The sequence below is a fragment of the Halomonas sp. HAL1 genome (assembly GCF_030544485.1).
Taxonomy (GTDB): Bacteria; Pseudomonadota; Gammaproteobacteria; order Pseudomonadales; family Halomonadaceae; genus Vreelandella; species Vreelandella arctica.
In genome coordinates, this window is record NZ_CP130610.1 from 2,522,052 (window position 1) to 2,578,807 (window position 56,756).

A 56,756-nucleotide genomic window follows, 5' to 3' on the forward strand; every position below is an offset into this window, starting at 1 on the left:
ACAAAGGTGATCCCCAGTAGCCAAAAATCCGAACCTAAACCAGGTGAATACTCGCTACTACTGAGCGGGGTATACATGAACCAGCCGCTGTCCGGCGCCATTTCTAACACCAAACTAAACGTTAAGATGATCCCGCCGAATAGATAGCACCAGTAGCCCAGCGATGTTAGCCGTGGGCAGACCAGATCGCGGGCACCGATCATCTTGGGAATCATGTAAATCGCTAACCCTTCCAGCATAGGAATAGCGAACAGGAACATCATCACCGTGCCATGCATGGTGGTGACCTGGTTATAGATATCCGGTGTCATGAAATCTTGATCAGAAAGCGCCAGCTGGGTGCGTACCAGCATGGCCAACAAACCGCCGATCAAGAAAAACACCATCCCAGTGACCATGAATCTCAGGCCAAGGGTGGTGTGGTTTACAATGGTCAGTGCTTTTAAGCCGCGCGGATTTCCCCAGATCTCATGCAGATCGTTGTGCAACCGCTTAGGATTTTCGGGTAAATCGCCCGGTGGCGTCACTTCACGATTAATGGTCGTCATGGTGTCAAGCTCTCCAGCCAAGCACCCAGGGACGCCAAGGTAGCGGTGTCAATATCATCATGGGGCGGCATTTTATTGCCTGGTTTTAAACGTTGATGGTGTTGCAGCCAGTGGGTCACCGCGCCCTCTTCCATGGCCATAATGCCCGCTCCTAAGCTGGTACGGCTGCCTAAATCAGAAAGGTCAGGCCCTTCTCCAGCCGTTGAGAGCCCGGCTACCCGGTGGCAGCTCGCGCAATGGGTCATAAATGCCTCCCTGGCAGGTTCATGCTGTTGGTCGTTTGTCGCTAGCGACGACAATTCATCCGTTTGACGGTCAGCCAACCAAGCGTCGTACTCGTCGCGCTCGACAGCTTCTACATAGAGCTGCATCTGGGCATGCTGGGCGCCGCAGAACTCGGCGCATTGAGCGCCAAATACCGCTGGCTCATCCGCTTCCAAGCGTATTTTATTGATGCGCCCTGGAACCATATCAATCTTGCCACCTAACCGCGGCACCCAAAAGGCATGGATCACATCGGCACCGGTGACATGAAAATCAATGGGCTCACCCGCCGGCATGATGAGTTGATTAGCAGTCACCACTTCGCCGCCTTCCGCTCCTGGGTAGCGCACTTCCCACCACCACTGATGGCCGATGACTTCAATCACTTCCGGTGGATCACTTAAAGGCAGCGTTAACATACGTTGCCCCGTCGGCACACCAAAAGTTAACAGCGCGATAATACTGGCGACTGGCAGTATTATCCCGCCGCCGACAATCCAACGCCGTGCCACCCGGCGCTCTTCTACCGGCGTGCGTGCCACCTCTTTACGCTTAAAGGTATACAGCCAAAAAACGGTGACCATTACCAATACGACGGTGCCAAAGCCTAGCATCACCCACCAAATCATCACCACATCTCGCGCAGCTTGGCCTGCCGGGTCTAGAATAGACTTATCGCCCGCGCAGCCGGTTAGCAGTAATCCAGCTAACAGGGCGAGCAGAATGCCCAGCCGGTTGACCCTCTGCTGGGTTAAGCGTTGAATACTTGTTAAGCGCTGGATACGTGTTAAACATTGAAGTCTAAGCCTCATCCCTGAATTCCTTTTTCTGCCCACAGGAAGTGACCATGGCAAAAACTCGCCAACTCTCGATCGTAAGCCGCGCCTCTATCGCCGGCCACCCATTGCATCCAGTGATGATTCATTTCCCGGTCGCTGCACTGTTGGCGCTGGTGGCCAGCGATATCGGCTTTTTGCTGAGTGGTGATGAATTCTGGCTGCGCGCCAGCTTGTGGCTGGCTGGCGTCGGTGCGTTTGGCGGCTGGATTGCCAGTACGGCGGGGATTATTGACTTGGTCACCGTGCCGCGTATTCGCCGCCTTATTACCGGTTGGAGTCATGCCATCGTAGCGGTCGTAATGCTCTCGCTGGCGTCGCTGAACTGGCTGCTGCGCTTTAACGACGCCAGCGCGATTTTGCCCTGGGGATTGGCCGTATCGCTGATCACCGCTGGCTTGATCGCCGTGGCGGGCCTGCTGGGCGGCCAACTGGTGTATGAACATGCGGTCGGTGTCGACGTTGAGGACTAGAGCCACAGTGTTAGCTCCAATCCAGCGGTTTTGCTAATACAAAGCCTAGCACACTGAGAATGGCCACTAACGCAACGCATAGCGCTGTCCAGTTGGCGGGCTTCACCCAACGGTAGTGGCCCTGTTCAAGGCGCAGTATTAACCAGCCAAAACAGCCATGAGCGGCCACCATCGCCACCACGGCGCCAAGCTTTAAGATTAACCAGCCGCCCAATATGCCATGGATAAGAAACAACAGCGTACCCGACGCAATCGCCACTAAGGCGGCAGGGGTAGCAAAAGAGATATAAAAAAACCGCGGCATTGGCGGCGTACCCTGTGCAAAGCCCGAGTCTTTACGTAGCTGCAGCGTTTGGCTGAGCAAAGCGGGCAAATACAACAGCGAGCCGCACCAGATCACTAGCGCGGCAATGTGAAGCAGTTTAAGCCAGGGCATCGGGGCTTCCTTGCATTGCTTAAGGCGAGATAATGCTACCCCCTAACCTTAGCCAACTCACCGCACTCTGGCTAGCCGATTAACTCACCTGGATCTCGTAACCTGTGAATTTGCGGAGATTAATAACGCCGCTATCAAGGAGCAAATACTGGCCTTTGACGCCTTGCAGCACGCCTTCCACCACCGGTTGCTTATCAAAATTATGCGACACCACTTTTTTTGGGAAGACGCTGACCGGGTAGTGAAATTCTTGTGCGGGCTGCTCCAAGGTGCGAATGGCATCTGCCCCATGAGTCTCGCGGAGTTGATTCAGCCCGCCAGCTAACAGGCTCAGCAGCCGGTCACGCTCAGCGGCTAAATCCATTGCTGTAACATCACCTTTAAGCATAGCCCGCCAGTTGGTGCGATCGGCCACCTGCTCTTTGAACAGCATTTCGACAAACCCCGATTGCTGCCGGGTATCGACTTCCAGAATCGGCAGTGCCTGTATTGCACCTTGATCCAACCAACGGGTCGGCATTTGGGTTTTGCGCGTAATACCCACTTTTAATCCAGAAGAGTTAGCCAGGTAAACGATGTGAGGCTGAAAACAGTGCTTCTCTCCCCACTCCGGCTCACGGCAGGTGCCTTGGAAAAAGTGGCAGGTTTCTGGTTTCATAATGCAGGTATCGCATTGTGCTAACCGCTTAAAGCAAGGGTAACAATGGCCTTGGGCAAAGCTCTTCTTGGTCGCCCGCCCACAGTGGGTACAGGCAATCGCGCCTGTCCAACGCAAACTAAGCGGCTCACCGATACGCTCATTAAGCGCGACACGATGCTCCCCTGCACGCAAATGGTAGGTTACCTGCTCATGCTGACGATCAGGCAGCGCTGCCGCCATTTTGCTTAAACAACCTTGCACTGCCGCTTCAATCACGCGTGGCATCCCGTGCCAAGCCGGCCATTTCTGGTGTTACATCAGCGCCGCTGGCAGCTGCCCCACAGGTACGCTGCTCTAAATAGCCTACGCGGCTCTCTTCCGGCACATTGTTCTCGGCTTCATAGCGCATCACGGCTTCCAAACAGAGCTCAGTCTGTTCGGGCGTTAAGCGACGACCATCAGGCCATTTGCGCAGCGATACCGCCTGTTTCAGGCTCTCATAGATCGCTGGGGTCATCTGGTTAATCATTTTCTCGAACGTCATTTCGCTCATTGCGGCCTCTTAATGTTTTTTCAAACGGCGGGATGAATAATACCAGCCTGTGACCAGCCCCACGAGTAGGCCACCCAAATGCGCTTCATTAGCGACATTGCCAAAACCAACGCTGCCCGCCATATCGGTCATGGTGAACACCATCCACCCCAGCATAAAGACCACCAACATTTGTGGCACAAAGAAACCACTTCTGGGCACCCGCCGCGACATCAACCAAACGTGGGCCAGCAGTGCATAAACCACTCCGGACATACCGCCAAACAATACGGTACCGGTCAGGTATTGAGCGATGTTGGCCCCTATGCCCGCCACAACAAGCAGCAGTAGCATAGTGCGGCTGCCCTGCAGCGCTTCAATCTGACGGCCGAAGTACCACACCCACATCAGATTAAATATCAAATGCATCCAGCCAAAGTGCAGAAATGCAGGCGATAGTAAGCGCCACACCTGCCCTGACGAGAGCGTTTGCGACAGCTGACCGAACACCAGCTCACCCCCTGAAATACCGATGGGCACGATGGTCAACGTCACGATCAGCTGGTCACCGAACACCTCTATCAGGGCAAACACCACCACGCTTATAGCAATCATCAAGGCCGTCACCGGCACTTGTTTGAGAGAAGTCAGGGAAGCAGTCATGTTGCGTGAACGCTTGGCTGAGTGCTGAAGCTCCAGGGGTTCCCCCTGTTTCCAGCGCTCTACCAGTGCTTTTAGTTCATCGTGCTGACGAGGGTCAGCAATCCATAGCAGCTGGCCGTCGGCCTCGTCGGTAATGCGGTGACCAATGCGGTGGCGCCAAAGTGCCTTGCGCAGTTCGCTTGTATCCGCGTGATCGGGCAAAAGCATCACTGGATGCATAACATCCCTCTAATCAATGCGCTAACGGCACGCTGACCGCAGCGAGTAGGTATTGGGCGAGCTATCGGCTGCCAACAAGCAGGCAAAAAAAACCGGCGGTGGGGACCGCCGGAGAATAAAAGCAAGGGATCATTCAAGGGAACACTTACTCTGATAGCCGACAGCAGCGTTAGTTCAGCCGTTTTGCAAAAATTATGTAAAAAAAAGTAACCAAAGAAATAATCACCTAATCAAAATCAATTTCCCAGGGTTTTGGCAATGCCCGCTCCTCTTTCGGCACCTTAATCCATACAAAGTGGTCGGCATTTAACACCGCCTCCCCACTCCAGCGATAAGCAACTAAACGGCCGTATTTGACCGCGCTGTAGTCTAAACAGGCGATATTGCGAGCGGGAAGCGACGGTATCCCTTCGCACCAGTAGTGACCAATAAATAACGGTGGCTCTTCTGGCCCATAATAACTCAATTGCTGCCGCTCTTCGGCCGTGAGTTCGCGGGTTTCAAGATCGCCGGGCAGGTTATCTGGCTGAAAGACTACATCACCCCACTGTTGCGGGTCTTGAGCCCAAAAGTGGGCGCGGAAACTTTTCCGCGTAAAGCCATCGCCAGAGTGTATCGCAATCCCTTCGGGCAGCGAGACATGCGGGCCTCGGGTGAGGCGATCTAGTATTTGATACGCTTGGGTAGTGGGGTCGGTGGATTCAACCAAAAACTCGGTGTCCATACATTGATCAGGACGTCGCTGCTTTAGCTCGTCAATCAGCGTCTGATCCCAGCAGGCATGCACCACCCGAATCCCATCTATCTCAAGGCAGAGCGGGATAGTTTTAAACCACGCCAACGTATCTTCCCACTCGTTGGTGTAGTCGCGATACTGCTCTAGGGTGTCTTGAATAATGCGATTATGCCGAGGAGTATGCTCACGCAGCCAGCGCTTGTGGCTACCTTCAGGCCCTGGATGGGTATACGCCAGGGCGTTGTACTCATGGTTACCCATCACAATGTAGGCCTCGCCCTGCTCTACCATCCGCCGGGCAATGGTCACAGCCAAGCGAATACGCGGCCCGCGATCAATCAGGTCGCCAAGGAAAATCACCTTGCGGTGTGGATGGCGGTATACACCGCTGCGCTGATGATAACCCAGCTTTTCGAGTAATGCGGCCAGCGTAGCGCCACAGCCGTGGACATCACCAATCAGGTCATATCCTTCCAGCTGAGGCCTGCCTTGCGTTTCACGCTGCATGCTTAATCCCCCAACCGGTGGCTCCAGCCTAATTTGCTGCGCAGCACTTCGTAGAAATTATGTCCGATGGGGTGTACCAGTTGAACGCGTTCAGGCTTACGGGTAATCACCAACACATCGTTGGGCTTCGCTACCGCCCGCGTTTGCCCATCGCAGCTTATATGCGGATAGGTTTGGTTAGTTTCGCCAATATGAATACGGATTTCGCTGGCGGCATCAATCACAATTGGCCGACTCGACAGCGTATGGGGAAACATCGGCACCAGCGTCACTACATCAAGTTTGGGGTGCATGATCGGCCCACCACCCGAGAGTGCATAAGCCGTAGAGCCGGTAGGCGTGGCGACAATCAAGCCATCGCTGCGCTGGCTATAAACAAACTGACCATCAATAAACAATTCAAACTCAATCATGCGCACCGCTTTGCCGGGGTGCAGAACGACTTCATTCAAGGCATCGCCGTTGCCCACCGCAACACCGTTACGGTAGAGCACGGCGTCTAACAGGAAACGCTGTTCAATCTCAAATTCGCCCGCGAGCACTTCACTAACACGGGTTTCCAGCTCATCTGGCGAAATGTCAGTAAGAAACCCTAAGCGGCCACGATTGACCCCTAAAATAAGCGTTCCACTTCGGCAGAGCGTACGCGCCGCACCAAGCAAGCTGCCATCGCCTCCCACCACAATCACCAGATCGCACAGCTCCCCCAACATGCGGCGGCTTGCTTCCGGTTGACCATGGTGCGGCAAGGCAGTAGCCGTGCGGTCTTCCACCAGCACCGAATACTCATGGGCGACGAGATAGGTCACCAGACGCTGCAGAGAATCGATTACTTTATCGCTACCCAACCGACCAATCAGCCCAATGGTTTTAAAGGGCCTGCCTGATTGATCGCTGGAGTGCGACCTAGCCTCTGAAGATTTGGCATCTGGTGGTAAGGTGTTGCTCATGGGCCGACTCTCGCTAACAGAAGCCGCCATTATGGAGACACCGGAGGTATCGGGCAAATAGGCTTAGCTAACGGCCACTTGACGACGCTGGCACCACCAACGGTTGAGCCACAGCGAGGCCGCAATGATAAGCGCGCCCAGCAGCAAGCGCGGGATATCCGCATCGCGGTTCCAAATCACCAGGTTAACGATAAGCCCTGCTGGCACCAGCGCATTGTTCATAATCGCTAGCGTGCCAGCATCCACTTTAGTGGCGCCCTGATTCCAGGCAAAGTAGCCAACGCCAGACGCCACTAACCCCAGCCAGGCCAGTACGCCCCACTGCAGCGATGTGGTCGGTAATGCAGCGCTGTTGCCGAAGAGTAAATAAGCGGGTAGTGCCACTACCATTGCGCCAATGAAGAACCAGCCAAATACATTGTGCCACGCCAGCGTAGGAGGCAAATCAGCCGCTAGCCGACGATAACCTACCTGACCAATAGCAAAGCAAAGGTTTGCCCCCTGCACCACTAAAAAGCCCATCCAGAAGCCGCTATCGACACCGTCATAGCGGATGACGCCTGCCCCGAGAACTGCAAGCAGTGCCGTCACGAGATAGATGGGGGTAAAGCGGCCAAACAGCAGGTCATCCAGCAGTGCGATATAGATAGGCGTAAAGATCGTGAACAGCAGTACTTCAGGCACCGATAACAGCAAAAAGGATTGGTAGAAGAAGGTGTACATCACCCCCAATTGGATGGCACCCAATCCCATGAGGGCGAGCCGCTGCTTACCGCGCAACAGGCCGGGGCGTAAAAACGGCAGGAACACCAGCATGGCAAGCGTTACTCGTAGCAGCACCGCAAAGTAGCTGTCGACCTGCCCTGCCAGATAAACCCCTATCAACGAAAAGGAAAATGCCCACAGGGCGGTAACGCCCATTAGATAACCCATCGTAAACCCCGGCTTATAAATTAGTTTACGCGGATTATACGCACATGGGTGAAGCTGCCAAGTCGTAAACGTAATAACAATCGTTGGTTAACGCCGCTGCAACCACCAAGCCGCATACACCACACCCGGCAACCAACCCGCCAGTGTCAACACCAACGCAATAATCACTCGCTTTTGGCCGCCCTGTGTTAAGCCGATGGCGAGGGGTGGCAGGCATATCGCCAGGGCATAATAGGCGAACTTCAACGCGGCGGGCTCGGGTGTCGCTGGTTCTGCCTGGCTTACTGATGCCGTTTTGGATGATGCAGCCGAGGTCGCGTCTAGCGCCGCCTTGGGCGGTGGCGTGAAGTGTTCTACGGCGCCAGGAGCTGGCTCTTTAGCAGCCTGAGCCGCCCGCTCCTGGGCAAGACGATGGGCTTCTTTATCGATTTTCTGCTCAAGGGTTTCAGCCCCTTCAGCCAAGTCATCGTGATGGCGCTCCCAGTCTTCCCAATCATGGGGTGTGCCCGATTTAGGCCGTTGATGACCAGAGCCCCTCGCCCGTTCCCAGGCTTTCTCTTCTAACGTATTGGGTCGATCCGGGTCACGTTCACTCCCCACGCCTTTGCGGTTTAAATATTCACGTGCATCCATGGAAGGCTCCTTGATGCCTTAATTAACGGTCAGGTGATGCCATTAGAAAATTAACAACACAGAAAATTCAGTACTTATAGCGTTGAATAAAGATAGCTTGCAGGACGCACGCCATGAACAAATCACCTACAGTGAAAGAGTTGATTCTCCCTTAGCGCCTACAACAACGAACAATCACAACGCACTGCCTGCGACAGCTTTATTATTGTCACAGCGCTGAATACGATGATCGAGGAGTGTCCATGATGAGTAGAGCAGCACCCAACATCGTTCGCGACATCATGTCCCGCGATTGCTACCGTGTTTCACCCGACGCATCCATCACCACATTAGCCAAGGGCCTGGCACTGCACCGCTTGCCAGGCGCACCGGTGGTTGATGCCGCCGACCGCTTAATCGGCTTTATTTCGGAGCAGGATGTATTGGGCCGTGTGCTTGATAGTATCTATCACGATGATGAGGCGCCGCTCGTTAAAGAGTTGATGCGCCACGAAGTACTCAGCGTATCACCGAATAAGAGCATTACCGACTTGGCACAGGAAATGCGGTCAGCGAAACCCAAGGTATACCCGGTCGTGGAGCAAAAGCGGTTAATAGGCATCGTGACACGACGTGATATCCTAATTGCGCTGCTAATGATTCGCCGCCATTAGCCGTTATGCTGGCTACGCTTTCTTTAAGCGGCGATATAACAGGCAAGCATCAGGCAAAAAAAACCGCTACTCAAGGAGTAGCGGAAGCAAGGGATCAAAACAAAGAGCCAGAACAACAACTTTAGCGACTGCTATCGCGCTGTTGTCTGTACATACTCAGACACGCCGCGCTGAAAAAGTTCGCAAAATAGTAAAATTTTCGACCTTGGCGGCGTCAAGCGTATAATTAAACGACAATTTGTGAACTGATGACGCCTAGGAGCCCAGCGAATGGCGCTGTATTTATTGGTATTTGGGGTGTGCTTGCTGGTGATTGGCGCGGTAATGCTGGTGTTGATGACCTCAAGCACGCCGCGCTACCGCACTGAACCTAAGGATTTACTGGCGCTGTTTGATAAAGCGCTCAACAGCCAGGTAAGCGAAACCGAGTGGAACGCTATCATCGGCTACCCTATTCGGCATAATGAGTATCTGGATGGCATTCGTCGCCGTGCCGCGCATTTAATGGAGCAGCATGGCCGACGCTGGATGGTAGCCCAGGGTAAACCATTGCTCAATCAAGAGGGCCAGGCTGAACTTAAGGCCCTTCGCGATCATTTGTCCGCCCATACAGCCCTCCGCCAGCAGTAGCTGGTGCGGTCCAGGAGACCTGCTATGCCGAGCACCATTCGACAAATACCTCTAGCCAGCGCCACGCAACATCATGCCCATGATTTTCATCAAATAGTCATCACCATGTGTGGCTCGTCAGAGTTTGAAATTGAAGGGTTGGGTGGGCGCGTCAATGCCTTTTCAGGCTGTATCGTGCCCGCCAATCACGAGCACTACTATTCGGGCAATGGCCATAATCGACAATTGATTCTCGACCTGCCCGAGGACGCGCCCGCTTTGACAGGTGAAAATCACGAATTAGTAGCGCTATTTGATGCCCCCCGTTTCTTTGGTTTAGACAACGCACTGCGCCACTACTTAGCCTTTATGGAGAGCGAACTTGCTCAAGGGTTTGATACCTCTACCAACTCCTTTCAGCAAGACCGCTTAGCGGCCACCCTTTTAGGTTCCCTTAAAGCGCGATTGGGCTCTGCTACCACTTCAAACCAACGTCGGCTGGACTTGACGCGAATTAATCATTTTATTCGCCAGCACCTCGCTGAGGAGCTTCGTGTCGCCGACCTAGCGCGGCTGGCTTGTTTGAGCGAAGCACATTTTTCCGACTGTTTCCGCGCCCAAACCGGGCTTTCACCCTGGCAATACGTCAAGCGGCAACGGCTAAATGCGGCCCGCCAACTGATTTTGCAAAGCCGACTTCCGCTCACCGACATTGCCATTCAAACCGGCTTTGCCAACCAAAGCGCTCTTTCTCATGCTTTCCGGCGTAGCTATGGTTTGTCGCCGCGTAAACTACGCCAGGGTGATGTGTCACCCATTGCGCTCAGCGCCTCAAACGCTGCGTTAGGGCCGCTAGCTGGCCAGCAAAAACTATACTAAAGTCGTAAAGTTACTGTGCTTGCCGCGGAATTGACATGTTTTACCGTGAAATCAGCATACACCTGAGTTAGCCGCACTCTACATTCGCTGACTAGCTTGGGCGTAACGCCCTGTTACCCATTCGTTCTGTTCAGACTTTCGGGGGCTTCAATGCTCAATGCCAAGAAAATGCGTGACCCTGCCATCTGGCAAACTGATCTCGACACTCTCATGGCGCGCGTTAGCGACCACTATCTAGTGGATGAAAGCGCCTATGTCAGCGAACTGATCAAGGTGCTGGATGCTGACCGCGACGACTTTGCCCGCATTGAAGCCAATACAGCCGCATTGGTTCAGGATGTCCGTAAAATGGACACGGCCGTCGATACGATTGATGAGCTACTACAGCAGTACAGCCTGGATACTCATGAAGGCTTGATGCTGATGTGCCTAGCGGAAGCCATGCTGCGCATTCCCGACAAAGCTACCGCCGATGCCCTGATTGAAGACAAGCTCGGCCCCGCCGACTGGCAGTCTCACGTGGGCAAGAGCGACTCGTGGATGGTCAACGCCTCTACCTGGGGCCTGTTAATGACCGGGCGCGTACTCAAGCTAGACCACCCTAAAGAGGGGCAGCCCGCCAACTTCATCAATCGCATGGTTAATCGTATGGGTGAGCCGGTGATCCGCCGCGCCATGTACGAAGCGATGAAGATTATGGGCAAACAGTTCGTGCTGGGTCGCGATATCAATGAAGCGCTGAAGCGCTCAAAGCCGCTGTTCAATAAAGGCTATACCTACTCCTATGACATGCTGGGCGAAGCCGCCCGTACCCGTGACGATGCACAGCGCTATTTTGATGACTACGCACGGGCCATTGAGCAAGTCGGCAAGACTTGCAAAACGTTAAGCGATAAAACCCCGGCGCCGTCGGTCTCCATTAAGCTCTCAGCCCTTCACCCCCGCTATGAGTTTGGCCGCCGCGAGCAAGTGCTTGCCGAGCTTGTCGACACAGTCATCAAGCTGGTCAGCAAGGCGCGTGCACTGGATGTTGCGGTTACTATTGACGCTGAAGAGATCGATCGCCTGGAGATTTCTCTGGAAGTCTTCCGTGCGGTTTACGAAAGTGAAGCCGCCAAGGGCTGGGGGCACTTCGGTTTAGTGGTTCAAGCCTACTCCAAGCGCGCGCTGCCAGTGTTGCACTACATCAACCGTTTGGCCGACCAGCAAGGCGACGAGATTCCACTGCGCTTGGTCAAAGGCGCTTATTGGGATACCGAAATTAAAGAGTCCCAGCAGCTTGGGGTCGACGGCTACCCTGTATTTACACGTAAAGCGGGTACCGATGTAGCCTATCTCGCCTGCGCGCAGTTCCTGCTCTCTAGCGACACCAATGGGCGTATTTTTCCGCAGTTTGCTACCCACAATGCCCACACTGTGACGACTATTTTAGAATTTGCTAATCGCGATAGCCGTCCTTTTGAGTTTCAGCGTCTGCATGGCATGGGTGAAGCGCTTTATGACGCTGCTCTTGAGCGTGCCCCGAAAGGTACCTACTGCCGTATTTACGCCCCGGTGGGTGCGCATAAAGACCTGCTGCCCTACTTAGTGCGGCGCCTGCTTGAAAATGGTGCCAACTCCTCGTTTGTTCACCAGTTGGTTGATCCTGACGTACCGGTCGAGTGGCTGTGTCAGCACCCGATTGAAACTCTGCGCCAGCAGAAACACCTGGCCAATATGAACATTCCGTTACCCAAAGACATTTACGGGCCCAAGCGGCGCAATTCACGTGGGGTGAATCTGAATATACGCAGCCACTACTATCCGCTCATGGAGAAGATGGCTGCGTTTATGGATCAGCAATACCCAACGAAGCCGCTGCTCGCTTTTGATGTCGCGGACGACGCCGCCAATACACATAGCGTTACCAGCCCATACGACCGCCAAAAAACCGTCGGTAGCGTTCAGTGGACGAGCAAAGAGCAGGCCACCCAGGCGCTGGATGCTGCCTGGGACGCTTTCCCTCGTTGGGACGCCACCCCGGTGGCCGAACGGGCGGCTATTGTCCGTCGCTTGGGGGATTTGATGGAAGAGCATATGCCAGAGCTAATGGCATTGTGCTCGCGTGAAGGCGGTAAACTGCTTACCGATGGCGTCGATGAAATTAGAGAAGCCGTCGACTTCTGCCGTTTCTACGCCATGCGCGCTGAAGAGGACTTCGGCCAAGTTATCGAGCTCCCTGGCCCCACTGGCGAATCCAACCGCTTATTTATGGGTGGCAAGGGCGTGTTCGCAGCCATCAGCCCCTGGAACTTCCCTGTCGCGATCTTCTGCGGCCAAATTGTCGCAGCGGCGGTAGCAGGTAACACGGTACTGGCCAAACCGGCGGAACAGACGTCTATCGTCGCGCATCGTGTTATTGAGCTACTCCACGAAGCGGGCATGCCCCGTGATGTCGTCCAACTACTGCCCGGTGACGGCCCCACTGTAGGTAGCGTACTGACCTCCGACCCGCGGATCACCGGGGTAGTCTTCACAGGTGGCACCGACACCGCACAAATTATCAACCGCGCTTTGGCGGCACGAGAAAATGCCCCGCTAGCCACCCTGATTGCGGAAACCGGCGGCATGAACGCCATGATTGTCGATTCTACTGCTCTGCCTGAACAGGTAGTAGTAGATGTGATTCAGTCGGCCTTTCAAAGCGCTGGGCAGCGCTGCTCGGCGCTGCGGGTACTGTATCTACAAGACGATGTTGCCGACCGGGTCATTGAAATCCTCAAAGGCGCGATGAATGAACTGCGCATTGGCGACCCTCGCGATTTAGGCACTGATGTGGGGCCGGTAATCGATGAAGAGGCGCGTAAAGGCTTAATGGAGCACATCGAAAAACTCAAAGCCGAAAATCGCCTGGTCGCCGAAACACCGATGGCTGCTGAGCATACTCAAGATGGCACGTTCGTGGCGCCTGTCGCCTTCACGATTGATAGCATCGATTCACTCACGCGCGAGCAGTTCGGGCCCATACTGCATATCGTGCGTTACAAAGCCAGCGAGCTTGATAAAGTTATCAATGACATTAACGGTCGCAATTACGGCCTGACATTTGGCGTACATAGCCGTAACGAATCATTCGCCGCTGAAATAGCGCAGAAAATGCGCGTAGGCAATGTGTACATCAACCGTAATATCATTGGGGCTGTGGTGGGTGTTCAACCGTTTGGTGGTCAAGGGCTTTCTGGCACAGGGCCAAAAGCCGGCGGTCTTCACTACCTGCAGCGCTTTGTAACTGAAAAAACGATTACTAATAACACCGCTGCCTTAGGCGGGAACGCGTCACTACTGGCGCTGGGTGATGAGTGAGCCGCTCATCACACCCACCAATTCTCCGACCCCACCCCAGCCTGACGTTTGCTGGGGTACGTCAAGTGAACAGGAAAAGGGAATAACAGCCATTAACAACAACAAGACTGCGCCACAACCCATTCTTCTCGGTAAGCGCACTAACCTGTCGGCGCTACGTCCGACTTAATAACTAAGAAACAGGAGACTTTTTTATGGCTATTGGCGTTTGGATCAGCCTTTTTGCTTACTTTGCGCTCATGATTGGCATCGGCCTTTATGCTATGCGCAAATCCACATCCACCTCTGAAGATTACATGCTAGGTGGCCGCACCCTTAGCCCAAAGGTGGCGGCCCTGTCGGCTGGCGCTTCAGACATGAGCGGGTGGTTGCTGCTGGGGTTACCTGGGGCGATGTTCGTATCCGGCTTGGGCTCAGCCTGGATCGGTATCGGCCTGTTCGTGGGTGCCTTCTTTAACTGGGTGCTGGTGGCACCGCGCTTGCGTGAACAGACGGTGCACTATGGCAATGCGATTACGATTCCAGCCTTCTTGGCCAACCGGTTCCCCACTCGATCAATGTCGCTGAGAACGGTCTCCGCCATCGTCATCGTTATCTTTTTCGCGGTATACACGGCGTCAGGCTTAGTGGCAGGCGGTAAGCTGTTCGAAAGCGCCTTTGCTGGCGTCATCAACATTGGTGGCCTGAGCGATTACGCTACGGGCATCATCATTACGCTGGGTGTGGTACTGGTCTATACCGTGGTCGGCGGTTTCCTGGCCGTGAGCATGACGGACTTCGTGCAAGGCTGCATCATGATGCTGGCCTTGGTGATCATGCCGGCGGTGGTCCTGTTTGGCGAAGGTGGCGGTGGTTTCACCCAAGCGTCACAGACACTCAATGAGGTCGATCCCACGCTACTTTCATGGACAGAAGGATTGACCTTTATCGGCTGGCTCTCTGCCGTTACCTGGGGCCTGGGTTATTTCGGCCAACCACATATCATCGTGCGCTTCATGGCTATCCGAACGCTGAAGGATGTACCTATTGCCCGCAATATCGGCATGAGCTGGATGGCCATCTCGCTGATTGGCGCAGTCTCTCTGGGCGTGTTTGGCCGTGCCTACGCGGTCCGTAATGGCATGGACGTAGAAGATCCGGAAACGATCTTTATTATCCTAGCCGAGCTGCTGTTCCATCCGCTGATCACTGGCTTCCTCTATGCTGCTCTGCTGGCGGCGGTCATGAGTACCATTTCCAGCCAACTGCTGGTGGCCTCTTCATCACTGACTGAGGACTTCTATCGCCTGTTCTTTCGTAAAGAAGCGACCGATAAAGAGTGTGTGGGCGTAGGCCGGATCAGTGTCGTACTGGTTGGCTTGGTGGCGGCCGTTATCGCGTCAGACCCGGATTCACAGGTGCTTGGGCTAGTCAGTAATGCCTGGGCAGGCTTTGGTGCCGCGTTTGGTCCGCTGATTATCTTGTCGCTGATGTGGTCACGCACGAACGGTGCTGGCGCTATCGCTGGCATGGTAGTGGGTGCCGCTACCGTCATGATCTGGATTGCATTGGGCTGGAACGGTGAGTTTATGGGAGGTCCCGGCGTGTATGAGATCATTCCCGGCTTCATCGCTTCCTTTATTGCCATCCTGGTAGTGAGCAGTATGACGGCCGATGCGGGTGAATATCAGCACATCACTCGCTAACCAATAAGTTGTTCATGAGACCTTTGCGTGTCAGATATATCGACAACAGGAAGGTCGCTACATTACAGCCCTTCTGCGCTGTATGTGAACGGGCCACCTTCGGGTGGCCTTTTTATGCCTGCCGTTCATGTTTTGAATAACGAATCTGGCGTTAAGACAGCCAACCCTTGCCCTAGATCAATAACCAGTGACCACCTCTTTATTAGACTCTTAAACATCATGAAGCGGCTTATCCATAGTCGCTTAGCAATGCCACTAGGAGTCAACTCATGCGTAAAGCCCCCCTTTCCACCCTACTCGTTTCCAGTATTGCCGCTGCGGCTTTGATGACCAGCAGCCAGGTATTCGCCTATGGCGCGGGTGACTTTTTTACCCGCGTGGGTGTTGCGAAAGTGGACCCGACAAGCAATAACGGTGAGATATTAGGCGCCGATGTTAATGTCGATGCGGAGACGAATTTTGCCTTCACGCTAGGCTATCGCTTCCATGACAAGATGGGCGTCGAGCTGCTGGCCGCACTACCCTTCAAACACGACCTGCAGGTGGAAGGCGTGACTGATGGCTCTACCAAGCACTTGCCACCTACCCTCACACTACAGTACTACCCGTTAGGGGGTACCGAGGCCCGTGTTCAGCCTTATGTAGGCGCAGGTATTAACTACACCCGTTTTTCAGACGAAAAAACCGATATCGGCGCGTCATTGGAGCTTGACGACTCCTGGGGCGCAGCGGGTCAAGTAGGTGTCGATCTGCTGATTGATGAACATTGGGCGTTAAATGCTGCGGCGTGGTACATCGATATCGATTCCGATGCCAAAGTGGGCGGCGCAGAGGCGGGCACTGTTGAGATCGACCCAGTAGTGGTAATGGCTGGCCTCAGCTACCGCTTCTAAGCCGCCTTCAAAAGCGTTATGACAGATGTAATTTACAAAGCCTGCCTTGCGGCAGGCTTTGTCTGTTAAATCGCTTCAATCTTTAAATACCGTTCAGCTTTCAGTAACTAACTGGTCGACTTTTTCTACAGCACGTACAACAAGCAGTTGATGATGGGCAGGTGTTTTCTCTTGCTGTAAATAAGCGGCTACAGCGGGGGCCACCTCACACTTGGCGGGCATGGCGGCACGGGCCTCAATCAAGGCGTTTAAGCGAGCAATGAATACAAAGCGCACCCATTGAGGCAGCGACATTGTATCAATGCAAAACGGCTGCTGGCTGGCGAATGCATCAGCGTCAGGTGTCGGCATACGCCATAGATCGGCGGCTTTCATCGCGGCTTCAAGTTCTAGGAGTGCTGTCTGTAGCGGTTGAAAAGTACTCATAACGTCGTTTGTAACTACCTCGTAAAATGAAAATCGTATCTTATTACCATTATCCCCATTTGGCTGGCTGCTTGCCAATCGTGGCCACTTGTGAAGAGTGATCCATAAACTCACAGAAAACCTGCATGAGCCTGTGGATAAACTATGGAAAGGTGTCGCAGCGCTTGCTCTCATGGGGCTTTCGCACAGTTGTTTACTTTTTAACCACACTGTCATGTAAGGCATCCCCATTGGTCGGTATTTATCCGCCTCTGCGGCTGACAGTGACCCATCATCAAGGTAGAGTGCAGGCTTGCAACGCGGAAGGATGTCATGCAACCGATTCAAACCCTTGATGAGTTTTTTACCCGCAGCGGCGCAGAGGTTTCCCTTTACCATATGGGCCGCCATGTGGTCGCCTGCCCACGGGAGTCCCTCGCCGCCTTTGAGCGTGGCGAACTGGCGTGGCCAGAACCTTGGCAAGGCCAAGCACGTTTAGCCATTCTATTCCGTTTGGGGGATATGCCCGAACCTGCCATTTGGTTTTTAGCTCTGCCACTCGATGAAGAGGGGATACTTGCCCCAGCTCAGCGTGATGCGTTTTTAAATCGTCTGCTGGAAACATTAGGTCGAGCTGTTTCTCAGGTGGGACGTGAAGAAACAGCGGACGTGGACCACTTAATGAAGGATAATCCCCTCGCCTTTACGCCCAGCATTACCTTTCAAGCGATGCTCATTGCCCGTGCAACTTATGACGTAGGGCTACCTGCCAGCCAACATTTTGAGCCGGTTGAGGATTACTTGAGCGGCCAGCAGGCGATTGATTGGCAGGCATTAGGATTACAGGGAATTGCCGATTACGTCGTTCGTATGGAGTCGCCCGATGCCGACACGTTAGCGCTGAGACTGCCTGACCTACCTACCGCCGTTATTAACTCCGTGTGCTACTGTTTAGAGCACCAGCCATTGCCACATGCATTAGTCGCCGCGCTGCAACGTCGCGGCGAAGCCGCCGCACAAGCGGGCGACATTGAAACGTTGTGTGCTTGTCTGCGCGCTGTGGGTAATACGGATGCATCAGCGGTGGGTAATTGGTACTCCGCCTTACTTAAAGAAACCACAGTTTGTGGGCCGGATGTGCTGGCTGCCATTGCCGGGCGTGGCTGGGTGTATCTTGAAGACGCTGAGCGCTTACCTCTTTTTCTACAGCGTTTGGCGGAAGATGAGCGTACTGATTTTGCCGCGGTAGTGCGTGATCTTGCACTCATCCCACGGCTACGCTTACCGGTCATGATGGCCATGCGTGACGCGCCCGAAGGTTCTTCTATTCAACACCGTTTGAGCATGATGATGTCGCAGAGAAAGGCTTGATTTGATGTTGTCATTTTTAATTGCAAGGAGTGAGCCGTGAAGGAATTACCCTATCAGGCCAAGGCGGTCATTGGACGCCGTGAAATGGTGACGCTACCTGAGCTAGGGCTTCACCTATGCTGTAAAGCGGACACTGGTGCGCGTACTTCCGCCCTGCATGCAGAAGAGATAGAGACACATGAAGATGAACATGGTCAACTATGGGTAAGTTTTATTACCCACAGCGCTGGGCCAACAACACCCGCCCATCGCTACAATCTACATTTACATGATCGACGCCGAGTCACCAGCTCAAACGGACATAGCGAGTGGCGCTATGTAATACGTACCCCAATGCAAATGGGCGATTTGAATTTTCCGGTTGAACTGACCCTGACTGACCGCAGCAATATGCGCCACCCAATGCTATTAGGACGCCGCGCCATGCGCCGCCTGCTAATTGCACCCGGTGCGGCATTTTTGCACGGTGAGCCTTAACCCCTTTTATTAGCCACCTTTATTTAGACTCGGAGTCTCCTACATGCATATCGCTCTGCTATCGCGCAACCGTAATTTGTACTCTACACGCCGCCTGGTTGAAGCTGCAGAGCAGCGTGGGCATACCGCTCGTGTGGTGGACACGCTGCGCTGCTATATGAGCATTACTTCCCACCACCCTTCGATTCACTATAAAGGTCAAGAAATTGAGCACTTTGATGCGGTCATCCCCCGCATTGGTGCGTCGGTGACCTTTTATGGGTGCGCGCTGTTACGCCAGTTCGAGATGATGGGCACCTACGTTATCAACGATAACGTGTCTATTACTCGCTCGCGGGACAAACTACGCTCACTTCAGCTATTGTCACGCAAAGGGCTGGGGCTACCGATTACCGGCTTTGCGCACTCTCCAGACGATATTCCTGACTTGATCACCATGGTCAAAGGCGCCCCGCTGGTGATTAAGCTGCTTGAAGGCACCCAGGGAATTGGCGTGGTGTTAGCGGAAACGAACCAGGCGGCGGAATCAGTGATTCAGGCCTTCATGGGTATGAAAGCCAATATTATGGTTCAGGAGTACATTAAGGAAGCACGCGGCGCTGATATTCGCTGCTTAGTGATCGGCGATAAAGTCGTGGCTTCGATGAAACGTCAGGCGGCGGATGGTGAATTCCGCTCGAACCTACACCGCGGAGGCTCCGCCAGCGTGATCCGGATCACTCCTGAAGAGCGTTCAACGGCGATTCGTGCAGCCAAGGCCATGGGCCTGCGCGTTGCCGGTGTCGACTTGCTACGCTCAAATCACGGTCCGGTGATTATGGAGGTTAACTCTTCGCCTGGTTTGCAGGGCATTGAGAACGCCACCGGCAAGGATATTGCGGGCATGATCATTGAACACATTGAAAGAAATGCCGCTCCAGCTCGTAAAGCGCCGCCCAAGCCTAAAGGCTAAGGCAGAATCTTAAAATAATCCGATTCGGGGGTGGCAAATCGACGCTGTCCCCCCCACAATCTGCGTCACCGAAGGAGGTAGACGCTCATGTTTCTCGATAATCGCCAAGTGGCGATGGACAGCGTATTGGAAGCGCTGGCCGATAGCATTGATTATTTCCAAGACAATATCGAACGCCTGCGCCCCTCACTGCGCGACGCTTTAAAGCCGCATTATACTGAGCGGCTTAAGCAGATGCGTAAATTGCAGGAGCTTGCCCGTGCGCATTTGAAAATGCTGCCTCGGGATGCAGATGTTGAACGCGATGACTTTTTATGGCTTTGGAGCCGTCTAAAAAGCTTCGTGGGTAACGATAGTCAAGTATTGATCAATGAGTTATTAGAGCAAGAGCGTGTATTGATGCAGGCGCTCTCTTCGCTCTTTACCCATCCGTTACCTGATCCTATCGAACCGGTGGTAGAGGAATGTATGCGGGGGTGCCGTAAACTGATTCGCGAGCTCTATGCGCTGCAAAAGCGCAACACGCACCGCTAGGGTGCCGTAAAGCGTTCGTTGAGTGACGGCAGAATTAGCTCGATGGGCGCACGTTTCTTAAACTCTATGGGCTCTGGAGTGCCGAGGAAATAGGGCTCCCTGCCCCATAGATACAGATCGCCCAGGGTAGCCACACGCGCTGCCCACTCGCGCAGTTTTAACCGCCACTCGACTTCCACCTTGGCATCATCCGCCACACAGCCGGTAACATCCATCCCCAACGCACGTCCAATGTACACCGCACGGGGAAGGTGCCAGCTCTGGGTAATCAGTAGCGCTTTATCCAACTGAAACACATCCCGCGCCCGCGCAAGGGTGTCATAAGTGCTAAAGCCCGCAAAATCCATGGTCAATTGCTCTGATGCGACGCCGCGCCGATAAAGCTCGCGCCACATCGCTCGTGGCTCGTTATACGCTTGGGTACGATTATCGCCAGACAGCAACAGGTGCTCGACCTGGGACTGTTCAATCAAGGTGGCTGCAGTACGCATCCGCGCATGAAAGTGCGGATTCCGAACGCCGCTGCGCGTCCAGTGAGAAGTACCAAAGACAACTCCCACTCTAGCGGGACGGCACTGCTGCGGCTGACGTTCGATATAAGCAGCAGTCGTCGCGAGCACCCAAAAATTGCCACCTATAAACAGCAATGTCGCCAGCAGCGACAGTGCTCCTAGCGACATTAGTAAGCGCTTTAGCCATTTCAACAAGAGGTTATGCATCCAGTTCCCCAGCCGGGGTTAGGCTTTGCACGAAAACTGACTGCGCTCGACAATACGGCGTTAAAAATCGCCTCAAAATGCTCATTTACAACCCGTAAACTCCGCTTTTTCGTTGATTTTTTGCCTTGTCTAGTCTTCGCTCGCCGACTTTTCGTAGAAAGCCTAGAACATGCCGAGTTCAAGCTTGGCCTCGTCACTCATCATGTCACGGCTCCAGGGCGGACTGAAGACAATCTCGGTGTGTACTTTGCTGATCTGCGGTGCACCAAGTATCTTATTGCGCGCATCCGCTGCAATAACATCGCCCATACCGCATCCCGGGGCGGTTAGCGTCATACGAATAGTGGCAATGCGTTCGCCACTGATAAGGCGCTCGATGCGGCAGCCGTAAACCAAGCCCAAATCAACAATATTGACGGGGATCTCTGGATCGAAGCAGGTGCGTAACTGATCCCACACAAACTGCTCGATATCCTCTTCACTCGCAGTTTCAGGCAGCGTAGGGCGGGGCAACGACTCAAGCCCCAGCGCGTCAAGGTTGCTCCCCTCAATCAAGAAAAGTCGCCCCTCAAAACCGACGCTCACCGAGCTACCTTTAGCCTGCATGACGCTGACTACGCTATCTTCGACGAGCGTTTCCGTACTACCAAACGGAATGGCAATAGCCTCCACATCGCGCTGAAGCGGCAACTGTTGACCTCGTTCGAGACTGGCTACTTGCTCAAGATCCATATCTGTCCTTAAAAACGTTCTTCAAAGAGCTGGCCTTAAAGAACCGACCTTAACGCACCATACCAATGACACGGTTGAGCGCTTCAATAAAGCTATCCACTTCTTCGAGCGTATTATACGCAGCAAATGAAGCACGGCACGTCGCATCGACTCCGAAATGATGCAGCAAGGGCTGCGCGCAGTGGTGGCCGGTACGAATAGCAACACCGAGTTGATCTATCAATAAGCCGATGTCTTGCGAATGCGCCCCTTCCACCACAAACGACAGCACGCCTGCTTTTTGCGGTGCGGTGCCTAAAATACGCAGCCCATCGATTCGTCCAGCCGCTTGCGTCGCGCGGTCAAGCAACTGCCCTTCCCACTTGCCGATGGCATTAACACCAACGCTTTCTACCCACTCAAGTGCACGCCCCAGCGCAATGACTTCCGCAATGGCGGGCGTTCCGGCTTCAAACTTGTGCGGAATATCGGCGAAGGTAGTGCCCGAACCGAAAGAGACGGTTTTAATCATCTCACCGCCGCCCTGCCAAGGCGGCATCGCTTCGAGCAAAGCCTGCTTGCCATACAGCACGCCTACGCCAGTGGGCCCATACACTTTGTGGCCCGAGAACGCATAGAAGTCGGCATCAATCGCCTGCACATCGACTACCTGATGAGGGGCAGCTTGGGCGCCATCAATCAGAATCAAGGCGCCGTGCTGGTGAGCAAGCGCCGCCATTTCCTGCACAGGGTTAATCGTCCCTAGCGCATTAGAGACATGATTGACCGCTACCAGCTTAGTACGCTCACTCAGCAGCCCACGATAAGCAGCCATATCCAATGCGCCATTGGCCTCAACGGGAATCACTTTAATGGTAAACCCGATCTCGGCGGCTAACAGTTGCCAGGGCACGATATTGGAGTGGTGCTCCAGCATGGAAATCAGCACTTCATCGCCAGGTGCTAGGTTTTTACGCCCCCAGCTATGAACGACCAAGTTAATCGCTTCTGTAGTACCACGGGTAAAGATGATCTGACGCGCATCTTCCGCGTTGAGAAACGCCCGAACCTTGTGACGCGTACCTTCAAACGCCGCCGTCGCCTCATCGGCGAGGGTATGTAGCCCACGGTGAATATTGGCGTTATAGCGCGAGTAGTAATCGCTAAAGACGTCAATCACCTGCTGGGGTGTCTGGCTAGTCGCCGCATTGTCTAAGTAGATTAGCGGCTTGCCGTGCACTTCACGGGCAAGCACCGGAAAATCCTGACGCAGACGGGCGACATCAAAGGGTGCTTGCACTTGCGCGGGCGCCTGCTCAATAACGGTATTTGGCATCAATCACTCCTCGTTGAGCCCTTGAAGCTAGTCTTTAAAAGCGGGCCTTTAAAAGCGGGTCTTAAAGAGCTAGTCGTTAATTGCGGCTGCCGCTTCAACAAGCCCAGCAAGATTAAAGCGCTCCGGCAACTTACCCGCAACCGCGAGTTCAACGCGCTCGGCAATCGCATCAAGGCTAACTTTATCCAACACCTCTCCCGCAAAGGCGAGGGTTAACAGGCCTCGTGCGGTGGCTTCATCGATACCGCGCGTGCGCAGGGCATAGATCGCCTCTTCGTCCAGCTGGCCGGTAGTGGTGCCGTGTGAACACTTAACATCATCGGCGTAGATTTCAAGCTCAGGCTTGGCATCGATGTGGGCACGATCCGACAGCAGTAGGTTTTGATTGCTCTGAAACCCTTCAATCTTCTGACTATCGCGCTTGACGTAGACCTTGCCGTTAAACACGCCGTGAGCGCGGTCATCCAGAATGCCCTTGTAGTTCTCATTGGAGAACGTCAGCGGTGCGTTGTGGTTGACCTTGGTGTGGTTATCGACGTGTTGGCGACCTTGACCAAAGAACAGGCCCAGGAAATTAGTTTCAGCGCCCTGGCCGTTCAAATCACTGATCAAGTCGTTGCGCACCAGTGCGCCACCCAGGCTCAGGTTGTAAGAGGTATAGCGTGTATCGCGGCTCTGCTCGACATGAATGCTCGCCACGTGCATATCGCCCAACGGTGCTTCCTGCAGCTTGTAGTGAGCCAGTATCGCCCCACGGTCGAGCATCAGTTCGCCCACGACGTTGGTGAAGTTGGTCGCTTCGCTTTCGCCTGTGTAGTGTTCAATTAGCGTGGCTTCGCTGCGGCTACCTGCTTCCACCAGTACACGCGGGTGGCACATCACCGGCTGGCCAGCGCGGGACAGAAACTGCAGCAGGATAGGTTTCTCAACGACTGTTCCCGGTGCAATGCGAACCACAGCGCCCTCTTCCATAAACGCCGTATTCAGCGCCGCAAACGGTGAGAAATCCACCCCGGTTAAGCGCCCCAGCGGGCCACCAACCGCTTCGTGATTCTCTGCTAACGCTTTCGAGAGCGGTAATACCTGGACACTTGACGGGAGCGAGTCCACATCCGAGAGCGCCGATGAGAAAACGCCATCTACAAACGTCAGGCGATAAGCATCAATGGGCAGCGTCAGTGCCGCGGCACTGGCCTGAGAGAACTCGGCATTGTCGGCGAGCGCAAAGTTGCCCTGGGCGATCGAGCGTACATCGGTGTACTTCCACTCTTCATCACGGCGAGTGGGGAAACCCAGCGCTTCAAAACGTGCAGCACCCGCTTGGCGCCGAGCGGCAATCCAGGTGGGCTCTGCCGTGTAGCTCGAGCTGCGCGCCTTCAGCGTGTCTAAAAAGGTTTGCGTATCGCTCATGCCACAGACTCCTCGATACCTTCGTACCCATTGGCTTCCAGTTGCTTGGCTAGTTCCGCGTCGCCAGTTTTCACGATACGGCCATCGACCAAGACGTGGACTTTGTCCGGAATAATGTAGTCGAGCAGACGCTGGTAGTGAGTCACCAGCAGGATGGCGCGGTCTTCAGCGCGCAGGCTGTTGACACCATCGGCGACCACTTTCATGGCGTCGATATCCAGGCCGGAGTCGATCTCGTCGAGCATGGCAAGCTTCGGCTGAAGCACCAGCATTTGCAGGATCTCGTTACGCTTTTTCTCACCGCCAGAGAAGCCTTCGTTAACGGCGCGCTGTAGGAAGCTGGCGTCCATTTTCATGTAACCAAGCTTCTCTTTCACCAGCTTCATAAACTCCGGCGCTGGCATTTCGCCCTCGCCACGCGCTACGCGCTGGGCATTAAGCGCCGACTTCAGAAGGTAGATGTTTTTAACCCCAGGGATCTCAACCGGGTACTGGAAACCCAGCAACAAACCAGCCTGGGCGCGCTCTTCAATTTCCATTTCGAGCACGTCTTTGCCTTCAAAGGTAATGGTGCCCTGGGTAACTTCATAGCCATCCTTACCAGCGATGACCGCCGATAGCGTCGATTTACCCGCGCCGTTCGGCCCCATGATGGCGTGCACTTCACCCGCGTTGATAGTCAGGGTGAGGCCTTTCAGGATTTCATTGCCTTCGACGGTGACGTGTAAATCATTCACTTGCAACATATTGATTACCTTCTAATTCTGGCGAGTCGCTACGGCGACACTAATAAAATGAGTGACTGAACGGCTAGGACTTAACCTACTGCGCCTTCCAGGGTGACGTTGAGCAGCGCTTCCGCTTCTACGGCAAACTCCATCGGCAGCTCTTGGAAGACGTCTTTACAGAAGCCATTCACAATCATGCTGACCGCGTCTTCTTCCGAGATACCGCGGCTCTGGCAGTAGAACAGCTGGTCTTCACCGATTTTAGAAGTGGTCGCTTCGTGCTCAATGGTCGCCGTACTGTTGCCAATTTCTTGATAAGGGAAGGTGTGCGCACCGCACTTATCGCCAATCAGCAAAGAGTCACACTGGGTAAAGTTACGTGCCCCTTTGGCGCGCGGGCCGATTTTCACCAAGCCGCGATACGACTGATTGCTGCGACCGGCAGAGATACCTTTAGCAACGATATACGAACGGGTACCTTCGCCAATGTGAATCATCTTGGTGCCGGTATCGGCCTGTTGGCGGCCATTCGTGACCGCAACAGAGTAGAACTCGCCGATACTGTCTTTACCCCGTAAAACGCAGGAAGGGTATTTCCAGGTAATGGCGGAGCCGGTCTCTACCTGCGTCCAGCTGATGCGCGAGCGGTCGCCACGGCAGTCGCCACGCTTAGTAACGAAGTTGTAGATACCGCCCTTGCCATTCTCATCACCGGGATACCAGTTCTGTACCGTGGAGTATTTGATATAGGCGTCGTCTAGGGCGACAAGCTCTACCACCGCGGCGTGCAGCTGGTTTTCATCGCGCATTGGCGCGGTACAGCCCTCCAGGTAGGAAACCTGGGCGCGGCTTTCGCAAATAATCAGCGTGCGCTCAAACTGGCCGGTGTTGGCCGCGTTAATGCGGAAGTATGTTGATAGCTCCATCGGGCAGGTTACGCCTTCTGGCACAAATACAAAGGAGCCATCGGTAAACACCGCTGAGTTCAGCGCCGCAAAGTAGTTATCTGCCACGGGCACCACGGTGCCCAGATACTGTTTGATCAGCTCTGGGTAGTCGCGGATAGCTTCGGAGATGGAGCAGAAAATCACGCCTGCCTCACCCAGCTGTTTTTTGAAAGTGGTCGCAACCGACACCGAGTCGAATACTGCGTCTACTGCCACGCCTGCCAACGCCGCACGTTCGTGTAGCGGAATGCCCAACTTCTCATAGGTTTCCAGCAGCTTGGGGTCGACTTCATCCAGGCTCTGTGGGCCGTCTTCCGGGCGCTTCGGCGCACTGAAATAGGAAATCGATTGGTAATCAATCGGTGGATAGTCAAGATGCGCCCAAGATGGCGCTTCCATCTTCAACCACTGACGATAGGCATCCAGGCGCCACTCCAGCATCCACTCGGGTTCGCCCTTCTTCTTGGAAATAAAGGCGATGGTGTTTTCATCCAGGCCAGGTGGCAGGGTGTCGCTTTCAATATCGGTTACGAAGCCGTCTTTGTATTCGCGACGAACCAACTGTTCCATTTCTTCGCTTGCCATGGTGATACCCTCCGGGCAGTTGGGTGGCGAGGTCATCGCCTTTAATAATAAAGTAGGCCTGCTGTACTTGCGCCGCTGTTAGGCAGACGCTGCCGACAGGCTGATCGTTTGAATTGGCAATTGCACCGGCAATTTAATCGGCGCTGTATCGGCTAAATGCGCTAAGGTCACGCTTTCAAGCAGCGTTCGCATCGCCAATGAAACCCGCTGCCAGTTGTCAGCCACACCACAGGTAGCCACAAGTTCGCAATCGCCTTCCGCTTGACTACACTCGGTCATGGCAACAGGGCCTTCAATCGCCGCAATAATGTCGGCTGCCGTAATCTGTGATGCTGGCCGCGCCAAGCGATAACCGCCTTGAGCACCACGCTGGGACACCAACAGCCCCGCACGTGCCAACATTTTAAGTGTTTTACTTACCGTGGGGTGTGGCAGCTGCACAGCCTCAGCCAAGTCGGCCGCTGCATGTGATGCTTGGGAGTGACGGGCAATTTGTGCCATCACTACAGCGGCATAGTCTGTCAGCCGAGAAAGCTTGAGCATGTCGACTCCCCTTTTATGTGCTTGGTACGCAGTCAATCAACTCGTTGGCTGCATCAATTGAGTACCATTTTAGTCCTGTATAAATTTGATGTGAAGCCCTTGAGCCAAATGGTTAGCAATTTGAGCAAAATAACAGCACGATCGACGCTAATCGCATCAAAAACAACAATCATTATCATTTAAAAAAGCTATTAGCTTTATACTGCTGCTGGCTATCGCTTTGCATGTATGAACAGCGTCTGGTAATTTCGATTGAGTATTGAGTGCCATCGCTTTGGATGGCGGCTTGCTATTCGAGGATTAAAAGATGGATTCAGCAGTCAACAATATGGTCAGCGCCTCAATGGCGATGCAGCAGGTGCAAGTAGTCCAGCAGGCCCAGTTTAACGTTTTTAAAGAGGCGTTAGACGGGCAAGCAGCCCATATTACTGCGCTGATGGACAGCGTTGCGCAGGCGCCACAGCTGGCCACAAGTGGAAGCGTCGGTACGCAAATCAATACCACTGCGTAAAAATAGATGACTGATAAATCAATAGCCCCCTGCATGCAGGTGGCTATTTTTTTGACTGTCTGGTTTAACGCTAGGCTTTCTTAACAAATTCAGATTTAAGCTTCATCGGGCCGATGCCGTCAATTTTACAGTCGATATCGTGATCGCCCTCTACCAAGCGGATGCTTTTCACTTTGGTGCCCACTTTAACCACCAGTGAACTGCCTTTAACCTTTAAATCCTTGATCACCGTGACACTATCGCCGTCGACCAACATGTTGCCGTTAGCATCGCGCACGCCTGAAGCTTCTTCAGCGCTCTCCTCTGCTACCTTTGACCACTCGTGGCCACACTCTGGGCAAACGTATTGAAGCCCATCATCGTAGCTAAATTCGGAAGCGCAGGCAGGACAGTTAGGCAGATCACTCATGGGACGGCTCCATCGTTTGGCTAATACAAAAGGCTGGTTCAAGATCTAAGAAAGCGATGGAGCCTACACGGATTATTCCGCTTGTCTACTTTTGCGGATGCTTTTGCGGATGCGATCAATCACGCTGATACGTGCCTACCAAACGATTCATGCCTAGCAGATTAGGCTCTACTTCTTTGAGTAGTTCGGCAAGCGTCAGCCCTTCAGGCAGCGACGTTTGATGGTCCAGCGCCAGCACCCAGAAATAGTAAAGATGCTTACCATGCCCTTCAGGGGGCATCGGGCCAAAGTAACCAACTCCGCCTTTATCATTGGCGCCAGCAGTGCCCACAACACTCTTTTCAGTTAACTCATGGGTATCAGCGGGCAAGTTATAGAGCACCCAATGTACAAAGCCGTAGCTGCCATCCTTGACCAAAGGAGCATCTGGATCGTGACAGATGACAGCGAAACCTTGGGTTCCCTCGGGGGCATCTTTCCAAGCTAGGGCAGGCGAAACATTTTCCCCCTCCCCTGTGTGCTTGGAAGGAATGGCTTGATGATCAGCAAACGCTTGACTGATAACCTGCATGGATGAAAGTGCAAATGCCATGTTTCTCTCCTTGGTTTATCTGATGGACCGTGTTTTATCTGATGAACCGTTGCTGAGCATGAAGACCATTAATCAGCGGCTCACCTGATCAGCGTGTTGTTGCCACCATTGCTGAGCAGACGCCACATTGTCAGCATTATGCGCAGGGTCAAGTACTACCCCTAACTGAACGTAATCGCCACCTGTTCGAACCATTAGCTGAGGATCTTGAGTGGCTAGCTGCAGCGCGTAGAGCACCAACATTTGTTCATACGCATCGCGGGTGTTCAGCCGGGCAAACAGCAGTGGAACAGCAGGAAGCCCTATTTCGCCTAATCGTTCAGCGGCAATGTACCAGGGACGACGGTTGTCACGATCACCGTAACTGGTCACAAAACGCCGATCGGCCAAACGGCTAACATAATAGGACGCTTCCTCTTCGGGACTGATAAACAGCGGCGGCACCCAGCCACTCGCCATAGCGGTCTCCGGCGCTGTCGTGGCGGCAGGGGCGGATTGCGGGCTGGGTAACGGTGCTTCAGCCGCTGCCTGGCTAGGGGTTGGCGAAGGACGCTGCCCACCGCCGGCACAGCCCGCGAGCAATAGGCTTACGCCTACTACTACCCCTAGATATAGCGCACTTCGCTGCATTGTCAGGCTTCCTTTGCTAGACGTTAAAGAGGCCATCGGCCCTGTTTCTTTAGGCGACGCTTTACCCACACATCATAAAGGGTTCGCAGTGCTGGTTTAATCCCAGGCAAGCCAATCAGCCAAGCGACCGGGACCAGTAACGGAACACGCTTCATCAACAAACGGTAGGCGTCGATACCTTCTATTAATTGACCTTGCTCGGTTTCGACATGCAGAGAGCGTAGCGCTACTGCAGGGTCAACACCCTTTGCACGTAGGGCTTGCTCATTTTCGCTTACGTCAAGCCAACCGATATCTTTTGCATGGCGCCCCGACCAGCGCTCATAGCGCCGACGCTCTTGCCGACAAAGTGGGCACTGGGCATCGTAATAGACATTGATCAATGTCTTACTGGACATATTGCTTCTCAACTTTAAGACTCTTAAGCAGTGTGGCATTTTCATTATGTGGCGCAACCCCTTGCTGTCCCACGTTTCAATTAGGTCTTTGCTATGAATGCTGAGCTTAGTAATGAATTTAGTAAACAACTGTTAGTGATTGCTCATGCCCCGTCAGCGAATACCCGTCTTCTGCGCGAAGCGGCCGCGCGGGGCGCTAGCCATCCCGATCTTGAGCAGGTGCAGTGTGTGGTGAAAGCGCCTTTAGAGGCAGGCCCAGAGGATGTACTAGCCTGCGATGCCATCCTGCTCGGTACCACGGAGAATCTGGGCTATACGAGTGGCGCACTAAAAGCTTCTCGGAATATTACCGACAACATCTTTTGTCTCTTATATAGCTCTGCTTCTGCAAGGTTTTTGGGTCAAAAAGTGTACCTTTTGACCCGCTTCTATTATCTTTGAATTTTAATGGATCATAAGTGTCGTTTTTGTTATTGCCTAGGTTCAAAAGAAACACCCACCTTATGATCCAAAATTGAGGATATAGCTCAATGGCAAGAGCTATGGTGATTTCTGGTGTATGGAAGCAGGGTGAAGGGGTGGCGTATCCTGTTGGTTGATCACCGCCAAGATCACAACCAACAGAGGAATGATACGCCATGGCCAAGTCTAACCTGCACGCTCTTTCACAACCAGAGGTAGCCACCAATGACCCATTGCACGAGCTGATCCGTCAGGGGGCCCGTGACCTGATTGCCAAGGCGGTCGAGTCGGAGCTTCAGGGCTTGCTGAACCAGTATGCCGATGTTTCAACACCCGATGGGCGCCAGGCGGTGGTGCGCAACGGACACCTACCCAAGCGCACGATCCAGACAGGCGTTGGGGATGTTGACGTTCAGGTGCCCAAGGTCAGGGATCGCAGCGGCTCCGGCATTCGCTTCAACAGCCAGCTCCTGCCACCGTACTTGAAGCGGGCTCAGAGCCTGGATGAGCTCATTCCCTGGCTCTACCTGCGCGGTGTTTCCTCTGGCGACTTTCAGGAGGCTCTGGGCGCCTTGGTCGGTGAGCAGGCCAAGGGGTTGTCCGCTAACACGGTGACCCGGCTCAAGGCCCAGTGGCTGGAAGGACACCGGGACTGGCAACGGCGAGACCTGAGCCAGAAGCGTTACGTTTACTGGTGGGCTGACGGTGTCTACAGTAATGTCCGCCTGGATGACCGGCTCTGCCTGCTGGTGATGATCGGGGTCACCGAGCACGGCCACAAGGAGCTGGTGGCTGTCGAAGACGGCCACCGGGAGTCTGAAGCCAGCTGGCGGGAGCTGCTCACCGGTTTGCGGGAACATAGCCTGGATTATGCGCCCAAGCTGGCCGTCGGCGACGGGGCTCTGGGCTTCTGGAAAGCGCTGAGCAAGGTGTTTCCGGAAACCCGGCACCAGCGGTGCTGGGTGCACAAAACCGCTAACGTACTGGACAAGCTGCCCAAGTCAGTACAGCCGAAGGTGAAGTCAGCCTTGCACGAGGTCTATCTGGCGGAGACCCGTGACAGCGCTCACAAGGCATTCGACAGCACCTTGAAGCGGTTCCGAGACAAGTACCCGAAGGCCATGGAAAACCTTGAGAAGGATCGGGACGAGCTGCTGGCCTTCTACGATTTCCCGGCCATTCACTGGATTCACTTGCGAACCACCAATCCGATTGAATCCACCTTCGCCACCGTGCGGTTGAGAACCAAGCAGAGCCGCTCCTGCGGCTCTCGCGACACCACCTTATCGATGGTGTTCAAATTGCTCCAATCCGCCCAAAAACGCTGGAAGCGGATTAAGGGGTTCGACCAACTGAAGCTGGTCGTGGACAACGTTCAGTTTCGGGATGGAGAACAGGTGGATGATCAAACTGGCAGAGACGCCGCCTGACGGTCATGCACCAGATTTGACAATAACTCCAATGGCAACGATCGGCTATCTCGAGTCAGCTCTAGTGATCAAAGCACTCACTCTCAACGCAGAGAGAGTGCAAATCGTCATAATGTCGAACATTGGTGGAGTGACGAGGCAACTTCTGGGGTGTTACCTGCTCTGCAGCGTGCGGGCTTCTCGGCCTTGGCAGAATATGTACGTGACGGCGACGTGCTAGTGGTCTACGCCATTGATCTCCTGGGGCGAGATACTGTTGATGTACTTAACACAGTTCAATTTATGCAAAGCAAAGGAGTGTCGATTATCAGTTTGCGTGAAGGGTTTGATCTCAACACACCTACCGGAAAGGCAATGCTTACGATGCTAGCCGCAATGGCTGAGATTGAGTGCTCAAACATCCGCGAGAGGCAAATGGCTGGTATACGTCGTGCAAAAGCAGAAGGTCGACAACTAGGCCGCCCCAAGAAAGCAGATGCTGATGACATAAAGCGTTGGCGAGCAGAGAATGAAGCGAGTATCAGTAAAACTGCACTGCGATTCGGGATATCAGAATCGACGGTAAAGCGAGCATCAAGATGTAATGCGTCTTAACTGTAACTGTAAGGCGTCGGTATTTTTTCGTTAAATTCAGAAGCGCAATATCACGTAATTTATGTCATATCAGTTCGGAGGTCATCATGGATAAAAAAAAGAAACTACTCATCATTGCCCACGCGCCTTCCGACAACACACAAAAAATGTTTCAGGCGGTAATCAGTGGAGCTTCTAACCAAGAAATTGAAAATGTAGATGTTCAGGCACTTATTCCGCTCGAAACACAGCCCGAAGACATTAACTCAGCTGATGCCATCATTCTGGGTACGACTGAAAACTTGGGATACATGGCAGGTTTAGTTAAGGATTTATTTGATAGATGTTAAGTGATTCTGCATAAATTATCGCGTATAAAGAACAAAGATCCATCAGAGTAAAATACAGAACCATGTCTCGGCGCTTACGTTTCGTTTCTTTAACACCTGACCAGCAACGTATCTTAAATGAAGCCTACCAGTACGGCGAAAAGAGAGCACTACGTCGTCGGGCCCACGCCATTCTGCTCAACCACAAGGGCCATACGATTAACCAGATTCGCGATATTATTGGGGTTAAGCGCGATACGGTATCGACTTGGTTATCCCAATGGGAAGCAGACGGTATTGAAGGTCTTCAAGACAAGCCTCGCGAAGGACGCCCGCACCTTCTCAGCGAGAGCGATCTTGCTGTGTTAGAACAACTGGTTGAAGAGTATCCCCATCAATTGCCTGTCCTCCATGCCAAGTTTCAGGAGCAGACAGGTAACGTCGTCAGCCAGGACACGTTGCGGCGCGCGTTAAAAAAAGGCTATAGCTGTAAGCGGATACGCCGCTCATTGAGGGCACATCGTGACGAAGCGGATTTCCGCCATACGCAAGAGATAATCAATGTATTGAAGGAGTGGGAAGATGATGGTGAGTGCGATCTCTATTTCTTTGATGAAGCCGGTTTCTCGCAATCATCGTCACTTCCTTATGCATGGAGCCCGATAGCCAAGCCCTGGGAAGTCACGGCCTACCCACACAGCAAACGGCTGAATGTACTGGGCTTTCTCACCAGAAAAGGTGAGTTTTTTCACCATATGACCACCGACTCAGTGACCACTGAAACCGTTATAGAAGCCTTTGATCAGTTTGCGGCACATAAAGACCCTGACGCATTCGCCGTCGTGATACTGGATAATGCCAGGATGCACCGTTCCAAGGCGTTCCAGCGCAAACTTATTGATTGGATGGCACATCGCATTCACCTGGTCTACTTGTCGCCATATTCGCCGGAGCTGAATCTGATCGAAATCCTTTGGCGCGAAATCAAATACCGGTGGCTACCGTTAACAGCCTACAGTTCGTTCGATAAGCTTTGTGAAGCGGTCAAAAAAGTATGTAATGGTTACGGCACTGATTACTCAATAACTTTTGCATAACCACTTATTACAATTGTATCGATAAAACCGAAGGACTCCCATTTGCTTTTTACATTCGTGCTGGACACGATGGTACAGGTACCTGTCGAGCGATTAAGAGCATTAGCAAGGGTTTGAGTTGGAAGCTTGTACAAGACCCTCTAATCTGTAGAGGAAAATTTCAGGAAGAATTTATTGATCAATGTGAGGAGCTAGGGTTGGCGATGGCAGCTAGCCTTGAATCAGGCATTATCTAAAATAACCGAGACGCCACTTAACCACTATATTGTTTTAACAATTAAGTGCTTATACAAAAGTAATCCGGTATTCGTTGCCGTAGCCTGACAACACCTTATGGACATAGTCTTTCAAGGACGAGAAGCTTTCATAAGCCGTCAACGGCAGCCACTCATACTTGACCTTGCGCCAAAGAATCTCGATGAGATTTAGCTCCGGCGAATAAGCAGATAGATAGACGAGGTACACACGGTGCGACATCCATTCCAACTCCTTATGTCGGAAAGCCTTTGAGCGATGGACACTGGCATTATCCAGCACCACGATGGCAAAAGCGTCCGGCGACTTCTGGGCAATCAGGCGGTCAAAAGCCTCAATGACCACCTCGGTGGTGATGGTCGTCATGGTCGAGTGGTAAATCAGCGAGCCCTGACGACTCAAGAAGCCCAGTACGTTCAGGCGCTGACTATGCGAGTAGCCCGGCATTTCCTGAGGATGGCCGATAGGGCTCCAGGCGTAAGGCAAGACGGAGGACAGGGCAAAGCCTGACTCATCGAAATAGTACAGTTCCGTCTCGCCCCGATCCTCCCAACGCTGAAGCTCAGCCAGCAGGCCTTGTGTATGGCGGAAGTCAGTCTCGTTACGCTGGCTTTTCAGGGATCGCCGGGTGCGCTTAAAGCTATACCCCAGATTTTTTTAATGCTCGCTTGAGCGTCATGGTACAGGCACCTTTTCCGGTTTCCTGCTGGAGTCGTGCCTGGACGGCCTTCAGCTGATGAGGTTGCTCTTGTACGAGTTCAAGTAACCGCTCCCGCTCCGCATCACTATAGATGGCGGGTCGCCCGGCGCGAGGCTTGTCCCGGAGCCCATCGAGGCCCTGTGCCTCCCAAGCATCGAACCAGAGCGAAACCGTTTCGCGGGTAACGGACAGAATCTTGCAGATCTGATCGATGGTATGACCTTGGTGACTCAGCACGATGGCATGAGCCCGACGACGCAAGGCGGGTTTCACGCCATAGGTATAGGTTGCCATCAATGTCTGAAGGTCTGTGTCGGATAGGGAAGGCACAAAGCGGAATGTCATGCGCATCGTCCTGGATCAACGGGTCAGGTTTATAAGCATAGCGGAAAATATGTGTTTTGGTACTTACTCATAATGGCTTTTTTTGAAAAAGCCTGACAGTGATATTCATTATATTTTAGGACGTACTGAACGCTTCTCTGGGCAACATACTTTTGGCCTGGTTTGGCGAGGTTTTGGGCTTGGGGAGATGCGTCGTGATACCGGCCTCGTGACACAGAAGAATCTCCTCCTCATTAAAGTAAACGCGATCAGCCACGATGTGGATATCACTGACCCTATAACAAACATCAAAAAATTTAAAAGAAGTGGGCCAACCTAGGGGTGTTGGCCCACTTATAATTTTGGCTAAGTAATAGGCACCGTTCAGACAGGCTCTACCATGAAGCGAGCGAAGAACTGATTGAGCTCTTCGAAGCTATCCAGCGGCAGCACCAGAGAGACGTATTGGTCCGGGCGCACCACCACCAGGGCGCCTGCACCACGGTCGATCCCGCGCAGGTCGAAGATGTCGCAGTCTGAGTCCAGAACCGGCGCGTGAGACTTCTGGTAGTCCTGGAGCCCGTAGAGGCCCTTGTTCGGTTTGAGCAGCGAGTGCATGTCGGCCCAGTCCACCTCGAGATGAGACTGCTGGATGATACCGTGAACGTCGAAGATCGCGTCCAGATCGGCCCCTTTCGGCGTGAAGCGGCGGATCACCGAGGCATCGCTGGCCAGGTAGTCCATCAGCGTGTTGAACCGGGAGCCTGGGCTGCGCGGGTCAACCATGTCGGCGAAGGCGTAAAGGCGCCAGCGACCGTCAGCACGATGCACGTGGCCCAGGTGGACCTGCTTGGCATCGCCGAGCCGGATCACCTCGGCCGAGTGGAAGCGTCGTCCCGGTGGGAATCCTGTGGCCAAGTGCAGGTGGCTATCGCCACCAGTGAGCAGCCCCGGCGTGTAGTGAGTGGCAAAACCCGCGGTGAACTCGCTGTTAGTGACGAACTGGCGCTGTACCTCGGCCAGCCCCTTCATCGCAGCCTCGGGATCGTCAGAGTCCTGAGCGGCACCAATCGCACACGACCAGCGGGTATCCATCTCGATCAGGTTCTCGGCGATGACGTGGCGCTCGTCGTTGTAGGTGTGCAGTAGGCTCGCCGGGCTGCGCTCCTTGAGGACCGAAATCAGCTTCCAGCCGAGATTGAAGGTATCCTGCATCGACACGTTCATGCCTTGGCCGGCCTTGGCGCTGTGGGTGTGGCAAGCGTCACCGGCTATGAAAACCCGCGGTGTGCGGCTCCCCTTTTGATCGTCGTCGACATCGTCAAACTTATCGGTGACCCGGTGGCCTACGCGGTAGACGGAGAACCAGGCGGTCTCCTTCACCTCGAAGGTATAGGGCGACAGCACAGCTTGAGCTTTATCCAGCACCTCCTCCTCGGTCAACCAGACGTCCGGGGCAATGTTCCCCATGTCAACATAGAGCCGAACCATATAGCCGCCCTCTCGGGGGATCAGCAGGATGTTGCCCGACTCGGCGGACTGAATGGTGCACTTGAAGCGAATGTCCGGAAAGTCGGTTACCGCCAGGACGTCCATCACGCCCCAAGCTTTGTCCACACCGTGCCCCTGTGGAAAGCGTCCGATAGATTCACGCACCACGCTGTGAGCACCATCGCAGCCGACCACGTACTGGGCACGAACAGTCTTTTCACCCTTGGGGGTGCTTAGGGTCACCATGACTCGCTCATGGGGGTCCATAGGCACCTCCACGTTAAGCGTCTCATGGCTATAGTCGACCCGAAGGCGACTTGAGGAATTGTGCATGTACTCTAGAAGAAAATCGAGCAGGCGGGCCTGGTTGACGATTACATGGGGGAATTCGGAGAGACCATCGCGTACGTCTTGCACACGCCCAAGGCGGGTGATACGAGATTTGTTACCGAGAGCGGGACCCCAGAAGTGGGTCTCGTTGATCCAGTAGGCCTCGGTGGTCAGCTTCTCGGCCAGGCCGAAGGCCTCAAACATCTCCACGGTACGACAGGCAATGCCGTCGGCGCGCCCCACCTCCAGGGCCCCATCGGACTTCTCCACCACGCGGGTGACGATATCAGGAAAAGCCGAGAGCTGCGACGCCAGCAGAAGCCCCGCCGGACCGGTGCCGACGATGAGCACGTCCACCTCCTCCGGCAGCGGACCCTGCGGGTCACTTCGCCCTTCAGCCGCGGGCTGGATCCGCGGGTCGCCACTGCGGTAACCATCGAGGAAGTACTGCATCTATTAGCTCCATCCCGTTTGCCACGGGTTGTTGTGAGAGTTTATCGGTGGGTTAGAGAGCCGGTGCGGTATTTCACAACGGCAAGACTAGTAGGCAATATTGAAATTACTCAAAAATTGAGTCCATCACGACTCCGATACAAAGCAACATCTCCATAGACTAAGTAAAAATCATTTAGCCGAAAGCACCTAACACCTTAAAGATGAAAAAGCTTAAAATTAATAGCACACCACTCACTAACATTATTCAAAGTCTTTAGGATCAAACAAAAGAGGGGAGCGAGAATACTCGTTATTCAAATTAACAAGCTTTTTCAAAAGAGACATAAAAACATCTCTCTCCTGCTCAGTTAGCGGTGCCAATATTCTTTCTTGCACACGCATGATTGACGGAGCAGAATCCTCTAAAAGCTCATTCCCTTTTGGTGTTAGATTTATAAACTTTGACCGTCTGTCATGCGGGCTTGGCGACCTAGAAATAAGACCACGTGAAACCAGTCTTTCCAAAACAGCACCAAGCGTTGACTTATCATAAGCAACTAGACTAGAGAGCTTTGTGGCATCAATGTTCGGTACAGACCGTATAACAATTAAAACTGCATACTGAACAGATGTTAAATCAAACTGTCTGCATTCCTCATAGAGTAATGCATCGGTAATTTGCTGAGCTCTCCTAACAAGGTGCCCCGGAAGAGAATAAAGTCTCAGCATCTGTTCTAAGTCAACGTTATTTGCATTACTGCTCGAAGGGTCATCCATATGCCACTCTCATTGAAAATATAAATACATGTCAAGGCTGGCTCACTCTAGCAGGCCAGTCACAAAACGTCAGTTATGGGAAACAACAAATTTCCCAGCACGCCTGCCTGAAGTCATAGCCCATCCGATGTGATGGCCATGGCCAGCAAGTATCAATCCTCCTTGGCCAGATGAGCCGGCAGCATATAGCCCTTTGATCGGACATCCGCCCTTTTGAACCACCTGATGTTCAGAATTAACCTTTAGCCCACCTTCGGCGATCACGACCCAACTCATTACAGGCCCAAGAGCATAAAATGGAGGTTCTTTTATTTCAGGCAAACCATTTGTACCATCACGCCTTTCTTCATTAACTTTATCAACAGCCCCCTTAAGCGATCGATAGTTAACTCCTATTCTTTTAGATAGAACCTCCAAGTTATTACCTTCATGGAAAATATCAGATCTAGTCTTCTTGTAGTCAGACATATAAGCATAGGCTACGCCTGGCGCGGTAGAAACGAAGTTCGGCCACTCCTCAAACTTCTCCTTAAGGTTTTTATCCATAACAATAAATGCAAGTTTTCCTTTTTGCCTAGCAACTTCCGGCTCTGGCTTATTTCGTTCGTCGGAGAATCTATCTCCCTCCTCATTCACCAAAATTGCCCCGCGCTCGAAAAGAGAAGGTTCAGGTGATAACGATGACGTCATAAACTGCAAAATAAAGGGCCTGAAGAACTTCATAGGAAGTTTTTCCAGACCAAACTGCATTAATGCAGTTAGCCATGGATGAGGAGGTAGCCGCTTTATCAATGAGGGCTTTGGAGCTTCTTTGAAGCGTAAGCTAGGTCCCCAGATGAGATCTCCGTTAACAACTTCACTCCCAATTTCAATAGCCATTTTCTGGCCATCACCAGTGCTTGATGAATTATACCCATCAACATGGGCAACATCTGGCCTAAACTCAGCTTTGAGAGACTCACTATTGCTGAAATCACCCGAGGAAATCACGACACCATATTTAGAGTAGATATTAGACGCGCGGCCATCGACACAAGCCTGTACACCTACAACGCGATCTCCATTATAAAGCAACTCTGTAACTTTTGTGTTTAGCTTAACATCTACACCTTTACGGATACACTCTCTGCTCAAATAGTAACCATACGCTTTTGAGTTAGGAATAACATTATGCATCCTTTTTTTAGAATGTGGTGGTTCAGGAAATGGACCATGAAATCTAACACCAATTTTCTGTAGCCATTCAAACGTCTCTTTTACATTATCAACTAGTACTTTCCTCAGTTCATAATTCTCTTTATCTCTCATACTTTCGGGTATAAATAGAGACATGTCATTAAAATGCTCTTGCGGGCTATCCTTAATTCCAGCACGAGCTTGAAACTGAGTATCTGAAACTGTAATAGATCCAACAGATAAAATTGTTGTACCACCAAGATGGGAATTTTTTTCAAGTAGAACAGTGTTCGCTCCATTTTCTACAGAAGCTATTGCAGCCGACATCCCTGCACCACCTCCCCCAACTACAATTACATCAACATTAATATCCATAAAGACACCTAAAATTTTTGTTCGTGAGAAACCCAAGTACTTTTCTGAACCCATCCACAGTCAACAGGAATATTGGCTCCTGTAATAGCAGAGGACAAATCTGATATTAGAAACTGCACTACGTTAACAATTTCATCAATTTGGACTAAACGACCCATAGCTGAATGCTTTTCTAACAAAGAGAGGTCACGGTGACCATTTTCTACTTGGGCCTGCATGGCAGGAGTAAGAGTAAAACCTGGAGAAACTGAATTCACTCTCACATTTTCCATACCCCAAGCCGCAGCCAGGTTTCTAGTTAACATAATAACAGCAGACTTAGCTGTACTATAAGCATGTAAAGGCATAGAACTCATACCCGCAATAGAGGCAATATTAACTATGCATGAACTATCCGACGCCAACAAAGGCTTAAATGAATTACAAACATAGAAAACACTTGAAAGGTCAACCGATATAACCTTGTCCCAATCTGAAAATTCTATATCTTGCGGCTCCATCGGCACTTCAAGAATTCCTGCACAATTGACAATCGCACTAATAGTCTCATTTTGATAACGAATAGTTTCACAAACATTATTGAGGTCCTCCTTTTTAGTAACATTAGTTCTTATCTGAACCACTTTTCTTTCAACTGATAGCTCTTCTGAAACATGAAGATCTAATGAATAAACTTTGTAACCAAGATGCGCCAGCATAATGACAATACTTCTACCAATCCCGCTGGCACCACCTGTAACAACAGCAACATTTGAATTATCAAGTAATGTATTTTCTTTGGTCATATAAATACCACTATAAAATGAAGGTTAACAGTCTGAGAGTTACCCCTCAGACTGGTTATGCGGTTTTAAAGGTTACAGCCACCTACAATAGGTGTTGCAGTCTCCGAATCTAATGTCATATTAATGATCGGCTTCAACACATCATTATCATAGCCAACAACACCAAAGTAATTTGGCTTAACAAGTTGATGATCTTCACTTCGAATAAGTACATCACCAAAAATAGTGTTGAAATCGCCCCCGCTCATAGCAGCAGAGATATCACTAGGCTCTACACTTCCGCTATTCTCGACGGCTTGGAAAAGCACCTGCATTCCCGCGTATGTTTCCCCTTCAAAGTTTGTAGGCACAGAGTCTTGATATACCTCCGCCCACTCTTTAACAAAGTTATTATTTTCATCAGTATCAAGAGTTGAGCCGTAATTAATAATACCAAAAACACCTTCTGCGATATCACCAACCGCGTTGATTGTGCTGTCAGTTGCAAATGAAACACCAGCCAATGTTGAGTTCTCCTGCAACCCAAGAGAGGAAGCTTGGTTAATAAAGTTCACAGCATCTCGGCCTGCTAATACGACCCACACGCCTTCAGCTCCACTTTGAATTGCTTTCTGGATATATGGGGCCATATCATTAGTACCCAACCCAACATAATCTTCACTGACTACATCTTTTCCAAACTTAGGAAGGGCAGCTTTAAAGCTATCAGCATTATTCCTTCCCCAGGCAGTATCCGATGCAACCAAAGCCCAACTGCTTTCGTCTCTTTTTTCAATCCAGCGATTCACAACTACAATATCTGATGCCGTTGCATGATTGACCCGAAAAAGGCGACTATCACAGTTTTCTCCTGTAATTTGATCAGCTTTTTGAATTGTAGAGATGTACATGGCATCCCAGCGATTTAATAGTGGAGCAACTGCTAAGGCTTCTCCTGAGGCGATCCCCCCAAGGAGAATGTTATACCCTGAATTGATCAGCCTCTCAGACTGCCTCCTCGCTTCAGCAGCTTTACCTTGAGTATCCAAAAAGCTAACTTCGACTTTTCGACCATCAATACCTCCACTCTCATTTGCTTGCTCAACAGCAAAATTAACTGCTCGCTTAACCTGCTCACCTAGGTCAGCATATGCTCCAGACTCAGCCGTAGGGATGCCAATCTTTAGTGGATCAGCAGCTACAACATAGCCACTGAAGAGTAAAGAGCTCAAAGCCACACTAAAACCAATTTTTACTTTATTATTTTTAATCATAGCACTTCTCCAAATAGTTTAGATTTGTTATACAAGCCGCCAATATTATTTTCTTAAAACACCTCCTCAACTATATAGCAATATGGGATTTAAGTTCTTCTAAGTATTCATTATTGATTTTTCCAGAGTCTACAATTTTGCCTTTAGATAAAAGGTAATAAGAATCTACACAGCGAGCAAGTAAAGATATATTTTGCTCTACCAACATTATGCTAGTTCCTTGTTCCGAAAGTTTATCCAATGAATCAGCAAGCTGATCAACCATCACTGGAGACAGACCTTCACTAGGCTCATCTAATATTAATAGCTTAGGATTTGCCATGAGTGCTCTTCCAATTGCCAACATTTGCTGTTGGCCACCACTCATAGCCGTACCCATTGAGTTCTGTCGTTCTTCCAGTATCGGGAATAGCTTATATACTGAAGTAAGATCCCAATACCCGGACCTTCCAGAGGCTAACCCCATAATCAAATTTTCCTTTACTGTAAGATTAGAAAAAATATTCCTACCCTGTGGAACTATGGAAATACCTGACAAAGCAGCATTATGATACTTGATAGCTTTTTGTTTTTCTCCATTGAACAAGACTTCTCCTGTTTTAACGCTTGCGACTCCGATGCATGAGTTAACTACGGTAGTCTTACCTACACCATTCCTTCCGATAAAACCAACTTTATCACCCTCATTAACAGAAAAACTCACATCATGAAGAACCTGAGCTTTACCGTAAAATGAATTAACATTTCTAAAGGTTAATAAACTCATTACGCACTACTCCCAAGAAATGCACTAATAACCTCAGGATCACGCCGCACTTCGCTAGGATCTCCTTCGGCAAGTTTTTTTCCTAAATGCAGTACTGTAAGACTATCGCAAATTGAAAAAATTACTTCCATATCATGTTCCACTATCAGAACAGAAACACTCCAATCCTTAGCAAGATCTCTCAAGAGTCCAGCAAGTTTCAATGATTCAGAAACTGTTAATCCTGCTGCGGGTTCATCTAAGAGGAGAACTTCTGGCTTACCGACAAGTGCAAGCGCCAAATCCAGCCGTCGCTGTTCACCATGAGCAATTTCTGATGCCTGTAAGTTAACAATACTCCCAAGTTCTAGGGCATCTATAACCTCATGGTGGTTATCTTCTTCTGCAGCCATCCCTGCGAGACTTAGTTGCTCAAGCACTGTTAAGCCTTGAAATATATTAGTCTTTTGAAAAGATCTAGATATTCCTTGCTCCCTTTTTTTCCTAGATGAAAGATTTGCTATATCTTTTCCGTTGAGTAGTACTTCACCATGCGTTTTTCCTCCACCACGTCCACAAAGAACATCCATCAGAGTAGACTTACCAGCACCATTTGAGCCAATTAGTCCCTTTATCTCTGCTTTTTGTAAGGAGATGTTAATGTTATCCAATGCATAGAAGCCGCCATACACTCTACTTAGGGATCGCCCAGTCAAAACCGGATCTTGTTTATTGCTCATTGTTGCTCCACGTTTTTATAATTTTATAGCATTTAGAGTATAAGGCGTGCATAACACCGGCTACACCTCCAGGGAAAACAACAGTAACAAGTATCAAGAGTACCCCCATGAAAAATGCCCAATATGCTGTGTACCCCATCACCATTTCCTTTAAGAAATAGAAAGCCACTGCTCCCAGTGCGGGCCCCCATATAAACCCAACGCCGCCAATTATAGCCATGATCAAAGCTTCTCCTGAAAAGCTCCAATGGAGAATCTCTGGTGAGACGAATGTGTTATAGAGGGCAAAAAGTACACCGCCAAGTGAAGATATGGCTGCAGATATAACATAAATGAGGACACGAGGAAGGATAGCTGAATGTCCGATATACCTTACACGTTCTTCATTATCTCGAACGGCCATAGTAAGAAGCCCATACTTACTTCGTGAAAATAAAGTTAAAGTAACTATCACTGCCGCAAGCACGCTAGAAGTAATTAACAGCATCACAGTCGGGTTATATAGAAGACTGGAGTCCATACCGAATATGGATTCTGGGAGGTTAATAAACATTCCATCCTCACCATTTGCTAGCTCCCTCCAGCGCAGAGCCACTTCATGAAAGGCCTGTGCTGTCGCTAATGTAAGCATTGCAAAGGCAATACCTATACCCCTAATAAACACAAATCCACAAATAAGCCCAAGTAAAATAGATAATGCAATTGAAAGCACTATTGCTATCTCTATAGAAAACCCAAACCTTTGTGTGAGAATAGCTATTGCGTATGCAGAAAACCCAAAAAACAAAGCATGTCCAAAAGAAACTAAGCCGCTTTGTTTTACCAAGAAGCCGACAGAGGTTGCCATAAGTGCAATTATCAATGCCTGCACAAGTGATGAGTGGAAATGCTGAGATGTAAAATATACTACGGCTACAACAGATACGATATATACCCCGAGCAACACCCACAAGCTATTTACTCTCGGCTTCTTTATAGTTAGATCTGCTGTTTTAATTTTTGCTTTATAAGTCATTTTCCCACCTTAATCAAACCTTCAGGCCGCCAAATAAGTACCGCAACCATAGCGATGAATGGAATCATTGATGCGATCTCTGGTACATATACAATGCCAAAAGTCCGCAAAAGACCTATAAACATGGCAGCTACAAAAGCCCCCGAGAAACTTGCAAGCCCTCCTGTAGCAATGATTATAAAACTATCAATTAATACTGTACCTCCCATGTGTGGAGTTAAGGACATAAATGGTGCTGCTAGTACGCCAGCCAATCCAGCAATACCTACACCAACTGCGACGACAATCATAGACAGTCTATCAGGGTTAACCCCCTGCATGCCGGATGTAACTGGGTCAAGACTAGATGCACGGATATACAAACCAATTTTTGTGAATCTGATCCAAGCCACAAGCCCCAGAGCTACTAATAGGGAAGCTATAATAATAAAAACCCTATAGACTGGAAACTGAGAACCAAGTACTGATATTGATCCTTCTAATACTGAAGGAGTACGCATCTGTAATATTGAAGGCCCCCATATAAATTGCACCATATCTTGTAATACCAAAAGAATTCCAAACGTTACCAGAACAGTAACAATGGGATCTTCTTTTTGAAGTGGCTTAAAAACAAACCTATCTATAACTGCTCCAAGTAGTGCCATGACAAACGGAGTAGCAATCATTGCCCACCAGAAACCAAACTTTAAAGCACACATATAGCCTATATAGGCCCCCACCATAAATAAGGCACCATGTGAAAAATTCACTACCTGTCTGAGCCCAAAGAGTAAAACTAATCCAACAGCAATGATGAAATGCAAGCCGCCATATACAATGGCATTTAGTATGTAAATCTCCATTTATTGCTCCATTATTTTTGTTAATTTTGTCTTTCTTTAGCTACTGGCCCTACCGCCCGAAACGTCGAACACTGCTCCTGTGGAGAAAGAACACTCAACCGACGAAAGCCAGCAAATCATAGCAGCGATCTCATTAGGTTCGGCCAACCTATTCAGTGGGATTAACTTCTCACTTACCTCCATGGCACTACCTGTCATCCCCTTTAAAAGGCTGGTCTTCGTTAAAGCGGGAGTAATAGCGTTAACAAGAACACCACTATTCGCAAGTTCTTTAGCAACTGACTTCGTTAACCCAATCAAGCCTGCCTTTGAAGCGGAGTAAGCTGACATATTTATGTTGCCTTCTTTACCTGCCACTGATGCAACATTTACAATACGACCTGAAGTACTTTTTCTAATATAAGGGGAGCTTCTTTTTATTGTTAGATAAGCACTTTTTAAATTAATATTCAGCACTCTATCCCACTCATTCTCTTCGAGTATCTCTATAGAACCAACCTTACCGAGTATACCGGCATTATTAATCAGAACATCTATTTTTTCAAATCTATCAATTGTTTCACTGACAGCTGAACTAACTTGATCGGAATCTGTAACATCTGTTTTTATATAGAAAACCTCATCCATAACGCTAAGCTCATATACTGGCGGATTGAGGTCCCAAATACATACTGATTCACCTCTTTCCAATAGCATCTTAACTACTGCTTCACCAATCCCTGAGCTACCGCCAGTTACTACTGATACTCTTCTAGTTATCAAGTCCATTTCTTTACCTATTTTATAAATTTATTTTGTTAAAGATTATTCTAAGTTTCCGCTAGCGTGCTTAGAAGTTATATACCCAAAAACTAGAGCAGGCCCTAAGGTTGTTCCTGGTCCAGGATATTCCCCATTGAAAATCGATGCTGCATCATTACCGCATGTATATAGTCCACTAATTTTTTTTCCGTTTTTCCCAATAACCTGCCCCCATCTATCTGTTTTAATCCCAGCACTGCAACCTATCTCAGCAGGCCATATTTCGATAGCAATATAAGGAGGAGAATCTATACTTCCTATACATGGGTTAGGCTTATGGTTAGCATCACCATTAAACTTATTTAGCTCAGTATTGCCTTTCCCATAATCTAAATCTTTTCCTGATTTTGCAAATTCATTATTTTTATTAATTTCATTAATAAGGGATTTTTCGGGTACATTTATTGTGACAGCCAATTCCTTAATGCTTTTTGCCGACTTAATGTAACCAGATTCAACATATTTATTAATATCTTTTACACCGGGGGGGATATAACCAAGTCCATATTTATTAATGAAATTATCATCACACACTAAATAACAAGGCATATTTTTATCTGCGTCTAAATACATAGCCTCAACAAAATCATGATACGAACACCCTTCATTGACAAATCGTACCCCTTTTTTATTTACTGCAATCAGACCAGGCTTTGCGCGGTCTAAAGATAAATGCGGGAATAGCCCTTTTTTTCCTTTTTTATGATATGTAACAGACACCGGTGCCCAAAAGCCTCCTCCCCCTTGTGTGGTATATTCAATTTCAGCACCAATTCCATCTGCAATCGTCAGGCCATCTCCTTTATTTTCTTCGCAACCGAGCGAGAACTTTGGTGTTGGAGAATACATATATTTTTTTCTATAAGCTTCATTGTGCGAAAAGCCACCAGTAGCCAAAATTAAAGCATAATTTATATTTATAATTTCAGATTTATTACCTCTAGAAACTATTATTTTGCTAATTATTTCATTTCTGCTATCAACAGATTCAATTTTAGAATTGAACCAAACATCAACACCTAGTTTAATAAGTGAGTAATACATCCGTCCTACTAGTGCATTCCCCATAACTACACGTGTGCCGCGCGGATATTTCATTCTATCGACAAAATACCTACCAACTAGTCTAGATGTGTGCCAAAAACTTTTTAGACTTTTATACCTGTTGATAAGATGTGGTATGTCTGATTTACCAAACATCATGCCACCGAGAATCATGAATTCAGGAATCGGAGGCCTTAACCTAGAAAAATTACTTCCTAGTAGTCTTCCATTAAAGACTTCGGGGATAATAGCTCTTCCTGACACAGCATGTCCTGGTATATCAGAACGGTAGTCTGGATGCTTTCCACATGGGATAAATTTAACATCAGTATTATCATTAAAAAAGTCGATGACCGTTGGCGCCATCTTTAAATATAAATTTCTTTTGCTTGAGTTCTCTTCGCTTGAAATCAAAGATTTTAGATAATTACTAGCATCTTCAATTTTGTCACTATACCCTTCTTTTATACTTTGTGTATTACCCGGTATCCACAAGGATCCAGCGGAAGTCGCTGCCGTACCTCCAACTTGATCTGTCTTTTCAACAACTAACACTTTTAATCCATCTTTCGCAGCCACAATTGCAGCAGCCATCCCTGCTGGACCAGCACCAGCAACAACAATATCATAATTTTTTTCATTCAGATTATTGTTAATATTCATATATAATTTATCCGTTATATATTACAATTATCGATGGTTGCTAGCGATATAAGTTCCTGCTCTATACCCAAATACCAAGGCCTTAGATAAACCACCACTATAACCAGAGCTCCCCCCTCTAAACCGCCAGTGCAAGCACCAACTGCAAACAAGCCTTCAATCACATCATCATTTTTATTAATTACCTGACCATTTTCATTAGTTAATATTCCCCCCATTGTATAGGTAATACCTGCGCAAACAGGTATGGCATAAAACGGTGGGGTTTTAATTGGGTAGGATTTAACACTGCCCACAGTTCTTACAGGTTCATCTGCTTTAACAAATCCCTGCTCAACGAAATAGTTATGGGCGTCAATTGTACTTTTTAGATTTTCCTCGGGTATGTCCAACTGTTCTGAAAGTTTGGCAATGCTTTGTCCTTCTATTAGCTTACCCCCTGCTTTAATAAGGAAGGGGTTAGGCGGTATCAACCAATCTTTACCGGGACCATGCTCCCATGCAGTTGAGTCAAAAATGACTACAGATGACAAAGGGTGCCTGAGCCTGGCAACTTGATTTGTTATATAAACCCCACCCATGCCTTCATCACAAAACCTTCGACCATTTTCGTCGACAATCATACTACCGGTAGCAAGGCTGTCTATTACCGGGTAAGGCCAGAACCTATCATCATTTAGTGCCTCTTTGTAAAGCAGGTGCCCATAAAATGATTCTTCTCCAATAGTTTTAGCTCCTATTTTTTCTGCCATCAGAATTCCATTTCCCAAACCACTTCCTGCGTTCCTTTGCATTAATGCACCAGGAACATTGGATATATATTTCTTAATCAGATCCTTGTTAGCCTGAAACCCTCCATCTGCAATAACAACATTATTCGCACATACGTTAGTTTTTTTTCCATCTTTTTCAACAATAACGCCTATGCATTTACTTTCACTAGCAACGATAAGATCTACAGCTGCTGCGTTGTAAACTATTTCACCACCAAGTTCATTTAATCTCTTTGAGAGCGTTTTTAGCATTACATCGCCGCTTCTACCTTGCCAATATGGCTTTCCGCCATTAAAGTACCCCGTACTCCTAACTCCGGGTGGTGCAAGGGCATTTTTTCTTAAACCATCAGGTCCCGCTTTGATAATCCTAACACCTTTTTTTTTCATCCACTCTAGGGATTCATGTGCCGTTTCTGACAAAGCTTTAACCTGCACATCATTTTCAAGGTCGCTTGTGATTTCTTTTAACCTTTTTTTAATAATATCTTCATCATCAGTCATGTCATCCATGGCAATATGAAATAACCCCCCTGTCAATCTGCTATTACAAAGATAATCACCTTCGGGACCTCTTTCGAAAACAGCAGTACGGCATCCTAACTCACTTGCTCTAACCGCAACACTCAGCCCAGCTAACCCACCACCAATTACAGCAAGTTCATAATCCAACTTTTCAGTCATGCTACCTCCTTACCTAATAACTATATTATTGAGGCATAAGCGTATCAGATATAATCTCAAGCACTTCTATATAACTTTTCAAAATCGCAGATACAATAGCCCCAGTTAATATCCCTATAGCCAAACCATATCCACCCAAAGTATTCCAGGCATATACAGTTACAATCAATAAAACCAAAAGGAATGCAATAGCGGTTATTGACGACTGATAAGCTAATATTACTTTAATTACTGGGTATGGCGACTCACTTTTTATTATACTCACAACCAACTCCTTCGAGCGTTTTCAACTATCAGCCCTGTAAAGTCCTCAAAAGAAACCTCATCCATGCAAAGTTCTTTAAGAAGGTCTCCTTATATAGGCAGTGCACATAATGTACGTTCACTTACTTTCCGTGTACTTACTATTTGTAGAATAATATTCTAGAGGTGTCAAGGGGTGTCAAGACCTTTTTTAAAAAAATAAATAATTACAATAAAAAATCAGTTAGGGTTATAAATTGGCATGTGGACTACAGCTACCTCATTCGACGTCACCCCTTGATTGAGTAGCGCTACACTTTAGGGTCCGATCCTACGTAAGGAGATTGGACATGAAGAAGTGTTTCTGCGAAGAACAGATCATTGGCTTCCTGGGCGAAGCCGAAGCAGGACTGCCCATTAAGGAGCTATGCCGTCGGCACGGTTTCTCTGAAGCCAGTTACTACCTATGGCGCAGCAAGTTTGGTGGCATGAGCGTGCCCGATGCCAAGCGACTCAAAGAACTCAAAGCCGAAAATGGACGCTTGGAAAAGCTGCTCGCTGGAGATGGAGGTCACTCGCGAGGCGCTGGGAAAAAAGTGGTGAGTGCCCCTGCACGCCGAGAGGTGGGGCGCTTTATGGTGGCACGTGGCCTCAGTGAGCCGAGCGCTCCGTGTCATCCGTATGAGTGCCAGTGCATTGCGCTATCAATTGCCTCCTGACCGTAATGAGGCATTGCGTGAACGCATTGTTGCCTTGGCCCATCGGCATCGTCGCTATGGCGCTGGCATGATCTACCTGAAGCTGCGTCAAGCCGGTGAACAGGTCAATCATAAGCGCGTCGAGCGCTTCTACGCGGCGGCTCGGTTGCAGGTAAAACAACGAAAGCGCAAGAAGGTTCCCACATCTGAACGAAAGCCACTGGGTCGCCCTGGCGCTGCCAATCAGGTCTGGTCAATGGATTTTGTGTTTGACCGTATCGCAGGCGGGCGAGTGATAAAGAACCTCACCGTTGTCGACGACGCTACCCATGAAGCCGTGGCTATTGTGCCTGAACGTGCCACTGGCGGGCTGTCGTTAACACTGATTCTGGATCATCTGGCTTTACAATGTGGCCTAACTAGCGCCATTCGTACGTATAATGTAAAGAATGTTGTGGGCGCGCCATGCTGTTGTGGGCGCATCTACGTGGCGTTGCACTGTTTTAATCGGCCCTGGAAAACCCAATCAAAACGCCTACTTCGAATCGTTCAACGGGCGTTTTCGAGACGAAAGTCTGAATGATCATTGGTTCACCAGTCTCCATCACGCCAAAGTTGTCATCGAAGCATGGCGGCGGGAGTACAACGAAGAAAGACCGAAGAAGAGTCTTGGAGGGCTGACACTTTCAGCCTATGCCGGGCAACTGGTAGTAAAACTACGATAAAGTTACTTCTGACTCTAAACCCGGCTGCTACTGAAGATGGGGTGACGTCGGAAGCTTGTGCAAGACCCTCTAATCTGTAGAGGAGAATTTCAGGCAGAATTTATTGATCAATGTGAAGAGTTAGGATTGACGATGGAAGCGAGCATTGAGGCAGGTATTATCTGAGGCTGGTGGGTCGAAAAAAAGTTGTTGTCTAGAAAAATCATATGAATCACGATTCATTTAAAACTGTTGCCAGAAAAATGTTGCCAGCATGGTAGCCCTAAGCCTCATCGTTACTGATTCACTCACTCGACAACAAAATTATCATTTTTCATATTCGTATAATTATGTTTTGACCGCACCTACTATTCTGTTCTAGAAAAAAAGCAAGGATTGCCCTGTGCGCTCTATATCCGCGCAGGACATGACGGCACGGGCACTCAGCGCGCAGTAGAGAGCATCGTGACCGGCTTACGCTGGCGCTGGGTGCAGGCACCCCTCATTTTACGCGGTGAATGGCAGCCAACGTTTGCAGATCAAGTAGAAGAACTTAGCATGACCTTAGCGTTTAGTGTTGAAAGCGGCATTGTATAACCACGCGCAGCCTGCCTTACTGTAGGTAAGCACTTCGTGCATTCAGTGCGATTGAGAGTCATCAACGCACATCTTTCAGGTAGCCATTATGCACAATGTCATTGCCTTCTATGATGATCGCGTACTCGCTCACGAACCCAATATCGACGCTGACTTTTTACCCCAGCGAATCGATAAGCGCATTCGCCATCTGCTTGCTGGCTTACCCGTGCCTTGGAAATATCCCGAGCACCCTGGGCGATTAACCGCTATTCAACAGCTGCTTGAGAGAGCACCCATTGAAGGCTTAAAAATTGAAGGGGGTAAAGCGGCTACCCATGAGCAGTTAGCGCGTGTGCATACCACTTCCTATCTAAGCGACATTTTTAGCCTGCGCGGCAAAAATGCCTGGCTGGATGTGGACACCACGGCGGTCTCACCGGGTAGCGTTGATGCCGCAGAAGTCGCCGCTGGAACGGCTATTGCCGCAGTGGAAGCGGTGATGGAAAAACGCACTAAAAGCGCCTTCGCTCTTGTGCGCCCTCCAGGCCACCACGCCGAACCTGTTCGCGCCCGCGGCTTTTGCTTGTTTAACAATGTCGCAGTGGCGGCAGCCCATGCCCGCAGCGCGTTAGGTTGCGAAAGAGTGCTCATTGTTGATTGGGACGCCCACCACGGCAACGGTACACAGGATATTTTCTGGGCAGAGCCCGATGTGATGTTTTTTGATATTCACCGCGCCGCCCCCTTTTACCCCGGCTCTGGCCACCTGGAAGAAGTAGGCGCCGGTTTGGCGGAAGGCACCACCATCAACGTACCGCTACCTGCTGGCGCCGGTGATGAAGCGTATTTGAAAGCCTTTCGCGACATCCTGGCGCCAGCAGCTGCCTGGTTTAAACCTGATATCATTTTAGTATCAGCAGGCTTTGACCCCCACTGGCATGACTTGGCGCTCAACGTCTCCTACGAAGGATTTGGCGCGCTAACCGGTTTTATGCAACAGCTGGCCGAACAGCACTGTGATGGCCGGTTGGTATTTGTATTAGAAGGCGGCTACAACCTTGAGTCACTGGCCAACGGTACAAGGGCGGTGCTGGCAGTCCTGGCGGGCAACACAGTACCGGTACCCGATACCTGCGGTATTGCGGAAGTACAAGCCGCAGCGGATTTTCACCGCACGGCTTTTCAATCTGAACCTGAATAGTGCTTTTCTGAACAAAAACCTGACAAATAAAAACGGCACCTCGAAGGATGCCGTTTAAGTACCTAAGCGCTATGGTTATTTCAGTCGTTCAAACACCGTTGCAACGCCCTGCCCCATGCCGATACACATGGTCGCCAAGCCCAGGGTGGTATCGCGCTGCTGCATAACGTTCAACAGCGTGGTGCAGATACGCGAGCCCGAGCAGCCCAGCGGGTGCCCAAGGGCAATGGCACCACCGTTGAGGTTAACCTTATCGTCCAGCGCATCCAGGAAACCTAAGTCTTTTAGCACTGGAATACCCTGAGCGGCAAACGCTTCGTTGAGCTCAACCGTTTGGATATCAGCGGCAGAGAGACCAGCGGCTTTAAGCGCTTTCTTGGACGCTGGCACTGGGCCATACCCCATGATGGACGCATCGCAACCCGCCACACCGGTCGAAAGCACTCGCGCGATGGGCTCTAAGCCCAGTGCTTGAGCGCGCTCGTAGCTCATCACTGCCATTGCCGAGGCGCCGACAGAAAGCGCCGAGGACGTACCCGCGGTCACGGTACCGTTGCGCGGATCAAATACCGGCTTGAGGCTCGCCATAGACTCCAGGGTAGAGTCGGGGCGAATAACCTCATCGCGCTGAACCATCACTCTAAAGCCGCGCTGATCGTGGCCTTCAACACCGATAATTTCATTATCGAAGTAGCCCTTCTCCATCGCCGCTTGAGCGCGCTGGTGGGAACGCACGCCAAACTTGTCCTGCTCTTCTCGGGAAACGCCGTGCATCTTGCCCAGCAGCTCAGCGGTGAGCCCCATCATCATCGCCGCTTTGGCCGCGTATTTGCTGGCTGCAGGGTTGACGTCAACGCCGTGGGCCATGGGTACGTGCTCCATGTGCTCCACGCCACCGATGATAAAGAAATCACCCATGCCCGCTTTGATATTGGCCGCAGCGATATGCAACGCAGTCATCGAAGAGCCGCACAAACGGTTGACCGTTTGCGCAGGTACCGAACGGGGAATACCGGTCATAATCGCTGCGTTGCGAGCAATATTCATTGATTGCTCAAGTGTCTGATTCACACAGCCCCAGATCACATCATCAACTTCCGACGGGTCTAGGTTTGGGTTACGCGTAAATAGTGCCTGCATGGCCGCAGCGGAGAGGTTCTCAGCGCGAACGTTACGAAAAGCACCATTCTTGGCTTTCGCCATGGCGGTACGGACACCGTCAACCACCACAATATCTCTCGGACTCAAACTCATCTTTTATCTCCTATGCGTGGTGGTTAGGCTTGGTTGGCAGACTTATCGTTGGAATAGAATAATTCGCCATTTTGAGCCATCTGACGCAGCTTATCGGTCGGCGCGTATAGCGGCCCCAGCTCTTCGGCTAGCCCTTCTGCCAGTTTCACAAACTCAGCCACGCCCATCGCATCGATGTAGCGCAGAGCGCCACCGCGGAATGGCGGGAAGCCGATGCCATAGATCAATGCCATATCAGCTTCAGCCGGCGTCGCTACAATGCCATCTTCCAAACAGCGTACGGTTTCCAAGCAGAGCGGCACCATCATGCGAGCGATGATGTCTTCGTCGGAAAACTCTTTGTGCTCCTTCACCACCTCTTTGACCAAGGCGTAAGCCGCTTCGTCGGTCACTTTCTTCGGCTTACCCTTCTTGTCCTCTTCGTAGGCGTAAAAACCCTTGTCGTTCTTCTGGCCCAAGCGGTCATTGTCGTACATGACCTGGATAGCGGTTTTGCCCTCGCGCGCCATACGATCAGGGAAGCCTTCGGCCATGACTTCATTAGCGTGTACGGCGGTATCCAGGCCGACCACGTCAAGCAAGTAGGCAGGCCCCATCGGCCAGCCAAACTTCTCCATCACTTTATCAACGCGCTGGAAGTCAGCGCCCTGCTCAACCAGGAAGCTAAAGCCACCAAAGTAGGGGAACAGCACACGGTTGACCAAGAAGCCTGGGCAGTCGTTAACCACAATCGGCGTTTTGCCCATGGCGCGAGCGTAGGCCACGGTGGCAGCAACGGCGACGTCCGAGGTCTTCTCACCACGGATAACTTCCACCAGCGGCATACGATGCACGGGGTTAAAGAAGTGCATACCGCAAAAGTTTTCCGGCCGCTTTAGGTTTTGCGCCAAACGGTTGATTGAGATGGTTGAAGTATTGGAGGTGAGAATAGTGTTCTCGCCCACCATGCCTTCCACTTCGGTAAGCACAGCGTCTTTGACCTTCGGATTCTCAACAACGGCTTCGACAACGAGGTCGACGTTACCAAAATCACCGTAAGAGAGCGTCGGACGGATGTTGGTGAGTTTTTCAGCCATTTGCTCGGTAGTCAGCTTCTTACGCTCTACCTGCTTGGCAAACAGTTTACGGGCTTCTTTCAGACCTAACTCTATCGCGTCATCCTTGATGTCTTTCATCAGGATCGGCGTGCCTTTAGAGGCACTCTGATACGCGATACCGCCCCCCATAATGCCAGCACCGAGCACGGCAGTTTGCTTCACCGGCTGAGCTTGCTTCTCGTAATTGCTGGCTTTCTTTTTAACCACTTGGTCATTAAGAAATAGGCCAACAAGGTTAAATGCAACGCTGCTCAGCGCAAGCTTAGCGAAGGCTTTAGCTTCAATCGCCTGAGCACGGCCGCGCTCTTCACCAGCGCCTTTCTGAATCACTTTGATCGCTTCAACCGGCGCGGGATAGTGCGGCCCAGCCTTGCCAGCGACATAGCCTTTGGCGGTTTCAAACGCCATCATCTGCTCAATCGGGTTGAGCTTCAGCGGGCTGGTCTTTTCAGCGCGACGCGCCTGATAATCCAGCTCGCCGGCATTGGCACGATCAAGGATATCCAGCGCGGCATCTTCCAACTGCTCGGCGCTGACCACGGCATCCACTGCGCCCACCTTCAGGGCAGCATCAGCGCGGTTTTCAGTACCACCGGCAATCCACTCAATGGCATTATCGGCGCCGATAATACGTGGCAGGCGCACACAACCGCCCCAACCGGGCAGAATGCCGAGCTTGGTTTCCGGCAGACCAATCTTGGCTTTCTCGCTCATCACGCGAAAATCGGTGGTCAGCAATACTTCACAGCCGCCGCCAAGCGCCAGCCCATTAATGGCGGTAACCGTGGGAAATGGCAGGTCTTCAATGGCGTTAAAGATATCGTGTACCTTGAGATTCATCTCCACCAAGTACTCTTCGCCTTTATCGAACAGCGTGTGAAACTCAGTGATATCGGCGCCCACAATGAACACGTCTTTAGCGCTGGCAATGAGCAAGCCCTTCAAGCTAACTTCCGCTTGAAGAGCTTTCACTGCCTCACCCAGCTCTGCTACCACAGCGCTGGAGAGTTTGTTGACGGACTCACCTTTCAGATCGAAAGTGAGCATAGCGATGTCATTGCCACTAGGGGTGTCACGACGTGTCACCGTGATGGCGTTGCCTTGATAGATCATCCGCGCTCTCTCCACAATTCGGGTTGGCTCCATAAAGGAACCCGCCACACTTTTATTCGGCCAATACCATTATCCGGTCAATACAATCCAATCGATTTCATACGCTCGTTTGATTGCTTTAGCTTGGTTGAGTTGCCTGTGTACGTCAAGCCCTGACTTTTGGCTAATTTACCAATCTACTGAGACCAGTACTCCCCTGTGTGCGTTCATACTGCTAGGATCACGCTTCCTTTTATTTTGCAGGTTAACTTTATATGGGCGCACTGCTCACGCCATCGCGCATTGCCACCGTTCAGCGGCATATAGAAAGCATTGTCGAGCGACTAAAGCCATGGAGCTGGCTATGGCCGCCCATGGCATTTACTGCCGGGTTAGGCAGCTTCTTTCTGGTCGATCGTCAACAGTGGCTGGGCGCCGCATTAGCATTGGGCTTACTGTTTGCTTGGACGCTACTGCTCTCAGAAGGCTTGATCAGCCGCTGGCTTTCTCGACGAGGACACCCTACCCCCACGCGTGGCGTTACCACCTTTATTGCGCAAATGATTCACCAGGAAACGCTTTTCTTTACGCTCCCGTTTATTTTAGTCACTACCGTGTGGAATAGCGGACAAACGCTATTTGCACTGTTGGTAGGTGGAATGGCGCTGCTGTCGATTATTGATCCCCTTTATTTCAAAGTCGCTGAGCGCTGGCGAAGTGTTTACTTCGTCTTTCATGCGCAGTGCGTTTTCCTGGTGCTGCTGGTCACACTTCCCATCATGGTGCACCTCACTACCGGCCAGAGCCTGCTACTGGCGCTAGGCATTACTATTTTGGTTGCTCTACCCAGTTTTTGGCATTTGCTAAAACAGCGCTCGCTCAAACGCTGGTGCGCCTTTTTTGGTTTAACCCTGTTACTCGCTTACGGCGCTTGGCTGGGACGAATTTGGGTGCCCCCCGCCAGCCTATGGATGACCAGTAGCGCGCTGTCCCCAGCGTTTGATGTTGAACAGCGTCTTCCTCAGGGCTCTATGGCGCTAACGCCCCAAGCTATTCGCGACAATGGCCTTTATGTATACACCGCCATTCGCGCACCG

The 56,756-nt window shown here is 50.8% G+C and carries 55 protein-coding genes and 4 pseudogenes (2 of these 59 cut by a window edge); 21 read left to right on the top strand and 38 right to left on the bottom strand.

Annotated features, from left to right (window positions below; translation table 11 throughout):
* On the bottom strand, nucleotides 1–548 hold the beginning of the coding sequence (gene ctaD, locus Q3Y66_RS11835; protein WP_008957002.1) for a cytochrome c oxidase subunit I. It extends 1,993 nt beyond the left edge of the window; 548 of the gene's 2,541 nt are visible here — the first part of the coding sequence; it begins with the start codon at nucleotides 546–548; the stop codon falls past the left edge of the window.
* Nucleotides 545–1,624 (bottom strand): cytochrome c oxidase subunit II, encoded by a 1,080-nt coding sequence (gene coxB, locus Q3Y66_RS11840; RefSeq protein ID WP_008957003.1) that lies wholly within the window; start codon nucleotides 1,622–1,624, stop codon nucleotides 545–547. The genes ctaD and coxB overlap by 4 nt, the downstream gene beginning before the upstream one ends.
* A 35-nt stretch (nucleotides 1,625–1,659) precedes the next feature.
* Here coxB and Q3Y66_RS11845 point away from each other — a divergent pair, with 35 nt between their 5' ends.
* Nucleotides 1,660–2,121, top strand: coding sequence for a DUF2231 domain-containing protein (locus tag Q3Y66_RS11845; protein WP_008957004.1), 462 nt, complete (start codon nucleotides 1,660–1,662; stop codon nucleotides 2,119–2,121).
* Nucleotides 2,122–2,131: 10 nt separating this feature from the next.
* Here the strand turns inward: Q3Y66_RS11845 and Q3Y66_RS11850 are convergent, their stop codons facing one another.
* From Q3Y66_RS11850 to Q3Y66_RS11885, 8 genes are all read right to left on the bottom strand, one after another.
* Nucleotides 2,132–2,557: a CopD family protein gene (locus tag Q3Y66_RS11850; protein WP_008957005.1), complete on the bottom strand. Its 426-nt coding sequence runs from the start codon at nucleotides 2,555–2,557 to the stop codon at nucleotides 2,132–2,134.
* A gap of 79 nt (nucleotides 2,558–2,636) precedes the next feature.
* Nucleotides 2,637–3,437, bottom strand: a complete 801-nt coding sequence (locus Q3Y66_RS11855) for a DUF2797 domain-containing protein (RefSeq protein WP_193365452.1) — start codon at nucleotides 3,435–3,437, stop codon at nucleotides 2,637–2,639.
* Between the two features lie 28 nt (nucleotides 3,438–3,465).
* Nucleotides 3,466–3,750, bottom strand: coding sequence for a YeaC family protein (locus Q3Y66_RS11860; protein ID WP_008957007.1), 285 nt, complete (start codon nucleotides 3,748–3,750; stop codon nucleotides 3,466–3,468).
* A 9-nt stretch (nucleotides 3,751–3,759) separates the two neighbouring features.
* Nucleotides 3,760–4,611, bottom strand: coding sequence for a rhomboid family intramembrane serine protease (locus tag Q3Y66_RS11865; RefSeq protein ID WP_008957008.1), 852 nt, complete (start codon nucleotides 4,609–4,611; stop codon nucleotides 3,760–3,762).
* Between the two features lie 226 nt (nucleotides 4,612–4,837).
* Nucleotides 4,838–5,824 (bottom strand): metallophosphoesterase, encoded by a 987-nt coding sequence (locus Q3Y66_RS11870; protein WP_035586399.1) that lies wholly within the window; start codon nucleotides 5,822–5,824, stop codon nucleotides 4,838–4,840.
* 32 nt (nucleotides 5,825–5,856) lie between these two features.
* Nucleotides 5,857–6,804 (bottom strand): NAD(+) kinase, encoded by a 948-nt coding sequence (locus tag Q3Y66_RS11875; RefSeq protein WP_008957010.1) that lies wholly within the window; start codon nucleotides 6,802–6,804, stop codon nucleotides 5,857–5,859.
* A 63-nt stretch (nucleotides 6,805–6,867) separates the two neighbouring features.
* The gene (locus Q3Y66_RS11880; protein WP_035586389.1) at nucleotides 6,868–7,737 is read right to left on the bottom strand and encodes a carboxylate/amino acid/amine transporter; all 870 of its coding nucleotides are present in this window, start codon (nucleotides 7,735–7,737) and stop codon (nucleotides 6,868–6,870) included.
* An 87-nt stretch (nucleotides 7,738–7,824) separates the two neighbouring features.
* Nucleotides 7,825–8,370 (bottom strand): YqaE/Pmp3 family membrane protein, encoded by a 546-nt coding sequence (locus tag Q3Y66_RS11885; protein WP_008957012.1) that lies wholly within the window; start codon nucleotides 8,368–8,370, stop codon nucleotides 7,825–7,827.
* Between the two features lie 245 nt (nucleotides 8,371–8,615).
* Between Q3Y66_RS11885 and Q3Y66_RS11890 the strand changes: the two genes are divergently transcribed.
* From Q3Y66_RS11890 to Q3Y66_RS11915, 6 genes are all read left to right on the top strand, one after another.
* On the top strand, nucleotides 8,616–9,023 hold the full coding sequence (locus Q3Y66_RS11890; RefSeq protein ID WP_008957013.1) for a CBS domain-containing protein: 408 nt from the start codon (nucleotides 8,616–8,618) through the stop codon (nucleotides 9,021–9,023).
* A 270-nt stretch (nucleotides 9,024–9,293) separates the two neighbouring features.
* Nucleotides 9,294–9,653, top strand: a complete 360-nt coding sequence (locus Q3Y66_RS11895) for a hypothetical protein (protein ID WP_008957014.1) — start codon at nucleotides 9,294–9,296, stop codon at nucleotides 9,651–9,653.
* A gap of 24 nt (nucleotides 9,654–9,677) precedes the next feature.
* Nucleotides 9,678–10,511 carry a helix-turn-helix domain-containing protein gene (locus Q3Y66_RS11900; RefSeq protein ID WP_008957015.1) on the top strand — a complete coding sequence of 278 codons (834 nt, stop codon included), beginning with the start codon at nucleotides 9,678–9,680 and terminating at the stop codon, nucleotides 10,509–10,511.
* Between the two features lie 150 nt (nucleotides 10,512–10,661).
* Nucleotides 10,662–13,853: a bifunctional proline dehydrogenase/L-glutamate gamma-semialdehyde dehydrogenase PutA gene (gene putA / locus Q3Y66_RS11905; RefSeq protein ID WP_008957016.1), complete on the top strand. Its 3,192-nt coding sequence runs from the start codon at nucleotides 10,662–10,664 to the stop codon at nucleotides 13,851–13,853.
* 194 nt (nucleotides 13,854–14,047) lie between these two features.
* Entirely contained in the window at nucleotides 14,048–15,538 is a 1,491-nt protein-coding gene (putP, locus tag Q3Y66_RS11910; RefSeq protein WP_008957017.1) for a sodium/proline symporter PutP, read from the top strand.
* A 269-nt stretch (nucleotides 15,539–15,807) separates the two neighbouring features.
* The gene (locus Q3Y66_RS11915) at nucleotides 15,808–16,431 is read left to right on the top strand and encodes an OmpW family protein (RefSeq protein ID WP_008957018.1); all 624 of its coding nucleotides are present in this window, start codon (nucleotides 15,808–15,810) and stop codon (nucleotides 16,429–16,431) included.
* Nucleotides 16,432–16,524: 93 nt separating this feature from the next.
* On the opposite strand, the gene Q3Y66_RS11920 is transcribed toward Q3Y66_RS11915, so the two are convergent.
* Nucleotides 16,525–16,857: a YqcC family protein gene (locus tag Q3Y66_RS11920; RefSeq protein ID WP_008957019.1), complete on the bottom strand. Its 333-nt coding sequence runs from the start codon at nucleotides 16,855–16,857 to the stop codon at nucleotides 16,525–16,527.
* A 312-nt stretch (nucleotides 16,858–17,169) separates the two neighbouring features.
* Between Q3Y66_RS11920 and Q3Y66_RS11925 the strand changes: the two genes are divergently transcribed.
* The 4 genes from Q3Y66_RS11925 (at nucleotide 17,170) to Q3Y66_RS11940 (ending at nucleotide 20,170) form a co-directional block, all read left to right on the top strand.
* Entirely contained in the window at nucleotides 17,170–18,207 is a 1,038-nt protein-coding gene (locus Q3Y66_RS11925) for a DUF3549 family protein (protein WP_008957020.1), read from the top strand.
* Between the two features lie 36 nt (nucleotides 18,208–18,243).
* Entirely contained in the window at nucleotides 18,244–18,684 is a 441-nt protein-coding gene (locus Q3Y66_RS11930; protein WP_008957021.1) for a RimK/LysX family protein, read from the top strand.
* A 43-nt stretch (nucleotides 18,685–18,727) separates the two neighbouring features.
* Nucleotides 18,728–19,636: a 30S ribosomal protein S6--L-glutamate ligase gene (rimK, locus tag Q3Y66_RS11935; protein ID WP_008957022.1), complete on the top strand. Its 909-nt coding sequence runs from the start codon at nucleotides 18,728–18,730 to the stop codon at nucleotides 19,634–19,636.
* A gap of 87 nt (nucleotides 19,637–19,723) precedes the next feature.
* Nucleotides 19,724–20,170, top strand: coding sequence for a hypothetical protein (locus Q3Y66_RS11940; RefSeq protein WP_008957023.1), 447 nt, complete (start codon nucleotides 19,724–19,726; stop codon nucleotides 20,168–20,170).
* Here the strand turns inward: Q3Y66_RS11940 and Q3Y66_RS11945 are convergent.
* The 7 genes from Q3Y66_RS11945 to Q3Y66_RS11975 all read right to left on the bottom strand — a co-directional run bounded on the left by Q3Y66_RS11945 (nucleotide 20,167) and on the right by Q3Y66_RS11975 (nucleotide 27,149).
* A complete protein-coding gene (locus tag Q3Y66_RS11945) occupies nucleotides 20,167–20,889 on the bottom strand; it encodes a vancomycin high temperature exclusion protein (RefSeq protein WP_035586392.1) in 723 nt (240 codons plus the stop codon). The two genes, Q3Y66_RS11940 and Q3Y66_RS11945, sit on opposite strands and share 4 nt — an antisense overlap.
* A 162-nt stretch (nucleotides 20,890–21,051) precedes the next feature.
* On the bottom strand, nucleotides 21,052–21,621 hold the full coding sequence (gene sufT, locus Q3Y66_RS11950) for a putative Fe-S cluster assembly protein SufT (protein WP_008957025.1): 570 nt from the start codon (nucleotides 21,619–21,621) through the stop codon (nucleotides 21,052–21,054).
* 49 nt (nucleotides 21,622–21,670) lie between these two features.
* A complete protein-coding gene (locus Q3Y66_RS11955; protein ID WP_008957026.1) occupies nucleotides 21,671–22,936 on the bottom strand; it encodes an aminotransferase class V-fold PLP-dependent enzyme in 1,266 nt (421 codons plus the stop codon).
* A 69-nt stretch (nucleotides 22,937–23,005) separates the two neighbouring features.
* Entirely contained in the window at nucleotides 23,006–24,346 is a 1,341-nt protein-coding gene (sufD, locus tag Q3Y66_RS11960; protein WP_008957027.1) for a Fe-S cluster assembly protein SufD, read from the bottom strand.
* Complete coding sequence (gene sufC, locus Q3Y66_RS11965; RefSeq protein WP_008957028.1) at nucleotides 24,343–25,092, bottom strand: Fe-S cluster assembly ATPase SufC; 750 nt, start codon at nucleotides 25,090–25,092, stop codon at nucleotides 24,343–24,345. Before sufC ends, sufD begins: the two co-directional genes overlap by 4 nt.
* 71 nt (nucleotides 25,093–25,163) lie before the next feature.
* A complete protein-coding gene (sufB, locus tag Q3Y66_RS11970; RefSeq protein ID WP_008957029.1) occupies nucleotides 25,164–26,606 on the bottom strand; it encodes a Fe-S cluster assembly protein SufB in 1,443 nt (480 codons plus the stop codon).
* Nucleotides 26,607–26,684: 78 nt separating this feature from the next.
* Nucleotides 26,685–27,149: an SUF system Fe-S cluster assembly regulator gene (locus tag Q3Y66_RS11975; protein ID WP_008957030.1), complete on the bottom strand. Its 465-nt coding sequence runs from the start codon at nucleotides 27,147–27,149 to the stop codon at nucleotides 26,685–26,687.
* Nucleotides 27,150–27,456: 307 nt separating this feature from the next.
* Between Q3Y66_RS11975 and Q3Y66_RS11980 the strand changes: the two genes are divergently transcribed.
* Nucleotides 27,457–27,660, top strand: coding sequence for a putative motility protein (locus Q3Y66_RS11980; RefSeq protein ID WP_008957031.1), 204 nt, complete (start codon nucleotides 27,457–27,459; stop codon nucleotides 27,658–27,660).
* A gap of 70 nt (nucleotides 27,661–27,730) precedes the next feature.
* Here the strand turns inward: Q3Y66_RS11980 and Q3Y66_RS11985 are convergent, their stop codons facing one another.
* The 4 genes from Q3Y66_RS11985 to Q3Y66_RS12000 all read right to left on the bottom strand — a co-directional run bounded on the left by Q3Y66_RS11985 (nucleotide 27,731) and on the right by Q3Y66_RS12000 (nucleotide 29,689).
* Nucleotides 27,731–28,069 (bottom strand): zinc ribbon domain-containing protein YjdM, encoded by a 339-nt coding sequence (locus Q3Y66_RS11985; RefSeq protein ID WP_008957032.1) that lies wholly within the window; start codon nucleotides 28,067–28,069, stop codon nucleotides 27,731–27,733.
* Nucleotides 28,070–28,184: 115 nt separating this feature from the next.
* Nucleotides 28,185–28,661, bottom strand: coding sequence for a YbhB/YbcL family Raf kinase inhibitor-like protein (locus Q3Y66_RS11990; protein WP_008957033.1), 477 nt, complete (start codon nucleotides 28,659–28,661; stop codon nucleotides 28,185–28,187).
* A gap of 72 nt (nucleotides 28,662–28,733) precedes the next feature.
* Nucleotides 28,734–29,291, bottom strand: a complete 558-nt coding sequence (locus Q3Y66_RS11995) for a hypothetical protein (RefSeq protein WP_008957034.1) — start codon at nucleotides 29,289–29,291, stop codon at nucleotides 28,734–28,736.
* 23 nt (nucleotides 29,292–29,314) lie between these two features.
* A complete protein-coding gene (locus Q3Y66_RS12000; protein ID WP_008957035.1) occupies nucleotides 29,315–29,689 on the bottom strand; it encodes a thiol-disulfide oxidoreductase DCC family protein in 375 nt (124 codons plus the stop codon).
* A 93-nt stretch (nucleotides 29,690–29,782) separates the two neighbouring features.
* On the opposite strand from Q3Y66_RS12000, the pseudogene Q3Y66_RS12005 reads away from it, so the two are divergent.
* The 5 genes and pseudogenes from Q3Y66_RS12005 to Q3Y66_RS12025 all read left to right on the top strand — a co-directional run.
* Nucleotides 29,783–30,022: pseudogene (locus tag Q3Y66_RS12005) on the top strand (flavodoxin family protein); the annotation flags it as partial.
* A 305-nt stretch (nucleotides 30,023–30,327) separates the two neighbouring features.
* Nucleotides 30,328–31,581 (top strand): IS256 family transposase, encoded by a 1,254-nt coding sequence (locus Q3Y66_RS12010; RefSeq protein WP_008957037.1) that lies wholly within the window; start codon nucleotides 30,328–30,330, stop codon nucleotides 31,579–31,581.
* A 63-nt stretch (nucleotides 31,582–31,644) separates the two neighbouring features.
* Nucleotides 31,645–32,175 (top strand): annotated as a pseudogene (locus Q3Y66_RS12015) (recombinase family protein); the annotation flags it as partial.
* 86 nt (nucleotides 32,176–32,261) lie between these two features.
* Nucleotides 32,262–32,504 (top strand): hypothetical protein, encoded by a 243-nt coding sequence (locus Q3Y66_RS12020; protein WP_303319486.1) that lies wholly within the window; start codon nucleotides 32,262–32,264, stop codon nucleotides 32,502–32,504.
* Nucleotides 32,505–32,566: 62 nt separating this feature from the next.
* Nucleotides 32,567–33,580 (top strand): IS630 family transposase, encoded by a 1,014-nt coding sequence (locus tag Q3Y66_RS12025; protein WP_303319479.1) that lies wholly within the window; start codon nucleotides 32,567–32,569, stop codon nucleotides 33,578–33,580.
* Nucleotides 33,581–33,865: 285 nt separating this feature from the next.
* On the opposite strand, the gene Q3Y66_RS12030 is transcribed toward Q3Y66_RS12025, so the two are convergent.
* From Q3Y66_RS12030 to Q3Y66_RS12095, 14 genes are all read right to left on the bottom strand, one after another.
* Nucleotides 33,866–34,880 (bottom strand): IS630 family transposase gene (locus Q3Y66_RS12030; RefSeq protein WP_303319487.1). Its coding sequence is split into 2 segments (ribosomal slippage): nucleotides 33,866–34,483 and nucleotides 34,485–34,880, totalling 1,014 coding nucleotides; the frame shifts between segments, so codons are not numbered across the junction.
* Between the two features lie 363 nt (nucleotides 34,881–35,243).
* Nucleotides 35,244–37,133: an FAD-dependent monooxygenase gene (locus Q3Y66_RS12035; protein ID WP_008959915.1), complete on the bottom strand. Its 1,890-nt coding sequence runs from the start codon at nucleotides 37,131–37,133 to the stop codon at nucleotides 35,244–35,246.
* A gap of 243 nt (nucleotides 37,134–37,376) precedes the next feature.
* A complete protein-coding gene (locus Q3Y66_RS12040; protein ID WP_008959916.1) occupies nucleotides 37,377–37,892 on the bottom strand; it encodes a MarR family winged helix-turn-helix transcriptional regulator in 516 nt (171 codons plus the stop codon).
* Nucleotides 37,893–37,961: 69 nt separating this feature from the next.
* Nucleotides 37,962–39,443, bottom strand: coding sequence for an FAD-dependent oxidoreductase (locus tag Q3Y66_RS12045; RefSeq protein WP_008959917.1), 1,482 nt, complete (start codon nucleotides 39,441–39,443; stop codon nucleotides 37,962–37,964).
* A gap of 8 nt (nucleotides 39,444–39,451) precedes the next feature.
* On the bottom strand, nucleotides 39,452–40,228 hold the full coding sequence (locus tag Q3Y66_RS12050) for an SDR family NAD(P)-dependent oxidoreductase (protein WP_008959918.1): 777 nt from the start codon (nucleotides 40,226–40,228) through the stop codon (nucleotides 39,452–39,454).
* Between the two features lie 65 nt (nucleotides 40,229–40,293).
* Nucleotides 40,294–41,481, bottom strand: a complete 1,188-nt coding sequence (locus Q3Y66_RS12055; protein ID WP_008959919.1) for an ABC transporter substrate-binding protein — start codon at nucleotides 41,479–41,481, stop codon at nucleotides 40,294–40,296.
* A gap of 70 nt (nucleotides 41,482–41,551) precedes the next feature.
* Nucleotides 41,552–42,247: an ABC transporter ATP-binding protein gene (locus Q3Y66_RS12060; RefSeq protein ID WP_008959920.1), complete on the bottom strand. Its 696-nt coding sequence runs from the start codon at nucleotides 42,245–42,247 to the stop codon at nucleotides 41,552–41,554.
* Complete coding sequence (locus Q3Y66_RS12065) at nucleotides 42,247–42,966, bottom strand: ABC transporter ATP-binding protein (RefSeq protein WP_008959921.1); 720 nt, start codon at nucleotides 42,964–42,966, stop codon at nucleotides 42,247–42,249. Before Q3Y66_RS12065 ends, Q3Y66_RS12060 begins: the two co-directional genes overlap by 1 nt.
* Nucleotides 42,956–43,981 (bottom strand): branched-chain amino acid ABC transporter permease, encoded by a 1,026-nt coding sequence (locus tag Q3Y66_RS12070; RefSeq protein ID WP_008959922.1) that lies wholly within the window; start codon nucleotides 43,979–43,981, stop codon nucleotides 42,956–42,958. Before Q3Y66_RS12070 ends, Q3Y66_RS12065 begins: the two co-directional genes overlap by 11 nt.
* Nucleotides 43,978–44,826 (bottom strand): branched-chain amino acid ABC transporter permease, encoded by an 849-nt coding sequence (locus tag Q3Y66_RS12075; RefSeq protein ID WP_008959923.1) that lies wholly within the window; start codon nucleotides 44,824–44,826, stop codon nucleotides 43,978–43,980. The genes Q3Y66_RS12070 and Q3Y66_RS12075 overlap by 4 nt, the downstream gene beginning before the upstream one ends.
* A gap of 36 nt (nucleotides 44,827–44,862) precedes the next feature.
* Complete coding sequence (locus Q3Y66_RS12080) at nucleotides 44,863–45,594, bottom strand: SDR family NAD(P)-dependent oxidoreductase (RefSeq protein ID WP_035587491.1); 732 nt, start codon at nucleotides 45,592–45,594, stop codon at nucleotides 44,863–44,865.
* A gap of 36 nt (nucleotides 45,595–45,630) precedes the next feature.
* Entirely contained in the window at nucleotides 45,631–47,334 is a 1,704-nt protein-coding gene (locus Q3Y66_RS12085) for an FAD-dependent oxidoreductase (protein ID WP_008959925.1), read from the bottom strand.
* Nucleotides 47,335–47,348: 14 nt separating this feature from the next.
* Nucleotides 47,349–48,791, bottom strand: a complete 1,443-nt coding sequence (locus Q3Y66_RS12090; protein WP_303319488.1) for an FAD-dependent oxidoreductase — start codon at nucleotides 48,789–48,791, stop codon at nucleotides 47,349–47,351.
* Nucleotides 48,792–48,816: 25 nt separating this feature from the next.
* Nucleotides 48,817–49,056, bottom strand: a complete 240-nt coding sequence (locus Q3Y66_RS12095; RefSeq protein ID WP_008959927.1) for a hypothetical protein — start codon at nucleotides 49,054–49,056, stop codon at nucleotides 48,817–48,819.
* Between the two features lie 328 nt (nucleotides 49,057–49,384).
* Here Q3Y66_RS12095 and Q3Y66_RS12100 point away from each other — a divergent pair.
* The 3 genes and pseudogenes from Q3Y66_RS12100 (at nucleotide 49,385) to Q3Y66_RS12110 (ending at nucleotide 52,216) form a co-directional block, all read left to right on the top strand.
* A pseudogene (locus Q3Y66_RS12100) lies at nucleotides 49,385–50,457 on the top strand (IS3 family transposase).
* A 333-nt stretch (nucleotides 50,458–50,790) separates the two neighbouring features.
* Nucleotides 50,791–51,033: pseudogene (locus Q3Y66_RS12105) on the top strand (flavodoxin family protein); the annotation flags it as partial.
* Between the two features lie 88 nt (nucleotides 51,034–51,121).
* Nucleotides 51,122–52,216: a histone deacetylase gene (locus Q3Y66_RS12110; protein ID WP_008959930.1), complete on the top strand. Its 1,095-nt coding sequence runs from the start codon at nucleotides 51,122–51,124 to the stop codon at nucleotides 52,214–52,216.
* 75 nt (nucleotides 52,217–52,291) lie between these two features.
* Here Q3Y66_RS12110 and fadA read toward each other — a convergent pair whose 3' ends face one another.
* Nucleotides 52,292–53,470, bottom strand: a complete 1,179-nt coding sequence (gene fadA, locus Q3Y66_RS12115) for an acetyl-CoA C-acyltransferase FadA (RefSeq protein WP_008959931.1) — start codon at nucleotides 53,468–53,470, stop codon at nucleotides 52,292–52,294.
* A 23-nt stretch (nucleotides 53,471–53,493) separates the two neighbouring features.
* The gene (gene fadB / locus Q3Y66_RS12120; protein WP_008959932.1) at nucleotides 53,494–55,680 is read right to left on the bottom strand and encodes a fatty acid oxidation complex subunit alpha FadB; all 2,187 of its coding nucleotides are present in this window, start codon (nucleotides 55,678–55,680) and stop codon (nucleotides 53,494–53,496) included.
* Nucleotides 55,681–55,934: 254 nt separating this feature from the next.
* Here fadB and Q3Y66_RS12125 point away from each other — a divergent pair, with 254 nt between their 5' ends.
* On the top strand, nucleotides 55,935–56,756 hold the 5' portion of the coding sequence (locus Q3Y66_RS12125) for a DUF5924 family protein (protein WP_008959933.1). It continues 333 nt past the right edge of the window; 822 of the gene's 1,155 nt are visible here — the first part of the coding sequence; it begins with the start codon at nucleotides 55,935–55,937; the stop codon falls past the right edge of the window.

Coding starts and splice junctions, on each gene's coding strand:
- fadB (WP_008959932.1), bottom strand. CDS start 55,680: ATGATCTATCAAGGCAACGCCATCACGGTGACACGTCGTGACACCCCT.
- Q3Y66_RS11900 (WP_008957015.1), top strand. CDS start 9,678: ATGCCGAGCACCATTCGACAAATACCTCTAGCCAGCGCCACGCAACAT.
- fadA (WP_008959931.1), bottom strand. CDS start 53,470: ATGAGTTTGAGTCCGAGAGATATTGTGGTGGTTGACGGTGTCCGTACC.
- Q3Y66_RS12110 (WP_008959930.1), top strand. CDS start 51,122: ATGCACAATGTCATTGCCTTCTATGATGATCGCGTACTCGCTCACGAA.
- Q3Y66_RS12035 (WP_008959915.1), bottom strand. CDS start 37,133: ATGCAGTACTTCCTCGATGGTTACCGCAGTGGCGACCCGCGGATCCAG.
- Q3Y66_RS11920 (WP_008957019.1), bottom strand. CDS start 16,857: ATGAGTACTTTTCAACCGCTACAGACAGCACTCCTAGAACTTGAAGCC.
- sufC (WP_008957028.1), bottom strand. CDS start 25,092: ATGTTGCAAGTGAATGATTTACACGTCACCGTCGAAGGCAATGAAATC.
- sufT (WP_008957025.1), bottom strand. CDS start 21,621: ATGGATCTTGAGCAAGTAGCCAGTCTCGAACGAGGTCAACAGTTGCCG.
- Q3Y66_RS11845 (WP_008957004.1), top strand. CDS start 1,660: ATGGCAAAAACTCGCCAACTCTCGATCGTAAGCCGCGCCTCTATCGCC.
- Q3Y66_RS11850 (WP_008957005.1), bottom strand. CDS start 2,557: ATGCCCTGGCTTAAACTGCTTCACATTGCCGCGCTAGTGATCTGGTGC.
- Q3Y66_RS12010 (WP_008957037.1), top strand. CDS start 30,328: ATGGCCAAGTCTAACCTGCACGCTCTTTCACAACCAGAGGTAGCCACC.
- Q3Y66_RS11895 (WP_008957014.1), top strand. CDS start 9,294: ATGGCGCTGTATTTATTGGTATTTGGGGTGTGCTTGCTGGTGATTGGC.
- Q3Y66_RS11940 (WP_008957023.1), top strand. CDS start 19,724: ATGTTTCTCGATAATCGCCAAGTGGCGATGGACAGCGTATTGGAAGCG.
- Q3Y66_RS11875 (WP_008957010.1), bottom strand. CDS start 6,804: ATGAGCAACACCTTACCACCAGATGCCAAATCTTCAGAGGCTAGGTCG.
- Q3Y66_RS11865 (WP_008957008.1), bottom strand. CDS start 4,611: ATGCATCCAGTGATGCTTTTGCCCGATCACGCGGATACAAGCGAACTG.
- Q3Y66_RS11925 (WP_008957020.1), top strand. CDS start 17,170: ATGCAACCGATTCAAACCCTTGATGAGTTTTTTACCCGCAGCGGCGCA.
- putA (WP_008957016.1), top strand. CDS start 10,662: ATGCTCAATGCCAAGAAAATGCGTGACCCTGCCATCTGGCAAACTGAT.
- sufB (WP_008957029.1), bottom strand. CDS start 26,606: ATGGCAAGCGAAGAAATGGAACAGTTGGTTCGTCGCGAATACAAAGAC.
- Q3Y66_RS11980 (WP_008957031.1), top strand. CDS start 27,457: ATGGATTCAGCAGTCAACAATATGGTCAGCGCCTCAATGGCGATGCAG.
- Q3Y66_RS12080 (WP_035587491.1), bottom strand. CDS start 45,594: ATGGACTTGATAACTAGAAGAGTATCAGTAGTAACTGGCGGTAGCTCA.
- Q3Y66_RS11985 (WP_008957032.1), bottom strand. CDS start 28,069: ATGAGTGATCTGCCTAACTGTCCTGCCTGCGCTTCCGAATTTAGCTAC.
- sufD (WP_008957027.1), bottom strand. CDS start 24,346: ATGAGCGATACGCAAACCTTTTTAGACACGCTGAAGGCGCGCAGCTCG.
- Q3Y66_RS11990 (WP_008957033.1), bottom strand. CDS start 28,661: ATGGCATTTGCACTTTCATCCATGCAGGTTATCAGTCAAGCGTTTGCT.
- Q3Y66_RS12090 (WP_303319488.1), bottom strand. CDS start 48,791: ATGACTGAAAAGTTGGATTATGAACTTGCTGTAATTGGTGGTGGGTTA.
- Q3Y66_RS12085 (WP_008959925.1), bottom strand. CDS start 47,334: ATGAATATTAACAATAATCTGAATGAAAAAAATTATGATATTGTTGTT.
- Q3Y66_RS12070 (WP_008959922.1), bottom strand. CDS start 43,981: ATGACTTATAAAGCAAAAATTAAAACAGCAGATCTAACTATAAAGAAG.
- putP (WP_008957017.1), top strand. CDS start 14,048: ATGGCTATTGGCGTTTGGATCAGCCTTTTTGCTTACTTTGCGCTCATG.
- Q3Y66_RS12040 (WP_008959916.1), bottom strand. CDS start 37,892: ATGGATGACCCTTCGAGCAGTAATGCAAATAACGTTGACTTAGAACAG.
- rimK (WP_008957022.1), top strand. CDS start 18,728: ATGCATATCGCTCTGCTATCGCGCAACCGTAATTTGTACTCTACACGC.
- Q3Y66_RS11955 (WP_008957026.1), bottom strand. CDS start 22,936: ATGCCAAATACCGTTATTGAGCAGGCGCCCGCGCAAGTGCAAGCACCC.
- Q3Y66_RS11855 (WP_193365452.1), bottom strand. CDS start 3,437: ATGGCGGCAGCGCTGCCTGATCGTCAGCATGAGCAGGTAACCTACCAT.
- Q3Y66_RS11890 (WP_008957013.1), top strand. CDS start 8,616: ATGAGTAGAGCAGCACCCAACATCGTTCGCGACATCATGTCCCGCGAT.
- coxB (WP_008957003.1), bottom strand. CDS start 1,624: ATGAGGCTTAGACTTCAATGTTTAACACGTATCCAGCGCTTAACAAGT.
- Q3Y66_RS12060 (WP_008959920.1), bottom strand. CDS start 42,247: ATGAGTTTATTAACCTTTAGAAATGTTAATTCATTTTACGGTAAAGCT.
- Q3Y66_RS12050 (WP_008959918.1), bottom strand. CDS start 40,228: ATGACCAAAGAAAATACATTACTTGATAATTCAAATGTTGCTGTTGTT.
- Q3Y66_RS11860 (WP_008957007.1), bottom strand. CDS start 3,750: ATGAGCGAAATGACGTTCGAGAAAATGATTAACCAGATGACCCCAGCG.
- Q3Y66_RS11945 (WP_035586392.1), bottom strand. CDS start 20,889: ATGCATAACCTCTTGTTGAAATGGCTAAAGCGCTTACTAATGTCGCTA.
- Q3Y66_RS12065 (WP_008959921.1), bottom strand. CDS start 42,966: ATGAGCAATAAACAAGATCCGGTTTTGACTGGGCGATCCCTAAGTAGA.
- Q3Y66_RS12055 (WP_008959919.1), bottom strand. CDS start 41,481: ATGATTAAAAATAATAAAGTAAAAATTGGTTTTAGTGTGGCTTTGAGC.
- Q3Y66_RS11915 (WP_008957018.1), top strand. CDS start 15,808: ATGCGTAAAGCCCCCCTTTCCACCCTACTCGTTTCCAGTATTGCCGCT.
- Q3Y66_RS11995 (WP_008957034.1), bottom strand. CDS start 29,291: ATGCAGCGAAGTGCGCTATATCTAGGGGTAGTAGTAGGCGTAAGCCTA.
- Q3Y66_RS12020 (WP_303319486.1), top strand. CDS start 32,262: ATGGATAAAAAAAAGAAACTACTCATCATTGCCCACGCGCCTTCCGAC.
- Q3Y66_RS11880 (WP_035586389.1), bottom strand. CDS start 7,737: ATGGGTTATCTAATGGGCGTTACCGCCCTGTGGGCATTTTCCTTTTCG.
- Q3Y66_RS12045 (WP_008959917.1), bottom strand. CDS start 39,443: ATGGATATTAATGTTGATGTAATTGTAGTTGGGGGAGGTGGTGCAGGG.
- Q3Y66_RS12075 (WP_008959923.1), bottom strand. CDS start 44,826: ATGGAGATTTACATACTAAATGCCATTGTATATGGCGGCTTGCATTTC.
- Q3Y66_RS11975 (WP_008957030.1), bottom strand. CDS start 27,149: ATGCTCAAGCTTTCTCGGCTGACAGACTATGCCGCTGTAGTGATGGCA.
- Q3Y66_RS11885 (WP_008957012.1), bottom strand. CDS start 8,370: ATGGATGCACGTGAATATTTAAACCGCAAAGGCGTGGGGAGTGAACGT.
- Q3Y66_RS12000 (WP_008957035.1), bottom strand. CDS start 29,689: ATGTCCAGTAAGACATTGATCAATGTCTATTACGATGCCCAGTGCCCA.
- Q3Y66_RS12025 (WP_303319479.1), top strand. CDS start 32,567: ATGTCTCGGCGCTTACGTTTCGTTTCTTTAACACCTGACCAGCAACGT.